General features: G+C 72.6%; 50 protein-coding genes and 1 riboswitch (2 of these 51 running past the window's edge). Of the genes, 30 read left to right on the forward strand and 20 right to left on the reverse strand.

Annotated features, from left to right (window positions below):
* Positions 1-158, reverse strand: the 5' end (the start) of a protein-coding gene (locus tag ACQPW6_RS24715) for an EVE domain-containing protein (RefSeq protein ID WP_433891862.1). Its footprint begins 265 nt before the window's first position; the window shows 158 of its 423 coding nt (coding positions 1-158); it begins with the start codon at positions 156-158; the stop codon falls past the left edge of the window.
* Positions 155-616, reverse strand: a complete 462-nt coding sequence (locus ACQPW6_RS24720) for an SRPBCC family protein (protein ID WP_433891863.1) — start codon at positions 614-616, stop codon at positions 155-157. The genes ACQPW6_RS24715 and ACQPW6_RS24720 overlap by 4 nt, the downstream gene beginning before the upstream one ends.
* 138 nt (positions 617-754) lie before the next feature.
* On the opposite strand from ACQPW6_RS24720, the gene ACQPW6_RS24725 reads away from it, so the two are divergent.
* The 5 genes from ACQPW6_RS24725 to ACQPW6_RS24745 all read left to right on the forward strand — a co-directional run bounded on the left by ACQPW6_RS24725 (position 755) and on the right by ACQPW6_RS24745 (position 5006).
* On the forward strand, positions 755-1372 hold the full coding sequence (locus tag ACQPW6_RS24725) for a L,D-transpeptidase (RefSeq protein ID WP_433891864.1): 618 nt from the start codon (positions 755-757) through the stop codon (positions 1370-1372).
* Positions 1373-1593: 221 nt separating this feature from the next.
* Positions 1594-2721 carry an alanine racemase gene (gene alr / locus ACQPW6_RS24730; RefSeq protein ID WP_433894643.1) on the forward strand — a complete coding sequence of 376 codons (1128 nt, stop codon included), beginning with the start codon at positions 1594-1596 and terminating at the stop codon, positions 2719-2721.
* Positions 2722-2901: 180 nt separating this feature from the next.
* Complete coding sequence (locus tag ACQPW6_RS24735) at positions 2902-4092, forward strand: alpha/beta fold hydrolase (RefSeq protein WP_433891865.1); 1191 nt, start codon at positions 2902-2904, stop codon at positions 4090-4092.
* 11 nt (positions 4093-4103) lie between these two features.
* A complete protein-coding gene (gene tsaE, locus ACQPW6_RS24740; RefSeq protein ID WP_433891866.1) occupies positions 4104-4649 on the forward strand; it encodes a tRNA (adenosine(37)-N6)-threonylcarbamoyltransferase complex ATPase subunit type 1 TsaE in 546 nt (181 codons plus the stop codon).
* 174 nt (positions 4650-4823) lie between these two features.
* Positions 4824-5006, forward strand: a complete 183-nt coding sequence (locus ACQPW6_RS24745; protein ID WP_433891867.1) for a hypothetical protein — start codon at positions 4824-4826, stop codon at positions 5004-5006.
* A gap of 27 nt (positions 5007-5033) precedes the next feature.
* Here the strand turns inward: ACQPW6_RS24745 and ACQPW6_RS24750 are convergent, their stop codons facing one another.
* Positions 5034-5588 carry a hypothetical protein gene (locus tag ACQPW6_RS24750; RefSeq protein WP_433891868.1) on the reverse strand — a complete coding sequence of 185 codons (555 nt, stop codon included), beginning with the start codon at positions 5586-5588 and terminating at the stop codon, positions 5034-5036.
* A gap of 100 nt (positions 5589-5688) precedes the next feature.
* Between ACQPW6_RS24750 and tsaB the strand changes: the two genes are divergently transcribed.
* From tsaB to ACQPW6_RS24775, 5 genes are all read left to right on the forward strand, one after another.
* Positions 5689-6354, forward strand: coding sequence for a tRNA (adenosine(37)-N6)-threonylcarbamoyltransferase complex dimerization subunit type 1 TsaB (gene tsaB, locus ACQPW6_RS24755; protein ID WP_433891869.1), 666 nt, complete (start codon positions 5689-5691; stop codon positions 6352-6354).
* Between the two features lie 17 nt (positions 6355-6371).
* Positions 6372-6902 carry a ribosomal protein S18-alanine N-acetyltransferase gene (gene rimI, locus ACQPW6_RS24760; protein WP_433894644.1) on the forward strand — a complete coding sequence of 177 codons (531 nt, stop codon included), beginning with the start codon at positions 6372-6374 and terminating at the stop codon, positions 6900-6902.
* Positions 6895-8034, forward strand: coding sequence for a tRNA (adenosine(37)-N6)-threonylcarbamoyltransferase complex transferase subunit TsaD (tsaD, locus tag ACQPW6_RS24765; protein WP_433891870.1), 1140 nt, complete (start codon positions 6895-6897; stop codon positions 8032-8034). Before rimI ends, tsaD begins: the two co-directional genes overlap by 8 nt.
* Positions 8031-8330, forward strand: a complete 300-nt coding sequence (locus ACQPW6_RS24770; RefSeq protein WP_433891871.1) for a hypothetical protein — start codon at positions 8031-8033, stop codon at positions 8328-8330. The genes tsaD and ACQPW6_RS24770 overlap by 4 nt, the downstream gene beginning before the upstream one ends.
* A gap of 76 nt (positions 8331-8406) precedes the next feature.
* Positions 8407-9246 carry a polysaccharide deacetylase family protein gene (locus ACQPW6_RS24775; RefSeq protein WP_433891872.1) on the forward strand — a complete coding sequence of 280 codons (840 nt, stop codon included), beginning with the start codon at positions 8407-8409 and terminating at the stop codon, positions 9244-9246.
* A 7-nt stretch (positions 9247-9253) separates the two neighbouring features.
* Here the strand turns inward: ACQPW6_RS24775 and ACQPW6_RS24780 are convergent, their stop codons facing one another.
* Positions 9254-10429, reverse strand: a complete 1176-nt coding sequence (locus tag ACQPW6_RS24780; RefSeq protein ID WP_433891873.1) for a THUMP-like domain-containing protein — start codon at positions 10427-10429, stop codon at positions 9254-9256.
* Between the two features lie 241 nt (positions 10430-10670).
* On the opposite strand from ACQPW6_RS24780, the gene groES reads away from it, so the two are divergent.
* A complete protein-coding gene (gene groES, locus ACQPW6_RS24785) occupies positions 10671-10979 on the forward strand; it encodes a co-chaperone GroES (RefSeq protein ID WP_033177833.1) in 309 nt (102 codons plus the stop codon).
* A 151-nt stretch (positions 10980-11130) separates the two neighbouring features.
* Positions 11131-12747, forward strand: a complete 1617-nt coding sequence (gene groL, locus ACQPW6_RS24790) for a chaperonin GroEL (protein WP_433891874.1) — start codon at positions 11131-11133, stop codon at positions 12745-12747.
* Between the two features lie 315 nt (positions 12748-13062).
* Here groL and ACQPW6_RS24795 read toward each other — a convergent pair whose 3' ends face one another.
* The 4 genes from ACQPW6_RS24795 to ACQPW6_RS24810 all read right to left on the reverse strand — a co-directional run bounded on the left by ACQPW6_RS24795 (position 13063) and on the right by ACQPW6_RS24810 (position 16970).
* The gene (locus ACQPW6_RS24795; RefSeq protein ID WP_433891875.1) at positions 13063-13839 is read right to left on the reverse strand and encodes an SDR family NAD(P)-dependent oxidoreductase; all 777 of its coding nucleotides are present in this window, start codon (positions 13837-13839) and stop codon (positions 13063-13065) included.
* Positions 13840-13860: 21 nt separating this feature from the next.
* Positions 13861-14514, reverse strand: a complete 654-nt coding sequence (locus tag ACQPW6_RS24800) for an MOSC domain-containing protein (RefSeq protein ID WP_433894645.1) — start codon at positions 14512-14514, stop codon at positions 13861-13863.
* Between the two features lie 56 nt (positions 14515-14570).
* Positions 14571-15383 carry a GNAT family N-acetyltransferase gene (locus tag ACQPW6_RS24805; RefSeq protein ID WP_433891876.1) on the reverse strand — a complete coding sequence of 271 codons (813 nt, stop codon included), beginning with the start codon at positions 15381-15383 and terminating at the stop codon, positions 14571-14573.
* A 417-nt stretch (positions 15384-15800) separates the two neighbouring features.
* Entirely contained in the window at positions 15801-16970 is a 1170-nt protein-coding gene (locus ACQPW6_RS24810) for an aminotransferase class V-fold PLP-dependent enzyme (RefSeq protein WP_433891877.1), read from the reverse strand.
* A gap of 84 nt (positions 16971-17054) precedes the next feature.
* Here ACQPW6_RS24810 and ACQPW6_RS24815 point away from each other — a divergent pair, with 84 nt between their 5' ends.
* The gene (locus ACQPW6_RS24815; protein WP_433891878.1) at positions 17055-18014 is read left to right on the forward strand and encodes a LysR family transcriptional regulator; all 960 of its coding nucleotides are present in this window, start codon (positions 17055-17057) and stop codon (positions 18012-18014) included.
* A gap of 114 nt (positions 18015-18128) precedes the next feature.
* On the opposite strand, the gene ACQPW6_RS24820 is transcribed toward ACQPW6_RS24815, so the two are convergent.
* Complete coding sequence (locus ACQPW6_RS24820; RefSeq protein WP_433891879.1) at positions 18129-18434, reverse strand: WhiB family transcriptional regulator; 306 nt, start codon at positions 18432-18434, stop codon at positions 18129-18131.
* Between the two features lie 452 nt (positions 18435-18886).
* Between ACQPW6_RS24820 and ACQPW6_RS24825 the strand changes: the two genes are divergently transcribed.
* From ACQPW6_RS24825 to guaB, 3 genes are all read left to right on the forward strand, one after another.
* Complete coding sequence (locus ACQPW6_RS24825; protein ID WP_003948568.1) at positions 18887-19498, forward strand: response regulator transcription factor; 612 nt, start codon at positions 18887-18889, stop codon at positions 19496-19498.
* Positions 19499-19735: 237 nt separating this feature from the next.
* On the forward strand, positions 19736-20356 hold the full coding sequence (shbA, locus tag ACQPW6_RS24830) for an RNA polymerase sigma factor ShbA (RefSeq protein WP_433891880.1): 621 nt from the start codon (positions 19736-19738) through the stop codon (positions 20354-20356).
* Between the two features lie 98 nt (positions 20357-20454).
* Positions 20455-21954 carry an IMP dehydrogenase gene (gene guaB / locus ACQPW6_RS24835; protein ID WP_433891881.1) on the forward strand — a complete coding sequence of 500 codons (1500 nt, stop codon included), beginning with the start codon at positions 20455-20457 and terminating at the stop codon, positions 21952-21954.
* A gap of 37 nt (positions 21955-21991) precedes the next feature.
* Here guaB and ACQPW6_RS24840 read toward each other — a convergent pair whose 3' ends face one another.
* From ACQPW6_RS24840 to ACQPW6_RS24850, 3 genes are read right to left on the reverse strand one after another with little or no spacing between them, the layout of a single operon-like run.
* Positions 21992-23188 (reverse strand): type II toxin-antitoxin system HipA family toxin, encoded by a 1197-nt coding sequence (locus ACQPW6_RS24840; RefSeq protein WP_433891882.1) that lies wholly within the window; start codon positions 23186-23188, stop codon positions 21992-21994.
* Positions 23178-24824 carry a DUF262 domain-containing protein gene (locus tag ACQPW6_RS24845; protein ID WP_433891883.1) on the reverse strand — a complete coding sequence of 549 codons (1647 nt, stop codon included), beginning with the start codon at positions 24822-24824 and terminating at the stop codon, positions 23178-23180. The genes ACQPW6_RS24840 and ACQPW6_RS24845 overlap by 11 nt, the downstream gene beginning before the upstream one ends.
* A gap of 55 nt (positions 24825-24879) precedes the next feature.
* Entirely contained in the window at positions 24880-25287 is a 408-nt protein-coding gene (locus ACQPW6_RS24850; RefSeq protein ID WP_433891884.1) for a hypothetical protein, read from the reverse strand.
* 168 nt (positions 25288-25455) lie between these two features.
* On the opposite strand from ACQPW6_RS24850, the gene ACQPW6_RS24855 reads away from it, so the two are divergent.
* A complete protein-coding gene (locus ACQPW6_RS24855; protein WP_093713254.1) occupies positions 25456-26577 on the forward strand; it encodes a GuaB3 family IMP dehydrogenase-related protein in 1122 nt (373 codons plus the stop codon).
* A gap of 83 nt (positions 26578-26660) precedes the next feature.
* Here ACQPW6_RS24855 and ACQPW6_RS24860 read toward each other — a convergent pair whose 3' ends face one another.
* Together ACQPW6_RS24860 and ACQPW6_RS24865 are read right to left on the reverse strand one after the other, a co-directional pair.
* A complete protein-coding gene (locus ACQPW6_RS24860; RefSeq protein WP_433891885.1) occupies positions 26661-27362 on the reverse strand; it encodes a hypothetical protein in 702 nt (233 codons plus the stop codon).
* Positions 27363-27513: 151 nt separating this feature from the next.
* Positions 27514-28797 (reverse strand): nucleotide sugar dehydrogenase, encoded by a 1284-nt coding sequence (locus ACQPW6_RS24865; RefSeq protein ID WP_433891886.1) that lies wholly within the window; start codon positions 28795-28797, stop codon positions 27514-27516.
* A gap of 281 nt (positions 28798-29078) precedes the next feature.
* Between ACQPW6_RS24865 and ACQPW6_RS24870 the strand changes: the two genes are divergently transcribed.
* The 9 genes from ACQPW6_RS24870 (at position 29079) to ACQPW6_RS24910 (ending at position 45183) form a co-directional block, all read left to right on the forward strand.
* Complete coding sequence (locus tag ACQPW6_RS24870; RefSeq protein ID WP_433891887.1) at positions 29079-30791, forward strand: glycerol-3-phosphate dehydrogenase/oxidase; 1713 nt, start codon at positions 29079-29081, stop codon at positions 30789-30791.
* A gap of 56 nt (positions 30792-30847) precedes the next feature.
* On the forward strand, positions 30848-32752 hold the full coding sequence (locus tag ACQPW6_RS24875; RefSeq protein WP_433891888.1) for a serine/threonine-protein kinase: 1905 nt from the start codon (positions 30848-30850) through the stop codon (positions 32750-32752).
* Positions 32753-32827: 75 nt separating this feature from the next.
* A complete protein-coding gene (locus ACQPW6_RS24880) occupies positions 32828-34651 on the forward strand; it encodes a serine/threonine-protein kinase (RefSeq protein ID WP_433891889.1) in 1824 nt (607 codons plus the stop codon).
* A gap of 138 nt (positions 34652-34789) precedes the next feature.
* Complete coding sequence (locus ACQPW6_RS24885; RefSeq protein ID WP_433891890.1) at positions 34790-36886, forward strand: protein kinase; 2097 nt, start codon at positions 34790-34792, stop codon at positions 36884-36886.
* A 78-nt stretch (positions 36887-36964) separates the two neighbouring features.
* The gene (locus ACQPW6_RS24890) at positions 36965-38662 is read left to right on the forward strand and encodes a protein kinase domain-containing protein (RefSeq protein ID WP_433891891.1); all 1698 of its coding nucleotides are present in this window, start codon (positions 36965-36967) and stop codon (positions 38660-38662) included.
* A gap of 184 nt (positions 38663-38846) precedes the next feature.
* Complete coding sequence (locus tag ACQPW6_RS24895; protein WP_433891892.1) at positions 38847-40478, forward strand: succinic semialdehyde dehydrogenase; 1632 nt, start codon at positions 38847-38849, stop codon at positions 40476-40478.
* A gap of 72 nt (positions 40479-40550) precedes the next feature.
* Complete coding sequence (locus ACQPW6_RS24900) at positions 40551-42344, forward strand: GMC oxidoreductase (RefSeq protein WP_433891893.1); 1794 nt, start codon at positions 40551-40553, stop codon at positions 42342-42344.
* Between the two features lie 563 nt (positions 42345-42907).
* Positions 42908-44488 carry a glutamine-hydrolyzing GMP synthase gene (gene guaA, locus ACQPW6_RS24905; protein ID WP_433891894.1) on the forward strand — a complete coding sequence of 527 codons (1581 nt, stop codon included), beginning with the start codon at positions 42908-42910 and terminating at the stop codon, positions 44486-44488.
* 131 nt (positions 44489-44619) lie between these two features.
* The gene (locus ACQPW6_RS24910) at positions 44620-45183 is read left to right on the forward strand and encodes a DoxX family protein (RefSeq protein WP_433891895.1); all 564 of its coding nucleotides are present in this window, start codon (positions 44620-44622) and stop codon (positions 45181-45183) included.
* On the opposite strand, the gene ACQPW6_RS24915 is transcribed toward ACQPW6_RS24910, so the two are convergent.
* Both ACQPW6_RS24915 and ACQPW6_RS24920 read right to left on the reverse strand, forming a co-directional pair.
* Positions 45116-45349, reverse strand: coding sequence for a hypothetical protein (locus ACQPW6_RS24915; protein WP_433891896.1), 234 nt, complete (start codon positions 45347-45349; stop codon positions 45116-45118). The genes ACQPW6_RS24910 and ACQPW6_RS24915 overlap by 68 nt on opposite strands.
* Positions 45346-46785, reverse strand: a complete 1440-nt coding sequence (locus ACQPW6_RS24920; RefSeq protein ID WP_433891897.1) for a PspC domain-containing protein — start codon at positions 46783-46785, stop codon at positions 45346-45348. Before ACQPW6_RS24920 ends, ACQPW6_RS24915 begins: the two co-directional genes overlap by 4 nt.
* A 99-nt stretch (positions 46786-46884) precedes the next feature.
* Between ACQPW6_RS24920 and ACQPW6_RS24925 the strand changes: the two genes are divergently transcribed.
* The 3 genes from ACQPW6_RS24925 to ACQPW6_RS24935 are packed head-to-tail and all read left to right on the forward strand — an operon-like array spanning position 46885 to position 49734.
* Positions 46885-48252, forward strand: a complete 1368-nt coding sequence (locus ACQPW6_RS24925) for a PspC domain-containing protein (protein WP_433891898.1) — start codon at positions 46885-46887, stop codon at positions 48250-48252.
* Positions 48253-48257: 5 nt separating this feature from the next.
* Complete coding sequence (locus ACQPW6_RS24930) at positions 48258-48998, forward strand: LuxR C-terminal-related transcriptional regulator (protein WP_433894646.1); 741 nt, start codon at positions 48258-48260, stop codon at positions 48996-48998.
* 55 nt (positions 48999-49053) lie between these two features.
* Positions 49054-49734: a hypothetical protein gene (locus tag ACQPW6_RS24935; RefSeq protein WP_433891899.1), complete on the forward strand. Its 681-nt coding sequence runs from the start codon at positions 49054-49056 to the stop codon at positions 49732-49734.
* 94 nt (positions 49735-49828) lie between these two features.
* On the opposite strand, the gene ACQPW6_RS24940 is transcribed toward ACQPW6_RS24935, so the two are convergent.
* The 4 genes from ACQPW6_RS24940 to ACQPW6_RS24955 all read right to left on the reverse strand — a co-directional run bounded on the left by ACQPW6_RS24940 (position 49829) and on the right by ACQPW6_RS24955 (position 54090).
* Positions 49829-50008: a hypothetical protein gene (locus tag ACQPW6_RS24940; RefSeq protein WP_433891900.1), complete on the reverse strand. Its 180-nt coding sequence runs from the start codon at positions 50006-50008 to the stop codon at positions 49829-49831.
* A 132-nt stretch (positions 50009-50140) separates the two neighbouring features.
* Positions 50141-51226: an NlpC/P60 family protein gene (locus tag ACQPW6_RS24945; protein ID WP_433891901.1), complete on the reverse strand. Its 1086-nt coding sequence runs from the start codon at positions 51224-51226 to the stop codon at positions 50141-50143.
* A gap of 311 nt (positions 51227-51537) precedes the next feature.
* Positions 51538-52617, reverse strand: coding sequence for an NlpC/P60 family protein (locus ACQPW6_RS24950; RefSeq protein ID WP_433891902.1), 1080 nt, complete (start codon positions 52615-52617; stop codon positions 51538-51540).
* 7 nt (positions 52618-52624) lie between these two features.
* Positions 52625-52779, reverse strand: a riboswitch (cyclic di-AMP (ydaO/yuaA leader).
* 144 nt (positions 52780-52923) lie between these two features.
* Complete coding sequence (locus tag ACQPW6_RS24955) at positions 52924-54090, reverse strand: NlpC/P60 family protein (RefSeq protein ID WP_433891903.1); 1167 nt, start codon at positions 54088-54090, stop codon at positions 52924-52926.
* 227 nt (positions 54091-54317) lie between these two features.
* Between ACQPW6_RS24955 and pcrA the strand changes: the two genes are divergently transcribed.
* A protein-coding gene (pcrA, locus tag ACQPW6_RS24960) for a DNA helicase PcrA (RefSeq protein ID WP_433891904.1) crosses the window boundary here: on the forward strand, positions 54318-56605 show its 5' portion. It continues 178 nt past the right edge of the window; only the first 2288 of its 2466 coding nucleotides appear in the window; it begins with the start codon at positions 54318-54320; its stop codon lies beyond the right edge, outside the window.

Here is a 56605-nt window from a genome sequence, read left to right on the forward strand (position 1 = left end):
CCGTCGTGCAGGCTGGTGCGCGGCGAGTAGTAGACCAGCCAGTCGCCCTGGCTGAGCCGGGCCAGGCCGGGCCGCTTGCCGTGGCCGAGCTGGGCGATGCCCAGGCTGACCGCACGCCGTACGTGGTCGCGGGAGACGACGCCGAGCCAGCCGGTCATGCCGCCGCCACCTCGCCGCCCGCGCGGGGCCCGGCGCCCTTCGCCTCGGCCGCCGCCGCCAGCCGGGCCAGGTCCTCCCCGACGCTCGCCTTGATGCCCTTGCCGAGCGCGAGGTTCCACAGCCGGGCCAGCGGACCGGACAGGGTGATGGTGACGGCCACCCGGGTGGCGCCGTCCGGCGTGCGGTCCACCAGGTGACGGAAGGTCAGCCGCGCGCAGAGCAGCTTGGAGACGTCGGTGAACTCCCGTTCCGGGACGAGCCCGGTGACCTCGAAGGCCACCTTGGGGCCGCCTCTGGGTTTGAGCTGTCCGGTCGCGCCGAGCGTGAACGGGCCGTCCAGGCGCACCCATTCGGTGTCGGTGTTCCACTCCGGCCAGGTCGCCATGTCCGCCCAGCGGGCGAAGAAGGCGGCGGGCTCGGCGGGGGAGGTGATCTGGGCTTCAGCGAGTGTCATCATGTATTTAGTATGCGCGCATAGTAAATGACCGTCAAGGGGGAGTGGGCACCCGGCGCGGCGCGCCCCCCTTCCGGCGAACCGGGTGAACTCCCGCTCCGGCGCGCGGCCGTGGCCCCGGCACGGGATAAGGCTCATCTCATGGTGATCACACAATCCCCGACGAGCGCGCGTACGGGCACGAGTACGCGTACGAGCACGGGCCTGAGCACGAGCACGAGCACGGGCCTGAGCACGGGCACCGACGCGCGTCCGCCCCGGACGCCGAGCCGGTTCCGCCGCCGACGCCTCGCCTCCGTCCTCTTCACGCTCGCCGCCCTCTGCGCGGCCCCGGCTGCCCCCGCCCTGGCGGCGCAGCCGGCGAAGGCAGCCGGCCGCCCCTGCCCCGTCCGCACCGGCCGGGTCGCCTGCGTGGACCTGACCCACCAGACGATGTGGGTCCAGCAGGGCAGGAACGCGCACCGCGTCTTCGGCAAGGTGCACATCCGCAGCGGCCGCAAGGGCTACCGCACCCGCACCGGCTGGTTCAAGGTCTACTGGCGGCACATCAACCACGTCTCGACGATCTACGGCTCGCCGATGCCCTACAGCCAGTTCTTCTCCGGCGGCCAGGCGTTCCACGCGATCTCCGGCAGCGTCTACTCGCGGCCCGGCTCGTACGGCTGCGTCAACCTCACCAGGGCGGACGCCAAGCGGCTGTGGAGCGTGCTGCACAAGGGCGACGCCGTCTACGTCTGGGGCCGCAAGCCCGGCACGTGACCGGGCAGGTCCCCCGGGACCCGGTCCCGCCTGCGACACTTGCCGCTATGAACGGGCAGGCCACAGCGCGCGAGAGGGCGAACGGCAGGACGGTGGACGGCACGGCGATGGGTGGCAGGGCGATGGGCGCGGCGACGGCTGATGGTGTGACGGCGAACGGTGTGACGGCGGCGGGCAGCGGGGCGGCGGGTCCCGACGCGGGCGCGGCCGTCCCCGCCCCCGTGCACGCCCGCGCGCTGATCGACCTCGACGCGCTCCGGTCCAACGTGGCGGCGCTCCGCGCGAAGGCCCCGGGCGCCGCGTTCATGGCCGTCGTCAAGGCGGACGCGTACGGGCACGGCATGATCCCCTGCGCGCGGGCCGCGCTCGAAGCGGGCGCCACCTGGCTGGGCGTGGCCACGCCCGAGGAGGCGCTGGCGCTGCGGGCGGCCGGGGTCGGCGGCCGGGTGCTGTGCTGGCTGCTCACGCCCGGCGCGCCCTGGGCCGCGTGCATCGCGGCGGACGTCGAGGTCACGCTCAGCTCGATGTGGGCGCTGCGCGAGGTCAGCGCGGCGGCGAAGGCGGCCGGGCGCACCGCGGCCGTGCAGCTCAAGATCGACGCCGGGCTCGGGCGGAACGGGGCGCAGCCCGCCGACTGGCCCGAGCTCACCGCGGCGGCGCGCGAGGCCGAGCGGGCCGGGCTGATCCGGGTCACCGGCGTATGGGCGCACTTCTCCTGCGCGGACGAGCCCGGCCACCCCTCGATCGCCCGCGAGCTCGACGTCTTCCGCACCGCGCTCGCCCAGGCCGCCGAGGCCGGCCTCGACCCCGAGGTGCGGCACATCGCGAACTCGCCCGGGACGCTGACGCTGCCGTCCGCGCACTTCGACCTGGTGCGGCCGGGGGTCGCGATGTACGGGATCTCGCCGGTGCCGCAGGTCGGCGGCCCGGCGGATTTCGGGCTCCGCCCGGTGATGACGCTCAGCGCCCGGCTGGCCTCGGTCAAACGCGTGCCGGCCGGCCACGGCGTCAGCTACGGGCACCAGTACGTCACGCCGGCGGAAACCACGCTTGCGCTGGTGCCGCTGGGGTACGCAGACGGTGTACCGAGGCACGCGTCCAGCGCGGGGCCGGTGCTGGTGGCCGGGAAGTGGCGGACGGTGGCGGGACGGGTGGCGATGGACCAGTTCGTGGTGGACCTCGACGGGGATCTGCCGTCTCCCGGCGACGAGGCGATCCTGTTCGGCCCCGGTGACCGGGGCGAGCCCTCCGCCGAGGACTGGGCCCGCGCGTGCGGGACGATCGCCTACGAGATCATCACCCGCATCGGCCCCCGCGTCCCCCGTCTTTACGTCGGCACGCGCTCATGACCCGGCTTCCCCGTCCCGCGCCCGTCCCCGCCGCGGAGCTGCCCCGGCTTCGCCAGGGGCGCGGGTCGTTTGCGGGGCTGCCCCGGCTTCGCCAGGGGCGCGGGGAACTGCGCGACCAGCCCTCACCGGGCGGTAGGTCCGGCAACGACGGGAACCGTCCCATCGGGGCGGTGACGTGACGTGGGGGAAAACGTGAAGTGGGAGCGGGCCGGTCTCGTCGGCGCGGCCATCGGGGTGGTCGCGGCCGGGGCCGCCGCCGGGGTGGCGATCGAGCGGGTGACCGTCGGGCGGGGGATGCGGCGGCGGGCGCAGCTCGCGCTGGACGCCGGCGGGCCGTACGGAACGCTCCGCGGGGAACCGGGCACCGTGGCCGCCGAGGACGGCACCGAGCTGTACTACGAGGTCGAGGACGTCCCCCCGGCGGTCCAGGACCCGCCGCGCCGCGGCTGGCTGCGCCGCCGGGCCGGCCAGGAGAGCGCGGCCCGGCCGCTGACCGTCGTGTTCTCGCACGGCTACTGCCTCAACCAGGACTCCTGGCACTTCCAGCGCGCCGCCCTGCGCGACACCGTCCGCGCGGTCTACTGGGACCAGCGCAGCCACGGCCGCAGCGAACGCGGCCGTGACCAGCGCGCCGGCGAACCCGGAAGCATCGACCAGCTCGGCCGGGACCTGAAGGCCGTCCTGGACGCGGCCGTCCCCGAGGGCCCCGTCGTGCTGGTCGGCCACTCCATGGGCGGCATGACGGTGATGGCCTTCGCCGACCAGTTCCCCGAGTACGTGGCCGAGCGGGTGGCCGGCGTCGCCTTCCTGTCCACCTCCGCGGGCAAGCTCGCCGCCGTCACGCTGGGCCTGCCGGCCGCCGGCGCCCGCGCCTTCCGGGCCGTGGCGCCCGGCCTGCTGCGGATACTGGGCAGCCAGGCCGAACTGGTGGAGCGCGGCCGGCGCGCCACCGCCGACCTGTTCGCCGGGATCATCAAGCGCTACTCGTTCGGCTCCGAGCCCGACCCCGCGGTCGGCCGGTTCGCCGAGCGGCTGATCGAGTCCACCCCGATCGACGTGGTCGCCGAGTTCTACCCGGCCTTCACCGAGCACGAGAAGGGCGAGGCGCTGGCCGTGCTGACCGGCCGCCCCGGCCTCGTGCTGGCCGGCGACAAGGACCTGCTCACGCCCAGCGGCCACAGCACGGACATCGCCGAGAAGCTGCCGGACGCCGAGCTGATCATCGTCGAGGGCGCCGGGCACCTGGTGATAATGGAGCGGCCCGAGCTGGTCAACGCCGCCCTCGCCGTGCTGATCGAGCAGGCCGCGGACGCGGTGAGCGCGCCCGTTCCCGAGGGACTCCGGGAACTGGCGACGGCCGGCGACGCGTAGCATTCGCGGTCATGGGCACATCGCACGACCCGCTCCCCGCGGGCACCGGGGAGCACGCTCCCGCCGTCCACCTCACCGTCCGCACCGCCGAACTGATGCGCGAACTGGGCCGCAGACTCGCCGCCCTGCTCGGCCCCGGCGACCTGGTGCTGCTGAGCGGCGAGCTGGGCGCGGGCAAGACCACGCTGACCCGCGGCCTCGGCGAGGGCCTGGGGGTGCGCGGCGCCGTCACCTCGCCGACCTTCGTCATCGCCCGCGTCCACCCGTCGCTGACCGGCGGCCCGGCCCTGGTGCACGTGGACGCGTACCGGCTGGGCGGCGGGCTGGACGAGATGGAGGACCTGGACCTGGACGTCTCGCTGCCGGAGTCGGTGGTGGTCGTGGAGTGGGGCGAGGGCAAGGTCGAGGAGCTGTCGGAGGCCCGGCTCCAGGTGGTGATCGCCCGCTCGCCGTACGAGAAGGACGGCGGTCCGGACGCCGACGACGTCCGCGAGGTGACCGTCACCGGGGTCGGCCCGCGCTGGGCGGCGGAGGATCTCAGCGGCCTGGCGGTCTAGCGGCGGCCCGTCGTGGCGCGCCCCGCGCAACGCGTGACGGGGCCGATCGCCGCGTCCCGCGCATGAACCGACAGGCTGTCGGGAAGATGTTGCGTAGGTACCTGCTGCCGTGTTCTTCTTGTGGCAGGCGCCTGGTAAGGCGGCCCTAACTTCTTCTCGTACGGGGAGGCGCGCATGTCGTCCCAGACCCAGGACCAGCAGACGCCGGCAGAGACCGCCGCCCCCGCCGTCGCGCTCGTGCGGCCCCCGACGACCCGTGCGCTGCTGGCCTCCTGCGTGGCCGCCCGTACGGTGTCCACGCCACCCGATCGAGTGAACCCGGCTGACGAGAACGCGCCGGCCGAACCCGAGGACTGAACCGGTCGAACCGGGGCCCGTCAGGGCTCAGCGCACGACGTCGATCACGCTGCCGGTTGTCGCCCACAGCCACAGCGCGGCGCCGTCGATCCGGGTCTGCCGGAGCGCCCCCGTCTTCTTCGACGGGTCCGGCTTCGTCAGCTTGCCGTGGATCTCGGAGCTGAACCCGATGTTCAGACCGTCCGTCGTGGCGAACAGCACCACGTGCTCGACCTGCGCCCCGTCACCACCGGTGCCCCGGGGGTTGCGCGAGTAGACGCGGTGGATGCCGAGCGTCGGCGCCACGTTCCCCGCGACCACCGGGTACGTGCGCGCGACATGGTCGCCGCGGGCGACCAGCCAGACCCGCTTGCCGCTGAGGCTGTAGACGACCCGCTTGCCGCTGCCGGAGCGGCCGGGCAGCGGGTACGTCTTGGGCTTCGGCTTGCTGCTCGGCGCCTTCCCCGACGTGGTGGCCGACGGCTTGGCGGCGACCGGGGTCTTGGGCGCGGAGCCCGACGCCTGCGCCGCGAGCACGGCGATGATGACCATCGCCACCGCGGTCAGCCCGGAGACGATCGTGCCGGACTTGATCCTTGCCACGGTTGTCCTCCGGTCGGATTGCGCGCTCCCTCCCGGTTGACGGTAGCAGCCGTACCGCCCGCCGCGGTTCCCGCTCCGGAGTGCGCCGTACCCTGGGGGCGTGCTGCTGCTTGCCTTCGACACCGCCACGCCCGCCGTCACCGCCGCCCTGTACGACGGGGAGCGGGTGCTCGCCGAGTCCACGGTGATCGACGCCCGCCGGCACGGCGAACTGCTCGTACCCGCCGTGGACCGGGTGCTGTCCGCCGCCGGCCGGCCGCTCGCCGAGGTCACCGGCATTGTGGTCGGCGTCGGCCCCGGCCCGTACACCGGGCTGCGGGTCGGCCTGGTCACCGCGGCCTCGTTCGGCGACGTGCTCGGCGTGCCCGTGCACGGCGTGTGCACGCTGGACGGCCTCGCCTGGGCGGCCGGTGAGGCCGGGCTCGACGGGCCGTTCACCGTGGCCACCGACGCCCGCCGCAAAGAGGTCTACTGGGCCAGGTACGACGGCCCGCGGCACCGGGTCACCGAACCGGCCGTGGACCGGCCGGCCGAGATCGACCCCGAGGTCACCGCGCTGCCCGCGGTCGGCGCCGGCGCCGCGCTCTACCCGGACGTCTTCACCCGCCACCGCCCGGACCCGGCCCACCAGTCGGCCGGCGCGCTGGCCGCGCTCGCCGCGCGGCGGCTGGCCGACGGCGAGGAGTTCGCCCCGGCGCTGCCGCTGTACCTGCGCCGGCCGGACGCCCAGGTGCCGGCCGGCTACAAGGCGGTCCTGCCGAAGTGACCCCCGTACTGCGCGCGATGCGCTGGTGGGACATGGACGCCGTCATCGCACTCGAACACGAGCTGTTCCCCGAGGACGCCTGGTCGCGCGGGATGTTCTGGTCGGAGCTGGCCGACACCCGGCACCCGTCGGCCGGCCGTACGTACGTAGTCGCCGAAACGGAAACCGGAGCCGGCACCGGCACGGATACCGGCACCGGCGCCCGCCGGATCGTCGGCTACGCCGGGCTCGCCGCCGTGGCCGGCACCGGCGACGTGCAGACCATCGCCACCGCCCGCGACCACTGGGGCACCGGGCTCGGCGCCCGGCTGCTGACCGTGCTGCTGCGCGCCGCGACCGCCGCCGAGTGCCGCGAGGTGCTGCTGGAGGTCCGGGTGGACAACCCGCGCGCCCAGCGGCTCTACCAGCGCTTCGGCTTCGAGCCGATCGGCATCCGCAAGGGCTACTACCAGCCGGGCAACGTGGACGCACTGGTGATGCGGCTCGCCGACCCCGCCACCTCCCTGCCCACCGCGGCCGGCCCCCGAGAGACGGACAACCATGGCTGACGAACCCCTGGTGCTCGGCATCGAGACCTCGTGCGACGAGACCGGAGTCGGCATCGTGCGCGGGCACACCCTGCTCGCCGACTCGATCGCCTCCAGCGTCGAGGAGCACGCCCGGTACGGCGGAGTGGTGCCCGAGGTCGCCAGCCGCGCCCACCTGGAGGCGATGGTCCCGACGATCCAGCGGGCGCTGAAGCAGGCCGGGGTGGCCGCGAGCGACCTGGACGGCATCGCGGTGACGGCGGGCCCGGGGCTGGCCGGCGCGCTGCTGGTCGGGGTGTCCGCGGCCAAGGCGTACGCCTATGCGCTGGGCAAGCCGCTCTACGGCGTCAACCACCTCGCCTCGCACATCTGCGTCGACCAGCTGGAGCACGGCGCTCTGCCCGAGCCGACGATGGCGCTGCTGGTCTCCGGCGGCCACTCCTCGCTGCTGCTCGCCCCCGACATCACCAGCGACGTACGGCCGCTCGGCGCGACCATCGACGACGCGGCCGGCGAGGCGTTCGACAAGGTGGCCCGGGTGCTCGGCCTCGGCTTCCCCGGCGGCCCGGTGATCGACCGGCGGGCCCGCGAGGGCGACCCGGCGGCCATCGCCTTCCCGCGCGGCCTGAGCGGCGGCCGGGACGCGCGCTACGACTTCTCCTTCTCCGGGCTGAAGACCTCGGTGGCCCGCTGGGTGGAGGCCAGGCGCCGGGACGGCCAGGAGGTGCCGATCGCCGACGTGGCCGCGTCCTTCCAGGAGGCCGTGGTGGACGTGCTGACCCGCAAGGCCGTGCGGGCCTGCAAGGACAACGGCGTGGACCACCTGATGATCGGCGGCGGGGTGGCCGCCAACTCCCGGCTGCGGGCGCTCGCCGAGCAGCGCTGCACCGACGCCGGCATCCGGCTGCGGGTGCCGCGGCCCGGGCTGTGCACGGACAACGGGGCGATGGTCGCCGCGCTCGGCGCCGAGATGGTGGCCCGCGGCCGGGCCGCCTCCACCCTGGACCTGCCGGCCGACTCCTCGCTGCCGGTGACCGAGGTGTCGGTGCCGGGACACACCTACCAGGACCGGCCGGAACACGACCACGGGCCCGGCCACGACCACGGCCACGACCATCTGCACGAGCTGAGCAAGGAAAACCTCTACGGATGACCGCGACCCTGATGTGGGAGGCCGCCGCCGCGGAAGGCCGCGGCCCCGAACTCCTGGACTGGGCCAGGGAGCAGGCGGCCCTGCTGCCCGGCGGCTTCCTGCGCCGGGAGTTCCTGGTCGCCCCCGGCGACCGGGTGCTGGTGCTCACCTGGTGGGACGCCCCGCGCGGCCATGAGGTGCAGCTTCCCGAACTGCCCGACCCCGCACCGGAGTTGGTCCGGCGCGAGGTGCACCGCTGGCGGTTCACCTCGGTTTCGGTGGAACCCGCGGGGACAAACCCGCATCGTCCAGAGTGAGCGCGCGGCCGGCGACCCCCTCCCCGGTCGCGCGCTCGTCGTGGTGGGTCCCGTCTCAGACATAGGATCTTGCTTCATGCGAGTCAAAGCGGTGCTTCCGCTCCTGGCTGTGTTCGGCCTGCTGGTCACGGTGGGCTGCACCCAGGCCACCTTCTTCTCCCGCACGCCGGAACAGAGCGCCCTGAGCGGGCGGATGACGGTGGGTCACCCGTTCCGCATGCCGCAGACGGGACGGGCCGCGGCCTTTCACAAGTGGAACATCCCGCTCATGCCGCTCGCGCCGCTGCCGCCGGCCGTCAAGCCGGTGAAGACCGGGCCCGGGCTGCTGCCGTACGTGGCCCGCGTGCCGACCTCGCGCAAGGTCGTCTTCCTGACGTTCGATGACGGGCTGGAGAAGGACCCCGAGTTCGTCACGATGATGCGGGAGCTGAACATCCCGTTCACGATGTTCCTGACCGACCGGTTCATCAAGGACGACTACGGCTACTTCAAGCCGCTCCAGGAGCTCGGCAACCCGATCGAGAACCACACGCTCACCCATCCCGACCTGATCCACATCACCGACCAGGAGCAGCAGGCCGAGATCTGCGGACAGCAGGTCAAGCTCACCCAGGAGTACGGCGCCACGCCCGGGCTGTTCCGGCCGCCGTACGGGAACATGAACGCGGCCACCGTGCAGATCGTGAAGTCCTGCGGCGGGCTGCGCGCGGTGATCCTCTGGCGGGAGGCGATGGACGTGACCGGTGTGCAGTTCCCGGTCGGCGAGCACGCGTTCCAGCCGGGCGACATCATCCTGGCGCACTTCAGGACGCCCAGTCAGATCCAGGGCGAGTCGATGACGGCGATGACCGCGAACCTGCTGCGGGAGATCGCCGCGCAGGGCTTCTCGGTGGCGGCGCTCGAAGACTACGTCTGACCGCCGGTCAGGGGCCTTCCAGCGGACGGCCGACGAGCATCGACGGGGCCCCGGCCACCCGGGTCAGGAACACCGTCGCCGCGTTCGGGCCCTGCGGGCGGACCCGGCGGCGCAACTCCTCGGGCTGCACGGCCGAGCCGCGCTTCTTGACCGTCAGCACGCCGACCCCGCGCTCGCGCAGCAGCGCCTTGAGCCGCTTGAGGTGGAACGGCAGCACATCGGTGATCTCGTAGCCGGTGGCGTACGGGGTCGGCCGCGGCGCGTCCGCGGTGACGTAGGCGATCGTCGGGTCGATCAGCCCGCCGTCGATCTCCTCGGCCGCCTCGGCGACCAGATGGGCGCGGATCACGGCGCCGTCGGGCTCGTACAGATACCGGCCGACCGGGCGGACGGCGGGGTCGGGCAGGCCGCGGCCGGTCAGCGTGGCGCCGCTCGGCAGCAGGGTGGCCCGGCGCGCTCCCGGCCGCCCGGTGCCGAACCACAGCACGGCCTCCTTGACGTCGCCGCCGTCGGAGACCCACTCCGCCTCGGCGTCGTCGGGCACGGCCTCGTGCGGGATGCCCGGGGCGACCTTCACCGCGCCCGGCGCTCCCGCGCGGGCGGCGGCCACCGCCCAGGACAGCGGCGGCGAGTACGCCTCCGGATCGAACACCCGGCCGCGGCCCGTCCGCCTGGCCGGGTCGACGAAGAGGGCCTCGCCGGGGCGGGGTGCGTAGGTCATGACGTCGGCGCAGCGCACCTCGATCCGGTCTGCCAGGCCCAGCGACTCGGCGTTGGCGCGGGCGACCGCGCAGGTCAGCGGGTCGCGGTCGATGGCCAGCACGTCGAGCCCCGCCCTGGCCAGCGCGATCGCGTCACCGCCGACCCCGCCGCACAGGTCCGCGGCCCGCTCGGCCCCGGCCGCCCGGAACCGGCCGGCCCGGTGCGCGGCGACACTCGTCCGGGTGGCCTGCTCGACCCCGTCCGCGGTGAAGTACATCCGCCCGGCGTCCGCGCCGAACTTCGCGGCGCCGCGCTGCCGCAGCCGCGCCTGCGTGAGGGCCGTGCCGACCAGCCCGGCGTCATGCTCCCGCCGCAGCCTGGTCGCGACCGCCAGCTCATCGCCGGCCTCGTACTCCCTGAGGGCCTGGAGCAGGCCCTGCCCCTCCGACCCGAGCAGCGCCCCGAACCCGTCGACATCCACGCCCCCATTCTCCCCCCCGGCCCCGGCGGGGCGCGCCCGCGTCCCGGGCCCCGGAGGGTGCTGCTCCTGGCACTCCGCTTGACCGAGTGCTAAGAGCCGTCCTACTCTCGGTCCTGGCACTCGGCAGCGCTGAGTGCCAGAACTCAGCGACGGGCAGGTCCGGCACCCGCGACGACGGGCCTACCAGGTCGCCGACCCAGACAGACACTCCCGTGAGCCCTTTGAAGGGGGAGGTCGGATCGTGACGACCGCCAGCACCAAGGTTGCCATCAAGCCGCTTGAGGACCGCATCGTGGTCCAGCCGCTGGATGCCGAGCAGACCACGGCCTCCGGCCTGGTCATCCCGGACACCGCCAAGGAGAAGCCCCAGGAGGGCGTCGTCCTGGCCGTGGGCCCGGGCCGCTTCGAGGACGGCAACCGCCTGCCGCTCGACGTCGCCGTGGGCGACGTCGTGCTCTACAGCAAGTACGGCGGTACCGAGGTGAAGTACAACGGCGAGGAGTACCTCGTCCTCTCGGCTCGCGACGTCCTCGCGATCATCGAGAAGTAAGACCGCTTCACCGCACAGCCGTGATCCCGCCCCGGGTTTCCGTGCCCCTCAGGCCGGGTGCCCGGGGCGGAGTCATTTGACGCTCCCGCCGTGAGCGCCGCTGCCGTCCATGACGACGTGATTTGACGAGTAGACGAGGTAGTTCGCCAGCATGGCCAAGACCCTGAAGTTCGACGAGGACGCTCGTCGCGCCCTTGAGCGCGGCGTCAACAAGCTTGCCGACACCGTGAAGGTGACGATCGGCCCCAAGGGCCGCAACGTCGTCATCGACAAGAAGTTCGGCGCCCCGACCATCACCAACGACGGCGTGACCATCGCCCGTGAGGTGGAGCTCGAGGACCCGTACGAGAACCTGGGCGCGCAGTTGGTCAAGGAAGTGGCCACCAAGACCAACGACATCGCCGGTGACGGCACCACCACCGCCACCGTGCTGGCCCAGGCGCTGGTCCGCGAGGGCCTGCGCAACGTCGCCGCCGGTGCCTCCCCGGCCGCCCTGAAGAAGGGCATCGACGCGGCCGTCAAGGCCGTCTCGGAGGAGCTGCTCTCGACCGCCCGCGCGATCGAGGGCAAGGAGGACATCGCCGCCGTCGCCGCGCTGTCCGCGCAGGACAAGCAGGTCGGCGACCTGATCGCCGAGGCGATGGACAAGGTCGGCAAGGACGGTGTGATCTCCGTCGAGGAGTCCAACACCTTCGGCCTGGACCTGGACTTCACCGAGGGCATGGCGTTCGACAAGGGCTACCTGTCGCCGTACTTCGTCACCGACCAGGAGCGGATGGAGGCGGTACTGGACGACCCGTACATCCTCATCCACCAGGGCAAGATCGGCTCGATCCAGGACCTGCTGCCGCTGCTGGAGAAGGTCATCCAGGCCGGCGGCTCCAAGCCGCTGCTGATCATCGCCGAGGACGTCGAGGGCGAGGCGCTGTCCACCCTGGTCGTCAACAAGATCCGCGGCACGTTCAACGCCGTCGCGGTCAAGGCGCCCGGGTTCGGCGACCGCCGCAAGGCCATGCTGGGCGACATCGCGACGCTGACCGGTGCGACGGTCATCGCCGAGGAGGTCGGCCTCAAGCTGGACCAGGCCGGTCTCGACCTGCTGGGCAGCGCCCGCCGGGTCACCATCACCAAGGACGACACCACGATCGTCGACGGCGCCGGCGACAAGTCCGAGATCGAGGGCCGGATCGGCCAGATCAAGGCCGAGATCGGCACCACCGACTCCGACTGGGACCGCGAGAAGCTCCAGGAGCGCCTGGCGAAGCTGGCCGGCGGTGTCTGCGTGATCAAGGTCGGCGCGGCCACCGAGGTCGAGCTCAAGGAGAAGAAGCACCGCCTGGAGGACGCGATCTCCGCGACCCGTGCGGCCGTCGAGGAGGGCATCGTCTCCGGCGGTGGCTCCGCCCTCGTGCACGCGGTCAAGGTGCTCGACGACAACCTGGGCAAGACCGGCGACGAGGCCACCGGTGTGGCCGTGGTCCGCCGCGCCGCCGTCGAGCCGCTGCGCTGGATCGCCGAGAACGCCGGCCTCGAAGGCTACGTGATCACCTCCAAGGTGTCCGAGCTGGAGAAGAACCACGGCTTCAACGCGGCCACCGGTGAGTACGGCGACCTGGTGAAGGCCGGCGTCATCGACCCGGTCAAGGTCACCCGCTCCGCGCTGGAGAACGCGGCGTCGATCGCGTCGCTGCTGCTGACGACCGAGACGCTGGTCGTGGAGAAGAAGGAAGAGGAGGCCGAGGAGGCGGGACACGGGCACTCTCACTGAGTCGCCTGCCGCTGGGCTTCGCACGACGGGTGTGGCCCGCGCCCCCTCCGGGGGACGCGGGCCACACCCGTCCGTGGTGGGTGGGTCTTCCGGGGGCTCCGCCCCCGGGCCCCCGTGGCGGGGGTCGTGCGCCCGAGTCCGGGGGCTTCGCCCCCGGACCCCCTCGCGGGGGTCGTACGCCCGAATCCGGGGGCTTCGCCCCGGACCCCGTGGCGGGGGTCGTATGCCCGAATCCGGGGGCTTCGCCCCGGGCCCCCGTGGCGGGGGTCGTGCGCCCGAATCCGGGGGCTTCGCCCCGGACTCGTCTGGCGGGAGTCACGTCTTCGGGTCGTAGCGGCGGGCCGTGCGGGTGGAGAGGGCGGCGAAGGCCTGCGGGGGGACGTGGCGGGCCAGGGCCACGGCTACCTTGTAGCGGGGGTCGGGGACGCTGACGAGTCTGCCGCGGGCCAGGTCGCGGAGCGCGGCGGTGACGACCTTGTCCGCGTCGAGCCACGCGAAGGACGGCAGGTTCTCGGCGTGCATGCCGGCCCGCTGGTGGAACTCGGTGCGGACGAAGCCGGGGCAGAGCGCGAGGAACCGGATGCCGCTGCCGGACAGTTCGCGGGCGGCGCCCTCGGTGAAGCGGACCACCCACGCCTTGCTCGCCCCGTACGTGCCGCGCGGCATGAACGCCGCCACCGAGGCCACGTTGATCACGGTGCCGCGGCCCCGCTCGCGCATCGCCGTGCTCGCCGCCGCGGTCAGCCGCAGCACCGCCTCGCAGTGCACCCGGAGCATCCGCAGCTCCTCGTCGAGCGGCGCGTCCAGGAAGGTGCCGCTGTTGCCGAACCCGGCGTTGTTGACCAGGACGTCCACCGGTCGGCCGGCCTCCCGCAGCCGCGCTTCGACGGCGGCGATCCCGTCCTCGGTGGCCAGGTCGGCGGGCAGCACCTCGGACTCGGTGCCGTACTCGGCCCGCAGTTCGGCGGCGCAGGCCGCGAGCCGCTGCTCGTCGCGGGCGACCAGGACGAGCCGGTGCCCGTCGGCCGCCAGCCGCCGGGCGAAGGCCGCGCCGAGGCCCGAGGTCGGGCCCGTGATGAGGGAAGTGGTCATGCGGGCAGCGTAGAGGGACTTTCAGCGGGCGAGGCGCCGGCGGATCATCTCCCGGTCGGTGGCGGGGAACGCCTCGACGTCGAGAAGCAGCGGCAGCAGGTCCGGCTCGGTGGTGACCGCGCGGAAGGACATCGCGACGGTGACCTGGTGGTCGGGGCGGGACACGACGGTGATCGCGTCGCCCGCGGCGACCTCGCCCGGGGTGACCACCCGCAGGTACGGGCCGGGCAGCGCGTCCTGGGTGAAGCGCTTCATCCAGCCGCGAATGCCCAGCCACCCGGCGAAGGTCGCGCACGGGATGCGCGGGCAGGACACCTCAAGGACCAGGCCCGTGCTGCCGATCGCCCAGTGCTCGCCGATCAGGGCGGCGTTGACGTCGATGCCGGCGGTGGTGAGGTTCTCGCCGAACGCGCCGTTCGCGAAGTGGCTGCCGAGCTCGCCCTCCCAGCGGTCCAGGTCCTCGCGGGCGTAGGCGTAGACGGCCTGGTCGTCGCCCCCGTGGTGCTTGACGTCGTACACCCGGTCCCCGTCGAGCCCGACGGCCCCGGTTCCCTTGGGCCCCGGCGCCCGCACCCCGACGGGCCCGTCGACAGGCCACTTGTCGATCCCGGTGGCCTCAAGCCCCTTCCAGGGGTTCGGCTGCGGCCGCCCCACGTTCACGCTCACCACCCGCATCATCCCCGCACGCTACGCCTGCTCCCGGCCCGCTGGGGCGCATTTATGGGGCGCATTCAACGGGGCTGGGCGCGGGACTCGCGGAGGTAGGGGGTGGTCACGCTCAAGCAGGTGAAGCCGAGGCGTTCGAGGATCGGGGCGCTCTGGTCGGAGGCGTCGACCTGGAGGTACCGGTAGCCGGCTGACCTCGCCAGGCGGGCGCGGTGGGCGATCAGGGCGCGGTAGATGCCCTTGCCGCGCCACTCCTTGACCGTGCCGCCGCCCCACAGGCCGGCGAACTCCGTGCCGGGGCAGAGTTCCAGTCGGGCTCCGCACACCGGTGCGTCGCCGGCCATGGCGAGCACCATGCTGACCGTGGCCGACTGCCGCGCGAGCTGGTCGAGCAGGCGCTCGCGGAGCCGTGCCGCGCTGGTGCCGAAGGCCCGCTCGTGCACCTCGGCCATCAGGTCGACCCCGGAGCGGTCGGTCACCGTGCGCAGCGTGACGCCGTCGGGCAGCTCGACGTCGCCGAGCGCGTCGATGATCTCGGTGGCGTCGGCGACCATCAGCGATTCCGGCGGCTCGGGGGTGAAGCCGGCCGCCAGCAGCCGGTCGCCGAGGTCGGCCGGGCGGTCGTGCGCGTAGAGCTTCCACTCGAACTCCCGGCCGGCGCCCTGCGGTGCGTCCAGCCAGCTCAGCTGCTCGGCGATCGCCGCGTCCGCCGTGGACTCGTCCAGGTCCGACCAGAGCACCCCGGTCCACTCGTGCGCGCCCGCCCCGTACTGCCGGACGACCCCGCCGACCCGTTCCACCCGCGTGGTGGCGACGTCGGGAGGAGCGTCCCGCCGCATCTGAGCATCGAAGAGGGCGAGCACCCGGGCGTTGTCCATCCGCGCATTCCAGCACCCGCGTATACCCCTCGCAACGCGATTACCCCCGCCCCGGGACCCACGATGCCCCCGGGACCGGGACGCGCCCGGCCCACGACGCGAGCCGTCTGCCCCGGTTACCCCAGGGGCGCGGGGCTGTGCCTGATATGCGGCTCCGCTCGCGTCTGCGCGGATGTGCCCCGGTTACCCCAGGGGCGCGGGGAACTGCGCCGCCAGCCGACCACCGGCCGGTGGTCGGGAAGCGACAGGACGAGCCCCTTCGGGCCGGTGGGTGAGGCGCGCCGCCGTTGTGTCCCCCAACCTTCGGCCGGGGGTGCCCCCATCGCGCAGTTCGCCGCGCCCCTTGGTGATGCCGGGACAAGTCGCGCCCACGCGGCGGCAGCCGCGAGCGGGTCCCGGTGCGCCGGGGTCGGGGGGTCAGGGGGTCAGGGCGTTCAGCGCCTGGTCGACGTCGGCCTCGGAGTTGTAGAAGTGGGGAGACAGTCGCAAGTTCCCCGCGCGGGCGCTGAACGTGACGCCCGCCGCCGTCAGGCGGTCCGCCGTCTCCGGGCGCATCCCGGCTGCGACGATCGCGGAATCCGCCCCGAGCCGCGCGACCGGCTCGTAGCCCAGGCCGGCCAGGCCCGACCTCAGGCGTTCGGCCAGCGCCAGCGCCCGCGCGTGGATCGCCGGCACCCCCACCTCCTCGATCAGCGCCAGCGACCGCGCCGCCCCGACGAACGACGGATACGCCGGACGGGCGTCGAACTGCCGTGCCCCCGGGGCGAGTTCGGCGATCGGGCCGTAGCAGGACGCCCACGGGTCCGCGGCCGCGTACCAGCCCGCGAACGACGCGGAGAGCGTCGGCTCCGCGCCCGGCCGGACGGTCAGGAAGCAGGCCCCGTGCGGCGAGGTCAGCCACTTGTAGCCGTGGCAGACGAGGTAGTCGTAGTCGCCCGCGTCCACCGGGAGCCAGCCCACCGACTGGGTGCCGTCGAGCAGCGTGCGGGCGCCGTGCTCGGCCGCCGCCGCGCGGACCGCGGCGAGGTCGGCGACCCGGCCGTCGGCCGACTGCGCCGCGCTGACGGCGACCAGCGCCGTACCGGGCCGTACCGCCTCCGCGATCCCGGCCAGCGGCACCAGCCGCACGTCCAGGTCGGTGCGCGCGGCGAACGGCTGCACGAGCGAGCTGAAGTCCTCCTCCGCGAGCACCACCTCCGCCCCGGCCGGCAGCCCCGCGGAGATCAGGCCGACGGCGCCGGCGACCGTCCCGGCCAGCGCCACCTGCTCCACCGGCACCCCGGTGATCCGGGCGAACGACGCCCGGCAGTCGACGACCGCCGACTCGAACCCGTCCACGTCCGGCCGCCCGGCGGCCCACGCGTCCACGCAGCCGCGCAGCGCCTCGCCGGTGCGGGCCGGCAGGACGCCCAGCGTGGCGGTGTTCAGATAGCCGGGCGCGAGACCGGCGTACTCGACGGCGACCGCGGCCGTCAGCGCGGCCAGACCGGCGGAGCCGGTCGAGTCGGCGGAGTCGGCGGACCCGGTCGAGCCGGTCGAGCCGGTCGCATCGAGGGAATCGGCGGAATCATGACGCGTGGTCTCCATGGCTCCTCAGCCTCACCCGCCCCGCTCTCAAAGTCCATCGCCGAGACCTCTTCGACAGCCCTAAGTAACGCTTATGGTTGACGGATGATCGAGGCTCGCCATCTCCGGGTGCTGCGCTCGGTGGCCCGTAACGGTTCGTTCTCCGCCGCCGCGCGCGAGCTGGGCTGCACCCAGCCCGCCGTCAGCCAGCAGATGAAGGCGCTGGAGCTGTCCGCCGGCACCCCGCTGCTGATCCGCGGCGCCCGCGAGATGCGGCTCACCGAGGCGGGCGACGCCCTGGTCAGGCATGCGGCCGGGATCCTGGCCGGGCTGACCGCCGCCGAGGAGGAGGTCGCCGCCATCGCCGGGCTGCGGGCCGGACGGGTGCGGCTGGCGTCGTTCCCCTCGGGCAGCTCCGCGCTCGTGCCGGGCGCGGTCGCGCAGATGCGCGCCCAGTACCCGGGGACGAAGGTCTCACTGGTGGAGGCCGAACCGCCGGAGTCCGTCGAGCTGCTGCGGGCCGGCGACTGCGACGTCACCCTAGCCTTCCGCTACACCGACGTGGACACCTCCGACGAGGAGTCCTGGGACGACCTGGTGGTGCGCCCACTGCTCAGCGACCGGCTGGTCGGCGTGCTGCCGTCCGGCCACCCGCTGGCCGCGGCAGAAGACCCCGGCGGCCAGCCGACCGTGGACATCGCCGACCTCGCCGGCGACGAGTGGATCGCGGGCTGCCCGCGCTGCCGCCGACACCTGGTCGAGGTGTGCGCGCAGGCGGGGTTCACGCCGCGGATCGAGTTCGCCACCGACGACTACCCGGCGGTGGTCGGCCTGGTGGCGGCCGGTCTGGGGGTGGCGGTGCTGCCGGACCTCGCGCTGGCCGCGCTGCGGCCGAAGGGGATCGCGGTGGTCGGGCTGCGGCAGTCCGTGCGGCGCGAGATCGTCGCGCTGACGCTGCCGGACCTGGCCCATGTGCCGGCCGTGGACATGATGCTCGGCCGGCTCGCCCGGGAGGGTCTGCGGCTGACCGAGCAGGCCCGCCGGCCCGAGAAGGCCGGGCAGTGAGCGCCGGCCCCGTCACCCGGGCTCAGAAGAATCGATTCTGCACGCAGCGGACGGCCCGGCCCGGCAAAGGACCCGCCACACGACCCGCCACACGACCCGCCGTGCGACCCGCGCTCACTGCGACTGCGGGCTGAGCACCCGGTTCCGCGAGCGCCCCATCATGGCCTCGCGCTCGTCCTCGGTGAGGCCGCCCCACACCCCGTAGGGCTCCCGCACGGTCAGTGCGTGGGTGGCGCACTCCGCCCTGACCGGGCAGCGCATGCACACCTCCTTGGCGGCGGTCTCCCGCGCGCTGCGGGCGGCTCCGCGTTCGCCCTCGGGGTGGAAGAAAAGGGAGCTGTCCACTCCCCGGCAGGCAGCCACAAGCTGCCAGTCCCACAGGTCGGCGTTGGGGCCGGGAAGGCGGGAGAAGTCTGCCATTGCTCATCCCCTCGAAGGGTGCGTGAAGCACTCAACCGTACATCTACTGTCGTAGTAGATGTAAATATGACTCTTCGCCAATCTAGCGGTGATTAGCCCACACAACAGAAAAGAGCGGCCAAACAGTGCAAACCTCGCCATAACACCCGTTCGGCAGTGTCCCGCGCGGGCGCCGCAGCGGAAGGTGAGGTATTCCGACCACCGAATAAATCCCACGTCACCCGTCTGACCTGCGATGTGGTCGTGCGGCGCACGGATGATCACGTAGCGTGCCGATGGCCGCGACCAAACTTCGTAACTCTTTCGAGTGAGGGTCGTTGAGTCTGGCGGAAGCGGTTGGCGGCACAAGCGATTCGGGCATATGCCCGAGGTCGTCAGCCCCAACGGTGAAGATTCGTATTTCGCACAGCCTGGAGGCACAACGTGACGCCGTTTAGCTGCGGAGGGCGGTCATGACTTCCGTCCTCGTCTGCGACGACTCCCCGCTCGCCCGAGAGGCCCTTCGCCGCGCGGTCGCGACCGTGCCCGGTGTCGAGCGCGTAACGACCGCGGCCAACGGTGAGGAAGTCCTCCGCCGCTGGGGTGCCGACCGCTCGGACCTCATCCTGATGGACGTACGGATGCCCGGCCTCGGCGGGGTGGAGACCGTACGGCGGCTGCTGTCGGCCGACCCCGGCGCCCGCATCATCATGCTCACCGTCGCCGAGGACCTGGACGGGGTGGCGCTGGCCGTCGCCGCCGGCGCCCGCGGCTACCTGCACAAGGACGCCTCGCGCGCCGAGTTGCGGGCCACCGTCACCCAGGCGCTGGCCGACCCCACCTGGCGGCTGGCCCCGCGCCGGCTGCGGTCCGCCGAGATGGGCGCCGCCCCGACCCTCACCGCACGCGAGATCCAGGTGCTCGAGGGCATGAGCCACGGCAGGTCCAACGCCGAGATCGGCCGCGAGCTGTTCCTGTCGGAGGACACCGTCAAGACGCACGCCCGGCGGCTGTTCAAGAAGCTCGGCGCATCCGACCGGGCCCACGCCGTGGCGCTCGGCTTCCGCTGGGGCCTGGTCCGTTAGACCGGGATGTGCGGGCCCGCACGGGGCGGCGCAGGCGGCGAAGTCGCCTACGAGTCCTCGGTTTCCCGGGGGAGGACGCATGCTTGAGGTATGGACTTCCTCGGGGATCGGCGGGGGCTTCACATGGCGGATCAGATGGCGGAGATGACAGCGCCGGCTTCGGCGGCTGATAACGCTTCGGTGCAGAAGTACGGCCGCGATGACACGGATCGTCCCGCGGCGAGGCACCATGGGTGGATGCGCGACGACGACACCCCTGCCATTGGTGCGCTCGTACGTCGTGCGGTCGAAGGTGACGAGCGCGCCATGCACGACCTGCTCGCGCTCGTCCATCCACTCGCCGAACGGTATTGCCGCACCCGGTTGTCCCGGCTGCCCGGCGACGCCCGGCACTTCGTGGACGACCTCGCCCAGGAGGTGTGCCTGGCGGTGCTCTGCGCGCTGCCGCGCTACCGCGACCTGGGCCGCCCGTTCGAGGCGTTCGTCGTCTCCATCGCCGCGCACAAGGTCGCCGATCTGCAGCGGGCGGCCATGCGCGGCCCCGGCAGTACCGCGGTGCCGTCCGACGAGATGCCGGAGAAGCCGGACGACTCGCTCGGCCCCGAGGAGCGCGCGCTGCTCAACAGCGACGCCGCCTGGGCCAAGAAGCTGCTCGACCGGCTGCCCAGCCATCTGCGTGAACTGGTGCTGCTGCGGGTCGCGGTGGGGCTGAGCGCGGAGGAGACCGGGCAGGTGCTCGGGATGTCGCCCGGGGCCGTCCGGGTGGCGCAGCACCGGGCGCTCAGCCGGCTGCGGGCGATCGCCGAGGAGATGGCGGCGCCGGCCGGTCTGGCCGACGCGCGGGGTCTCTCGGCGTAAGCCCCTGGCCTGCGGGCCCTCCCCGAAGCGGTCAGGGAATACCGGCACAGCCACTACCATTGAAAAACTCGCCGGGCAAGACCATTCGGGAAGGTGTCATGACGCTGAACGCCGACGGAGTAGCCGAGAAGTTCGCCACCCTCGGGCTGACCTACGACGATGTGCTGCTCCTGCCGGGGGCGTCCGAGGTGCTGCCGCACGAGGTGGACACCTCGTCGTACATCTCCCGGAACGTGAAGGTGAACATCCCGCTGCTGTCCGCGGCGATGGACAAGGTCACCGAGGCGCGGATGGCGATCGCCATGGCCCGGCAGGGCGGCGTCGGCGTGCTGCACCGCAATCTGTCGGTCGAGGACCAGGTCAACCAGGTCGACCTGGTCAAGCGCTCCGAGTCCGGCATGGTCACCGACCCGATCACCGTCCGCCCCGACGCCACGCTCGGCGACGCGGACGCGCTCTGTGCGAAGTTCCGGATCAGCGGCGTTCCGGTCACCGACGGCACCGGCCGGCTGCTGGGCATCGTCACCAACCGCGACATGGCCTTCGAGAGCGACCGCTCCCGGCAGGTCCGCGAGGTGATGACGCCGATGCCGCTGGTCACCGGCAAGGTCGGCATCTCCCGGGTGGACGCGGTCGGCCTGCTGCGCAAGCACAAGATCGAGAAGCTGCCGCTGGTGGACGACGAGGGCCGGCTCAGCGGCCTGATCACCGTCAAGGACTTCGTCAAGGCCGAGCAGTACCCGAACGCGGCGAAGGACGCGGAGGGCCGGCTGGTGGTCGGCGCGGCCGTCGGCGCCGGGCCCGAGGCGCTGGAGCGGGCGCAGGCGCTGGTCGCCGCCGGGGTGGACTTCCTGGTCGTCGACACCTCGCACGGCCACAACAGCAACGCGCTGAACTGGACGGCGAAGATCAAGTCGAGCGTCGGCATCGACGTCGTCGGCGGCAACGTGGCCACCCGCGACGGAGCGCGCGCCCTGCTGGACGCGGGCGTGGACGGCGTGAAGGTCGGCGTCGGCCCCGGCTCGATCTGCACGACCCGGGTGGTGGCCGGCATCGGCGTCCCCCAGGTCACCGCGATCTACGAGGCCGCGCTCGCCTGCCACGACGCGGGCGTGCCGGTGATCGGCGACGGCGGCCTGCAGTATTCCGGCGACATCGGCAAGGCGCTGGCCGCGGGGGCGAGCAGCGTGATGCTCGGCAGCCTGCTGGCGGGCTGCGAGGAGTCGCCCGGCGAGCTGATGTTCATCAACGGCAAGCAGTTCAAGTCCTACCGGGGCATGGGTTCGCTCGGCGCGATGCAGTCCCGCGGCCAGGGCCGCTCGTACTCCAAGGACCGCTACTTCCAGGCCGACGTCTCCTCCGACGACAAACTGGTGCCCGAGGGCATCGAGGGCCAGGTCCCCTACCGCGGCCCCCTCGCCGCAGTCCTCCACCAACTGGTCGGCGGCCTGCGCCAGACGATGGGCTACGTGGGCGCGGCGCAGATCTCCGAGATGGAATCCAAGGGCCGCTTCGTCCGCATCACAGCGGCCGGCCTGAAGGAGTCCCACCCCCACGACATCCAGATGACAGTAGAGGCCCCGAACTATCACGGCTGACGCTGTTCCCCGCGCCCCAGGCGGGGCGCGGGGCAGGTTACATGCGCAGCAGCGGCAGTGACCGGAGGCGTTCGCTGATCGTCCTGGCGACGAAGTCGGGGACGGGCAGCGTGCGTTCGATCACGCCCCAGGACGTCGCCAGGGCCTCGACGGTCTCCCGCAACGTGTCGGCGACTTGGGTCGGCGACAGCCTCAAGGCTGGAGCGAGCCCTCGGAAGCTCTCCGGGGTGATCAAATCGGTACTGGCGTTACCCCCGAGCGGAAATGCGAGCTGGTGGTCCGCGTTCGGGTAGGCCGTGACACATACGAGGTCGTAGGCAGGGGACAGCCGGGCCTCCCTGCCGCCTCCGGGATAGCGCAGCGTCCAGTTCTTCAGATGCGCGTCCGCGTTGCCCATGGTGACCACGGCCACCAGCCTGCGGACGTATTCGATTGCGTCCTCGGGTGGGCACACCGCTGAGATCACTCGGCCGATGCCCTCATAGGTGGCCTTGTCGTACTTGGCGTCGGTGGCGACCTCTCGTACCTGGGCGAAGTCCTCCTGATGCACCCGGCCCCCGGGCGTGCGGTCAAAGCGTCGGACAGCCAGGGCGTGCTGGCCGGGTTCGATGAGTCCGTCAGGCAGGTTCTTGATCTCCGTGGCCGGCACGAGTCGTGTCTCGGGCACGTCGATCCCGGCCTGCCGGGCCCAGCGGAGCATGGCGAACTCGTTCGCGGGCACGGAGTGGAACCGCTGGTCGGGAAGCTTCACGATCCAGTCACCGCCGCTCCCGCTGGCCGGGAGGACGAGTGCCTTGCCCTCGTAACGCATCGAGAACTTGGGCTGAACGCCGGCAAGTGAGAAGCGGAGTTCGTGCTCGTCGCGGTGCGTGACAGAGGACTCGTGTTCAGGGAGTCCGTCCAGTGGAGTGTCCGGGACGACCCGCACCGCGCCGGGCAGGTCGTCGCCGAGATGGCTGAGCAGGACGAAGTCGTGTACGCGCTTCTTGTCGAGCGCCGCCGCAACCAGTCCCCGCAGACCGCTGCCGGGTTCCGGCAGCAGGTTGGCGAACCATTCCGGCACGCTGCCACTCGCGGAACGGCGCTTGCGCGGATCTCGTTCGAACCCCTGCCCCAGGACCGGGTGATCGGGAGTCAGATCGGTGTACTCGAACCAGGTGTTTCCGTCGTGGTAGCCCAGAGTGCCCACCAGCCTGTCGCCGAGGAACACCGATGCGGTGACGTCACGCTGCATGGGTGTCTCCCCATCCCTCGCCGGGACCCTCGAACCAGGCGTCGGGCTCGGGACCGTCCGCGAAGCCCCACAGCGCCATGCGTTGGACGTGGTCGGCGATGGTTTGCCGGACATTGACCGCGCGGCGCAGCAGGAAGGCGTCGTGAGCCCCTTCTTTCAGCAGCGCCAGGCATGCCTCATCCACGCAGTGCGAGCGCAGGGCGACCGGGTCTGCGCTGTGGGCCAGCAGCGCTGCCCCCGACTCATTGCCGGAGGGATGGACGATCCGGTTGGCTAGGTTCCCGTTCGTCCCCGGCACGATGGCGGTCAGGGGCGAGTTGCCGTCGCCCAGCAGGTCCCCCAGCATCTCCGGCTGGTCCATCCGGGATCCTCGCCCGTGGTGGTTACCGTCGGAGTCAAGGACGTCGGCGAGCAGGACGGGGTGGGCGGACAGCAGACCGAGGATGTTGATCTTCGCCTGGGCGCGGTTCAGGGCGACCTGTGCCAGATCGGGTCTCCACTCCTCACCACCCGGCGGCAGGAGTTCCAGCAGCCGGTTCGCGCTGGCCACCGGATCGCCGGTCACAGCGGTGGCGTTGCGGCGCAGTGCCACGGTGTTCCCCTGCGGAGCGGCGCCGACAACGGCGCCCCGCCAGATCCACCGGCGCAGCAGTTCGGCGGCCCGGCCCTCGGGTCGTCCGAAGAGGGCGGAGAACCGGGTGAGGACGGGGACATAGAGGGCGTACGGCAGCAGACGCAGATGGGGGATGCCCGCATCGGTGTGGAGGAAGTCCACGGTCAGCCGGAGTGCCTTCTCGGTCTGCGCGAAAGCGGACTGCCGGTCGGCGTCGTCCGTGAACTCCTGCCGGAAGTCCCGGTCCACCTTTCCGCCCCGCACGGCCATAACGCTCTGCATGAGGGTCTGCGCGGTGAACTCGCCGAACCGCAGCGCGTTGACCCGCTGGCGGAGCGCGTCCAGGTCGGACGGCTGTACGTCGAGGGGGGCGGAGTGCAGCGCCTGGAAGATCTCGGCCCGCTTCAGCGCCTTCCCGAACGTGTTCATCCGGTCGAAGATCTCCCGCAGGGCCTGCTCGTCGTCGCCTTCGATCTCGTACATGGGGATTTCGTAGGTACGGATGGCGGTGGTCACGGCGTCGCAGAGGTCGAACTCCCGGTCCGACAGCCATGGGCGCTCGCGCTGCCATGCGAGCAGCCGCCGGTTGTCGGCCGCAACCCAGACAGGAAGCCAGAAGTCCCGGGGCCGCTGGGAGTGGGGGGAGGAAAGGAACTTCTCCTCGCGGAGGTCGTAGAAGATCCTGAACCGTCGGTCGATCGTCTCGTCCGACGCCGTCAGGGCGCCTACCAGAGTGGTGAGACGCTGCTGGCCGTCCACCACCCACAGGGCACCGGGCTGCTCCCTTGCGTGGAAGCGCAATTCGCCGATGACGACGTCGCCCTCGGCGGCGGGCTTGCGCCACATCAGCAGGTTGCCGATGGGATAACCGCGCAGGACGCTGTCGAACAACCGCTCCGCGTCGACGGGGTCCCAGCGATACGGGCGCTGGAAAGGTGGAATCCGGATGCGTCCGTCTTCGGCCCACTCGACCAGCTGCGGCGGATTGACGCGGCTGACCTTCGGCTGGGTCATTCCCGCCATGATCCACCTCCTGTGACTCTCGCATGGTAGGCACTCGGGCCGCCCTGGCCACGGCTCAACGCAGATCATCCAGGAGCGTGCCGTGCTCGGTCGTCCATGCCGTCCAGCCGTTCTGCTGGCTCTTCGCCAGAGCCGTGGCCGCACCGGACGGCGTGTTGTGGACGCTGTCGTCCTCCAGACGCAATTGGCCGGTCGGCAGGACAACGGCGTGGTGCTCCCGGCGGAGATTGCGACGCCGCCAGACGAGTTGCTGGCCCGCCTGTAGCCGGCCGTCGGCGAGCAGCGGTGCCAGCGTCTGGTCACTGGCTGAGATGCGGACGGCGGTGGGCGCGCCCGAACCGGCCGACGTCACCTCAAGACCGAGCAATTTGCGCAGGGTGCTGTTAGGCGTGTCCACAAACGGCTTGGCCAGGCCCTGGAGCTTGGCGAAGACCTCATCGTCAACCCGGATGGTCCGCGTCATTTACTCTCACTTTCACTGAGTGAAACTGTGTCAGTATTAACTACCACTTGGCGTGCGTCTCCGGCAAGGGGTTACGGACCGTATGCGGGGCCCTGCTACCGCCGAGCGGTATCCCACCGCGGATGTGCGGGATACTTGGCGGCGCAAGCTGATGAGAGAGGCGCGGATGTGACTGAGATCGAGATCGGGCGGGGCAAGCGAGGCCGCAGGGCGTACTCGTTTGACGACATCGCCGTCGTGCCGAGCCGGCGTACCCGGGACCCCAAGGAAGTGTCGATCGCCTGGCAGATCGACGCCTACCGGTTCGAGCTGCCGTTCCTGGCCGCGCCGATGGACTCCGTCGTCTCGCCGGAGACGGCGATCAGGATCGGCAACCTGGGCGGCCTGGGCGTGCTGAACCTGGAGGGTCTGTGGACCCGGTACGACGACCCGGAGCCGCTGCTCGCGGAGATCTCCGAGCTCGACGACTCCCGGGCCACCGCCCGCCTCCAGGAGATCTACGCCGCCCCGATCCGCGAGGAGCTGATCGGGCAGCGGATCAAGGAGGTGCGGGACGCCGGCGTGGTGACCGCCGCCGCGCTGTCGCCGCAGCGCACCGCGCAGTTCTCCAAGGCCGTGGTCGACGCGGGCGTGGACCTGTTCGTGATCCGCGGGACGACCGTCTCCGCCGAGCACGTCTCGGGTTCGCACGAGCCGCTGAACCTCAAGCAGTTCATCTACGAGCTCGACGTCCCGGTGATCGTCGGCGGCTGCGCCACGTACACCGCCGCGCTGCACCTGATGCGTACCGGCGCGGCCGGCGTCCTGGTCGGCTTCGGCGGCGGCGCCGCGCACACCACCCGCAACGTGCTGGGCATCCAGGTGCCGATGGCCACCGCCGTGGCCGACGTCGCCGCCGCCCGCCGGGACTACATGGACGAGTCCGGCGGCCGCTACGTGCACGTCATCGCCGACGGCGGCTTCGGCGCCAGCGGCGACCTGCCCAAGGCGGTGGCCTGCGGCGCCGACGCGGTGATGATGGGCTCCCCGCTGGCCCGCGCCACCGACGCGCCGGGCCGCGGCTTCCACTGGGGCATGGAGGCCGTCAACACCGAGCTGCCGCGCGGCAAGCGGATGAACCTGGGCACCGCGGGCACCACCGAGGAGATCCTGCTCGGCCCCTCGCACGCGCCCGACGGCTCGATGAACTTCTTCGGCGCGCTGCGCCGCTCGATGGCCACCACCGGCTACTCGGACCTGAAGGAGTTCCAGCGCGTCGAGGTCACGGTCTCCCCGACCCACCACCGCTGAGCCCGGCACCGTACGACGACGGGGCCCGTACCGCCTGAAGGAAGGCGGTACGGGCCCCGTCGTCGTACGTACTGCGGGAGCGGTCAGCCCTCGCCGAGCCGCTTGGTGAGCCCGAAGGCGATACCCCCGCCGAAGAGCAGGAACAGGGCGCGCGAGACGCCGAAGTCATGCTTCCAGGTCTTCCACAGGTCACCGAAGTGATCGAAGATGATGTTGCTGGTGGTCAGCTCGCTCGGGCCGCCGTGGGTCGAGGCGTAGTGGCTGATCGTCAGCGCCGTGCCGTAGAGCTCGCCGCCCACGATGGCCACCAGGGCCAGTACCAGGGCCACGACGGGCAGTACCGGGTTGCGCCCGCCGACCTTGCCGACCGCCACCGCGATCAGCGCGCCGACCAGGATGGCCAGCAGCCGGAAGTCGCGGATCGAGCCGTCGTCGCCGGACATCGCGCGCAGGATCCCGCCGTAGGCGAGGCCGGCCACGACCATCGCCACGACCCCGGCCAGGATGCCCATCGCCACGTTGTCCCGGCCGCCGACCCGCTGGGAGGCGTACGGGCTGGGCGGCGGGAAGGCGGCGCCGTTGAACGGCTGCTGGCCGTACGGTGCCTGGCCGCCCTGCGGCTGGGCCGGGTAGGGGGAGGCCCCCTGCTGGGCGAACGGGTTGCCCCCGCCGCCGGCCTGCGGCGCCCCCTGCGGCGCGTACGGGCTGCCGCCCGCCGCGGGCTGCTGTGCGTACGGGTTGCCGCCGCCGGCGGGCTGCTGCGGCGGTGGGTAGTTGGAGCTCATGAACATCCCCCGGAAACGGAATACCTTCGGCTGAGTGACGCCGAAATGTAGCAGTAGGGGATGACAATCGGACAGGCGGATCAGGTGCATTCATGCGGTCGTTACACGACCACTACAGCGGATCCGCACCGCCGGCCCTGACGCGGACCGGTCAGAGCCGGGCCGCCGCGCCCGCCGGGGTGGCGCCGCGGGTGTCCAGCAGGAGCTGGGCCTTCACCGCCAGGCCCTGGAGATCGTAGGTGCGGTGGTGCTGCAGAAGCACCGTCAGATCCGCCTCGGCCGCCGCCTCCCACAGCGAGTCCGCGCGCGGCACCGGACGGTCGAGAACGCGCCACTGCGGCACGTACGGGTCGTGGTAGCCGAGCTGCGCGCCGAGGTCGATCAGCCGGGTGCCGATCTCGCGGGCCGGGGCGCCCTCCTGGTCGGCGAGGTCGGCCTTGTAGGTGACGCCGAGCAGCAGCACCCGGGCGCCGCGCAGCGACTTGCCGTGCTCGTTGAGCAGCGCGGCGGCCCGCTGGACGACGTACCGGGGCATCCGGCCGTTGACCTCCTGGGCGAGCTCGACCATCCGCAGCGGGTGGCCCAGCGTGCGCGGCCGGCCGTGCTCGGCCGGCGCGGCGGCGAACAGCGGGGTGGCGTTGGGGTCGAGCGCCGGCGCGGGGCCGCCGACGCCGGGCCCGGGGCGGAACGCCTGGAAGCCGAACGGCTTGGTCTCGGCGCAGCGGATCACGTCCCACAGGTCGACGCCCAGGTCGTGGCAGTAGACCGCCATCTCGTTGGCGAACGCGATGTTCACATGCCGATAGTTGGTTTCCAGCAGCTTGACCGCCTCGGCCTCCCGCGGCCCCCTGGCCCGCACGATCCGCTCGGTGAACCGGCCGTAGAAGGCGGCGGCGGCCTCCGTGCAGGCCGGCGTGCAGCCGCCGACCACCTTGGGGGTGTTGGCGAGCTGGAAGTCGCGGTTGCCGGCGTCGAACCGGCTGGGGGAGTAGGCCAGGTGGAAGTCCCGGCCGGCCCGCAGCCCGTGCGCCTCCAGCAGCGGGCGGAGGAATCCCTCGGTGGTGCCGGGGTAGACGGCCGACTCCAGGACGACCGTGGTGTGCGGGCGCAGCTGCGCCGCCAGCGCCCGGGCGGCGGCCGCCACCTGGGTCAGGTCCAGCGCGCGGTCCTCGCCGGGCGGGGTGGGCGCGCAGATCACCGCGGTACGCACCCGGCCGAGCACCGAGGGTTCGGCGCTGGCCCGGAAGCCGCCGGCCAGCATCCTGCGCAGGTCGGCTGCTGCCAGCGAGCCGGGCGGCACCCGTCCGGCGTTGATGTCGGCGGCGACGGCGGGATCGGGGTCGTAGCCGATCACGCCGACGCCCGCGGCGGTGGCCGCCTGCGCGAGCGGAAGTCCGGTGCGGCCTAGTCCGAGTACGGCGAGGTCTGCGGGCATGGGTGCGTCCTCCCTTGCGACCACCTCGGATGGCTCACGGCGGGGCTCACGGGTGGGCTCCCGGATGGCTTCAAAAACAGGCTAACCAGACAAATGACTGATATGACCGCACGCCGCGCCGGGCGGCCCCGGTGATCGTGACTGGCAGCCCGCGCCCGGGCCGGTCACTATCGAAGGAGCATGTGAACGTGGAACGTGCGCAGGAGCGCAATAGCAGGAGCGCAGTAGCGAACGGATCGACCGACCGGAAGAACACCGCAGCGGCAGGCACGGAGGAACGGATGCGTACGACAACTCTCGGCCCCGCCCAGCGAGCCGAGGCCCTGGCCAAGATGGCGGAGCAGGAGCTCGACATCCTGGTCATCGGCGGCGGCGTGGTCGGCGCGGGCACCGCGCTCGACGCCGCCACCCGGGGCCTGACCACCGGGCTCGTCGAGGCCCGCGACTGGGCGTCGGGCACGTCCAGCCGATCGAGCAAGCTCATCCACGGCGGTCTGCGCTATCTGGAGATGCTGGACTTCGCCCTGGTGCGGGAGGCGCTCAAGGAGCGCGGCCTGCTGCTGGAGCGGCTGGCCCCGCACCTGGTGCACCCGGTGCCCTTCCTGTACCCGTTGCAGCACAAGGGCTGGGAGCGGCTCTACGCGGGCTCCGGGGTGGCGCTCTACGACGCCATGTCGGTCTCCTCCGGGCACGGCCGCGGCCTGCCGATGCACCGCCACCTCACCCGCAAGCACGCGCTGCGGGTGGCCCCGGCGCTGCGCAAGGACGCGCTGGTCGGCGCGCTCCAGTACTACGACGCCCAGGTGGACGACGCCCGGCTGGTCACCACGCTGGTGCGGACCGCCGCCTCCTACGGGGCGCAGGTCGCCAACGAGACCCGGGTGGTCGGCTTCCTGCGCGAGGGCGAGCGGGTGGTCGGCGCCCGGGTGCGGGACGTGGAGGCGGGCGGCGAGTACGAGGTGCGCGCCCGGCAGGTCGTCAACGCCACCGGCGTCTTCACCGACGACACGCAGGCGCTGATCGCCGAGCGCGGCCAGTTCCACGTCCGCGCGTCCAAGGGCATCCACCTGGTGGTGCCCAAGGACCGGATCAACTCCAGCACCGGACTGATCCTGCGCACCGAGAAGAGCGTGCTCTTCGTCATCCCGTGGGGCCGGCACTGGATCATCGGCACCACCGACACCGACTGGGACCTGGACAAGGCGCACCCGGCCGCCTCCAGCGCGGACATCGACTACCTGCTCGAACACGTCAACTCGGTGCTGCACACCCCGCTGACCAGGGACGACGTGCAGGGCGTCTACGCCGGGCTGCGCCCGCTGCTGGCCGGCGAGTCGGACGCCACCAGCAAGCTGTCCCGCGAGCACACCGTGGCGCACCCGCTGCCCGGCCTGGTCGTGGTGGCCGGCGGCAAGTACACGACGTACCGGGTGATGGCCAAGGACGCGGTGGACGAGGCCGTGCACGGCCTGGACCACAAGGTCGCCGAGTGCGTGACCGAGGACATCCCGCTGGCCGGCGCCGAGGGCTACCACGCGCTGTGGAACGCTCGCGCCCGCACCGCCGAGCGCACCGGCCTGCACGTCGCCCGGGTGGAGCACCTGCTCAAGCGGTACGGCGCGCTCTCCGACGAGCTGCTCGCGCTGATCGCCGAGGACTCCTCGCTGGGCGCCCCGCTGGCCGCCGCCGACGACTACCTGCGGGCCGAGGTCGTCTACGCGGCGGCGTACGAGGGCGCCCGCCATCTTGACGACGTACTGGCCCGCAGGACGCGGATCTCCATCGAGACCTTCGACCGCGGAGTGCTCAGCGCCCGGGAGGCCGCGGAGCTGATGGCCCCCGTGCTGGGCTGGGACGCGCAGCAGATCGACAAGGAGGTCTCGTACTACGAGAAGCGGGTAGAAGCCGAACGCGAGTCGCAATTGCAGCCCGACGATCAGACCGCGGATGCCGCTCGCCTGGGGGCGCCCGATATCGTGCCTCTCCAGGCGTGAATCGCCTGGGCGCGACACGCGACGCGTGATCGGGGGAGCGGGCGGAAGGTTGCGAGATGGCCGGAAACGGCGACGAGGGGCGGCTGGTCGCCGACCGGTACCGGCTGGTTGAGCGGATCGGCCGGGGCGGAATGGGCACGGTCTGGCTGGCCGAGGACGAACTGCTCGGCCGTCAGGTCGCGGTCAAGAAGCTGCATCCGCCGCAACCGCACATGGACGACGAGGAGTTGGCCACCCTCTTCGAGCGCACCCGCCGCGAGGCGCGCGCCGCCGCCCGGATCAGCCACCCCAACGTGGTCGTGGTGCACGACGTGGTCGACGACGAGGGGCTGCCGTCCATCGTCATGGAGTACGTCCCGTCCGTCACGCTCGGCGAGCGGCTGAAGTCCGACGGCGCGCAGCCGCCCGCCGAGGCCGCCAGGATCGGCCGCGGCATGCTCGCCGCGCTGCGGGCCGCGCACCGGGCCGGCGTGCTGCACCGGGACGTCAAGCCCGGCAACGTCCTGCTCGGCGTCGAGGGCGCGGCGCAGAGCGGCGGCCGGGTGGTGCTCACCGACTTCGGCATCGCGCAGGCGTCCGGCACCTCCACGCTGACCCGCACCGGCGAGCTGATCGGCTCCATCGACTTCCTGTCACCCGAACGCATCCGCGGCGGCGCGCCCGGGCCCGAGGCCGATCTGTGGGCGCTGGGCGCCACGCTCTACCAGGCGGTGGAGGGCATCTCGCCGTTCCGCCGGCCGACCGCGATCGAGACGGCGTACGCGATCGCCGAGGAGCCGGTCGAGCCGCCCGCGCACGCCGGGGCGCTCGCCGAGGTGATCGACGGGCTGCTGGCCAAGGAGCCGCAGCGGCGGCTCTCGATGGACGAGGCCGAGCGGTTGCTGCGCATACCCGCGAGCGAGCAGGACACCGCGGTGGTCGAGCAGCCCGGCCACTCCGGGCAGTTCGGCCCCGGCGGCAGCCCGTACGCGGGCGGACCGTCCTACGCCGGCGGCCAGTCGTACACGGGCAGCCAGTCGTACAGCGGCGGATCGCCGTACACCGGCAGCCAGTCGTACTCGGGGAGCCAGTCGTACCCGGGCGGCCAGACCGGCGGGCAGACCAACGGGCAGAACGGTGGCCGGACCGGCGGCCAGAACGGTGCCCCGACCTACTCCGGCAGCCATTCCTACCCGGGCGGGCAGTCGTACCCGGGCGGCCCGCCCCCGGCGCAGATCCCGCCGCAGCAGGACACCGCGCCCACCCACGCCGCCACGGCCCCCGCCACGACGCACGCCGCCCCGCCCACGCCGGGCCGCAGCCGCCGGAGGGCCTGGCTCGCCGCCGTGGCCGCCGTCGTCGTCCTGGCCGGCGGCGGCGCCTTCGCCGCCCAGCACTTCGGCGGCGGCACCGGCACGGAGGGCGACCACCACACGACCGGGCCGACCACCCCGGTCACCACGCCGCCGACCACCGCGCCCAGCACGCCGCCGACGACACCGCCCACCACACCGGCCTGGACCCCGCCCGCGGTGCCGCAGGGCTACCACCTGGCGCGGCAGCCCGACCACGGCTACTCGGTCCCGGTGCCGGACGGCTGGACCAAGGAGGTCCACCAGAACGGCGACGAGGTCGACTACCTCGACCCGTCCAAGCTGGTCGGACTGAAGATCAGCGCGCTCAAGTACGCCAGCGGCGACCCGTACCAGAACTGGCTGGACCTCGAACCGCAGACCCGCCGGCAGGTTGACGGCTACCACCGCGAACGGATGGTGCCCACCACGCTGTTCGGCGGCCAGAAGGCCGCCCTGTGGATGTTCACCTTCAAGGGCACCGCCCGCGACTGGGAGGCCGCGGACATGGGATTCGGCAAGGAGGGTGGCACCGACTTCGCCATCTACCTGAGCGCTCCCAAGGCCCAATGGGAGCAGTGGAAGCCGGTGTTCGACAACGCCGTGGCCGGTTTCCGGCAATCCGGCTGATACGTCGGGTTCGCTTCCACGTCCCCCGTTCGGGGATGATGGGGTCCTACACCGCAGGCACTGCAAAGGGAACCCATGAGCGAGGACGAAGGTACCGACGGACGCTTGCTGGCCGACCGGTACCGGCTCACCGGCGTTCTCGGCAAGGGCGGCATGGGCACGGTGTGGCGTGCCGTGGACGAGACGCTCGGCCGCAGCGTGGCGGTGAAGGAGCTGCGCTTCCCCGGCAACGTGGACGAGGAGGAGAAGCAGCGGCTTGTCACCAGGACGCTGCGGGAGGCCAAGGCCACCGCCCGGATCCGCAACACCGGCGCGATCACCGTCTACGACGTGGTCAAGGAGGACGACCGGCCGTGGATCGTCATGGAGCTGGTCGAGGGCAGGTCGCTGTCCGACGCGATCCGCGAGGACGGCCCGCTCACCCCCAAGCGCGCCGCCGAGGTCGGCCTGGTGATACTCGACGTGCTCAAGGCCGCGCACCGCGAAGGCATCCTGCACCGTGACGTGAAGCCGTCAAACGTATTGCTCGGCGACGACGGCCGGGTGGTGCTCAGCGACTTCGGCATCGCGCAGATCGACGGCGACCCGTCGGTGACGTCCACCGGCATGCTGGTCGGCGCGCCCTCGTACATCTCACCCGAGCGCGCCCGCGGCCAGAAGCCGGGCCCGCCCGCCGACCTGTGGTCGCTCGGCGCACTGCTGTTCGCCTCCGTCGAGGGCCGGCCGCCGTACGACAAGGGCGCCGCGATCGCCACCCTGACCGCGGTGATGACCGAGCCGGTCGGCGAGATGCACAACGCCGGGCCGCTCGCCGAGGCGATCAGGGGGCTGCTGGCCAAGGACCCCGACCGGCGGCTCGACAACGCGGGCGCCCGCGCCCAGTTGACCGCCGTGGCGTACGCCCCCGAGCGCCCGGCCGCCGCCCCCGCGACGGCCGCCGACGCCACCCGCACCACCGTCCTGCCGGTCGACCCGCAGCCGGTGCCGACCGACGCGCCCGCCGAGACCAGGGCCGCGGCGATGGACCAGGCCAGGGCGCGGGACGCGCTGCGCTCGCTGCGCAACGCCGCCGCGTCGGCGAAGCCGAAGCAGAAGCCCGCGCCGGAGCCGGGAGTTCCGGCCGGCAGGCCGTCGCCCGGCCGCGCCTCGCTGACCGACGTGGTGCCGCGCCGCACCCTGCTGATCGTGGTCGCCGCGGTGGTGGTCGCGCTGCTCGGCACGGTGATAGGAGTCGCGCTCGCCGACTCCGGCGGCGGCGACGGGGACAGCAAGGGCGGCGGCAAGAAGCCCACCGCGGCCTCGACCGGCACGCACTCCACGGGCAAGGACGACCGCACACCGTCCTCGACGCCCAGCAGTTCGTCCCCCACCACCCCGGCGACGACCACGGCCACGACCACCCCGCCGCCGAGCAGCAAGCCGCCGGCCGGGAACGGGCTGCCGGCCGGCTTCTACATGTGGCACGACGACGAGGGCTTCTCGATAGCGCTGCCGAAGGGCTGGAAGCGGGTCGGCGACAACGGTTACGGCTCCGGCTCGCGGTTCCGCGGCTCCGACGGCAGGGAACTACTGGTGGACTGGGTGCACAAGCCGGGCAAGAGCGCGCTGGGCGACTGGCAGTCGGCGTCGGCGAGGGCCGCTAAGCCCGGCGACACCCACATCTCGGGCTACCACCAGATCGCGGTGAAGCAGGCCGGCTACCGCCATTACGACGCCGCCGACTGGGAGTACACCCGCAGCCAAGGGGGTAAGCAGGTACACGTCCTCAACCGGGGATTCGTGACGGACGCCCACCACGGCTACGCCATCATGTTCACCACTCCCAGCGGCGACTGGGGCAACGAGAAGAACGCCACGACGCTCGACGACTTCTTCGCAACCTTCGAACCGGCCAAGTGACAACGCCAGAGCACGTATCGTGAGTAGCCGTGGACTGTCCGCATCCGTATCGTGTCGGCAGTGGACCGGTTCATGAGGTAGGCCGATCGACGCCGATCGATGCTGATCGATCGGGGACTGGTGCGGAGAGGGGGCGCCATGGACGACTACGCGGGACGGGTGCTCGCCGACCGCTACCGCCTTCCCCGGCCGCCCGCCGACGAGTTCGAACTCGCCGAGACCAGGGCGTTCGACACCTACAGCGGCCAGGAGGTCCTGGTCAGGCAGGTGCTGCTGCCCGACGTCGTGACGGCCGAAGTGCCGGGCGACGAGGGCGGGTTCGAGGATCCCGACACCGTGAGCGACAGCGCCAGGCGGGCGCTGGAGGCCGCGCGGGCCGCCGCCGCGATACCCGACCACCCGCGTCTGGTGCAGGTCTTCGACATCTTCATCGAAGGCGGCAGCCTGTGGATCGCGAGCGAACTGGTGTCCGCCCGCCCGCTGGCGGCGTTACTCGCCGAGCGCCCGCTGGACGCCTACCGCGCCGCCGAGATCGCCTCCGACGTGCTCACCGCGCTGCGCGCCCTGCACGCCCACGGCTGGACCCATCGCAATGTGACCGCCGGCACCGTGCTGGTCTGCGACGACGGCCGGGCGATGCTGGCGGGCCTCGCGGCCGGCGCCGCCCAGGAGGCGCTGTGCGGCTACGACCCGGTGCCCGAGGAGGTGTTCGCGGGCGGCCCCGACAGCCCGGAGAACTCCTGGCGCGGCCCGGAGTCCGCCCTCGAACAGGAACGCGCCCGGCAGAACCGGATCACCGTCGTCGGCCCCGTCACCGAGCGCTGGGCGCCCGAGCAGGCCCACGAGGTGCACGAGAACTGGCGGTTGTCGCCGCCGGTCGGCTCGGCCGCCGATCTGTGGGCGCTGGGCTCGCTGCTGTTCCGCACCGTGCAGGGCCACCCGCCCTACCCCGAGGACAACGCGGCCGAACTCGTCCAGCTGGTCTGCGCGGAGCCGCCCGCCTTCGCCGAGGAGTGCGGACCGCTGCGGCCGATCGTGGAGTCGCTGCTGCGGCCCGATCCGGAGGAGCGCCCCGAGGCCGAGGAACTGGGCGGCTGGCTGCGGTCGTTGATCAGGTCGGCGCCCGAACCCGACCTCGGCGTCAGCACGGTTCAGGTGCCGGCCGACCCGGCCCGGCTGCCGGTCAAGCGGCGCAGGGGCGAGCTGGTGCGGCGCCGCCGCAGGGCCGAGGCCGCCGCCGATCCCGGCTCGCCCGCGCACCGCAAGCACGCCCGCGGCAAGCAGGCGAAGCAGGCGAAGCCGCCCAGGCAGGTCAAGCCGGTCAAGCAGACCAGGCCCGCCCGGCAGGCCAGGGCGGCCGTCGCCGCCGAGCCCGGTCCCGAGCGGGTGCGCGGCCAGGTCAGGCAGGAGCAGCTGTTCCGCGAGGACCGCGAGCAGGTCGTCTACCGCAAGCCGCAGCGCGGCGGCACGAAGAAGAGCGGGAGCACCCCGCGCAAGCTCGGCGCCCGGCTGGTCTTCCTCGTCCTCGCCGTACTGGCCGCGCTGGTGATCTTCGCCGTCCTCGTCCTGCCGCACCGCGACGGGGCCTCGGGCGACAGCCCGAACGGCGACCGTACGGTGCCGGCCGAGATGCCCGGCTCCGGCGGCGACAGCAAGGGCGGCGCCAAGGACCACCCGACCACCGCCCCGCCCACCAGCGCGCAGCACACCACGAGCAAGCCGACCTCCGCCGCACCGCCGGCCACCTCGAAGGCGCCGCCCGCCACTGTGCCGCCGCCGCCCGACCTGGGCTCGGACTTCGCGGTGCGCAGCGACTCCGCGGGCTTCTCGGTGGCCGTCCACACCGGCTGGCAGCGGGCCGGCAAGAACGGCCAGGGCCAGGTCCACTACACCGGCAGCGGCCTGCAGCTCACCGTCGTGCCGGGCCGGGACACCGTCTCCGAGCACGGCGACGACCCGCTCGCCTACCAGCTGGAAGAGCCCGAACTCGCCGCGTTCCGGGCCTCGGCCTGGTCCGCCGCCTCCAACCTGCACACCCTGGACGTGCGCGGCCACCACGCGGCCGAGGGCGAGTACAGCTACCGCGACGCCTCCGACAACCAGCTCTACGCGCTCAACCTCGCGATGATCATCGACGGCCGCTACCACCTGGTGGTGGTCAGCGGTCCGGACGCGCAGCGGGCCGACGTGCAGCGCGCGTTCGACAAGGCCGTCGAGACGTACGCCGTGCACTGATCCCGCACGCCGGGCCCGCCGGTGTGCGGATCGTGTGACGGCAGCGGGAGGACCCCTGCCCTGGGGCATGATTGCGGCATGGCAAGTGACGGGGGATGGATCACGGCCTCGCAGATACCGCGGGACGTGGTCGCCGGCCGGTACCGGATCACCGGGCGGCTCGGCCGCGGCGGCATGGGCACGGTCTGGCGGGCCACCGACGAGCTGCTCGACCGGCAGGTCGCGGTCAAGGAGATGCACCTTCCCGAGTACGGGCTGTCCGAGCACGAGTCGAGCACCCAGCGGGACCGGGCGCTGCGCGAGGCGCGCAGCGTGGCGCGGATCCAGCACCCGCACGTGGTGGTGGTCTACGACGTGGTGCAGCAGGACGGCCGCCCGTGGATCGTGATGGAGCTGGTGGACGGCCGCTCGTTGGCGGCGGTGCTGTCCGAGGACGGTCCGCTGCCGCCGCGCGAGGCCGCCAGGATCGGCGCGGCGGTGGCCGGCGCGCTGCGCGCCGCGCACGACCGGGAGATCCAGCACCGTGACGTGAAGCCGGCGAACGTGCTGATCGAGCAGCGCACCGGCCGGGTGGTGCTGACCGACTTCGGCATCGCCCGGATACCGGGCAGTGCCACGATCAGCGAGACCGGCGCCTTCGTGGGCTCGCCCGAGTACACCGCGCCGGAGCGGATGATGCCGGGCGGCGGCAGCGCGGGCCCCGAGTCCGACCTGTGGTCGCTGGGCGCGCTGCTGTGCGCGGCCGTGGACGGCCACTCGCCGTTCCACCGCGAGTCGATCGGCGAGATCGTGCACGCGGTGGCGATCGACGACATCCGGCCGCCCTCGGCGGTCGGCGCGCTGCTGCCGGTGGTGCACGGGCTGCTCGACCGCGATCCGGCCCGCCGGATGGCGGCGGCCGAGGCGATGACGGTGCTCACGGCTTACGCCGAGTACGGCATCGAGCCGCCGACCCCGCAGCTGGTGCGCCGGCCGGAGCCCGACCTGGGCGCGGATCCGGGCGCCGACCCGGGCGCGGCGGCCGATGTCGGCGGCCCGGCCGGCCGTACCCCGGCGGACCGCGCGGGGACTCCGCAGCTGCCGACGGGTGGCGGACCGGGGCCGCTGGCGACCCGGCGCGGCCGCGGCCGGCGGCGGGCCGGGATCGCCGTGCTCACCGTCCTCGCCGTGGCGGCCGGCGCCACCGCCGCGGTCCTCGTGACCCGGGGGAGCGGCGGCGACCCGGCGGCCGCCACCACCGGGGCACCGGTGGTCCGCAGCACCGCGCCCGCCACGACCGCCGGGCCGGCCAAGCCGCCCGCGAGCAGCGCGCCGCACACCGCCCCGGTGCCGGCCGGCTCCACCCGGGTCGAGGACCCCAAGGGCTTCTCGGTCGTGCTGCCGGCCGGCTACGTCCGCGATCCGGAGCCGCCGCGTACGTACTACTGGTCGGCCGACCGCGGCTTCCGGTTCGGCGAGCGCGAGCAGAAGCCCGATCCGCGCGGGCCGTACGGCGTGATGCACGACCAGGACGTGGCGGGCCCGAGCGCGAACGGCTACAAGGGCTACCGGGACGGCGTGATCACCAGGACCACCCACCGCGGCCAGGAGGCCGCCCTGTGGGAGTTCACCTACGACGGCTTCCCGAACAAGCCGGGCGCCCGCCGCACCTTCGACCTGTGCTGGACGCAGGACGGCCGGATGTACGACCTGTGGCTGTCGGCCCCGATCGCCCGGGTCGAGCAGGCCCGCGCGATCTTCGACGAGGCCGTGGCGAGCTTCCGCCCGCACCGCTGAACGTACCGGCGCGCCCACCGGCGCCGGCGCCGTCACCGGCCCCTGGACGTACCCGCGGTAGCACCGCACTGAACTGCGATGATCACCACACCGCCAGCAGATGCTGGCTTAATTGCGCGGATCATCGAGAAATGGGCTACTGACGGGTATCCAACCGGCGCCCCCGAGTCGTAACCTCACCGGCATGACGGATTCGCCGCAGCGCAGCGCCCCCACTGACGGTGCCCCCACCGACGGCAACCCGGTCGCGCCGCCCGCCGCCGCGGGCCGCGGGGCCGAGGACGTCGTCACGCCCGACCTGATCGCCCGGCTCACCCGCGGCGTCACCGGGACGGGCCGCACCGCCAACCACACCCCGCTGACCGGCGAGCGGCTGGCCGAGCTGCCCGAGGCCACCCCCGACGAGGTCGCCGCGGCCTTCGAAAAGGCCCGCGAGGCGCAACGAGGCTGGGCCGCCACCCCCGCCAGGCAGCGCGCCGCGGTGCTGCTGCGCTTCCACGACCTGGTGCTCGCCCGGCAGTCCGAGGTGCTCGACCTGATCCAGCTGGAGACCGGCAAGGCCAGGCTGCACGCCCACGAGGAGGTGCAGGTGGTCGCGATGGCCGCCCGGCACTACGGGCGCACGGCCCCGCACTACCTCAAGCCCAAGCGGCACACCGGCGCCATCCCGACGCTGACCAAGGCCGTCGAGCTGCGCCAGCCGCGCGGTGTGGTCGGCCAGATCGCGCCCTGGAACTACCCGCTGGAACTGTCCGTCGGCGACGCGCTGCCCGCCTTCGTGGCGGGCAACGCCGTGGTGATGAAGCCCGACACCGAGACCGCGCTCACCGCGCTGTGGGCCCGCGAGCAGCTGATCGAGGCCGGGCTGCCGGCCGGCGTCTGGCAGATCGTGATCGGCGAGGGGCCGGTGGTCGGCCCCGCGCTGGTCGAGCACGCCGACTACGTGTCCTTCACCGGCTCCACCCGCACCGGCCGCGAGGTCGCGCAGCGGGCCGCCGCCCGGCTGATCGGCGCCTCCCTCGAACTCGGCGGCAAGAACGCCCTGCTGGTGCTCAAGGACGCCGACCTCGACAAGGCCGCCGACGGCGCCGTGCGGGCCTGCTTCGCCTCGGCCGGCCAGCTGTGCATCTCCATCGAGCGGCTGTTCGTGGACGAGTCGGTCGCCGACGCCTTCACCGAGAAGTTCGTCGCCCGCACCCGCGCGATCCGGCTCGGCACCGCGCTCGCGTACGGGGCCGGCATGGGATCGCTGGCGGGCGAGCGGCAGTTGGCCGTGGTCAGCCGGCATGTGGACGAGGCCAGGGACAAGGGCGCCACGGTGCTCACCGGCGGCCGGCCGCGCCCCGACATCGGCCCGTACGTCTACGAGCCCACCGTGCTGTCCGGCGTCGAGGCCCCGATGGCGGTCTGCACCGAGGAGACCTTCGGCCCGGTGGTGTCGGTCTACCGGTTCCACGACGAGGACGAGGCCGTGGAGCGCGCCAACGCCACCGAGTACGGCCTCAACTCCAGCGTCTGGACCCGCGACACCCGGCGCGGCCGGCGGATCGCGGCCCGGCTGCGGTCCGGCACCGTCAACGTCAATGAGGCGTACGCCTCCGCGTACGGCAGCGTCCGGGCGCCGATGGGCGGCATGAAGAACTCCGGGCTGGGCCGCAGGCACGGCTCCGAGGGCATCCTGAAGTACACCGAGGCGCAGACCGTCGCCACCCAGCGGCTGCTGCCGATGGGCCCGGCGCTCGGCATGGACGACGAGAGCTACGCCGCCTTCCTGAACCGCTCGCTGCGGGTGATGAAGGCCCTGCGGCTGCGCTGACCCGCGCCGGCCCCGTCCCGCCACCGTCACCCGCCACCCCGTCCCGTCACCCGTACCGAGCCGGAGGAACACGTGTCACAGCAGGACGGCTACGACTACGACGTCCTCGTCATCGGCTCCGGGTTCGGCGGCGCGGTCTCGGCGCTGCGGCTGACCGAGAAGGGCTACCGGGTCGGCGTCCTGGAGGCCGGCCGCCGCTTCGCGCGCGCCGAACTGCCCCGCACCTCCTGGGACGTGCGCAACTACCTGTGGGCGCCGGCCCTCGGCCTGTACGGCATCCAGCGCATCCACGTCCTGGGCAACGTCCTGGTGCTGGCCGGCGCGGGCGTCGGCGGCGGCTCGCTGAACTACGCCAACACCCTCTACGTGCCGCCGAAGGCGTTCTTCGAGGACCGGCAGTGGGGCGGGATCACCGACTGGCAGCAGGAACTGGCGCCGTACTACGACCAGGCGCGCAGGATGCTCGGCGTCCGGCTCAACCCGACCACGACCCCCTCCGACGAGCATCTGCGGGCCGCCGCCGAGCACATGGGGGCCGGCGACACCTTCCACCTGGCGCCGGTCGGAGTGTTCTTCGGCGACGGGCAGGACGCGGACGGGCAGGCCACCGCCGAGCCCGGCGGCGAGGTGCCGGACCCGTACTTCGGCGGTGCCGGGCCGTCCCGGCGGGCCTGCACCGAGTGCGGCGAGTGCATGACCGGCTGCCGGCACGGCGCCAAGAACACCCTCAACGAGAACTACCTGCACCTGGCCGAGAGCGCCGGCGCCGTCATCCACCCGATGACCACCGTCACCGGCCTCAGCGAGGACCCCGCCGGGGGCTACCGGGTCACCACCGTGCCCACCGACCAGCGCAAGAAGGGCCGGCGGCAGGTGCTGCGGGCCGGGCAGGTGGTGGTCGCGGCCGGCACCTACGGCACCCAGACCCTGCTGCACGCGATGCGCGACGAGGGCAGGCTGCCCGGCATCTCCGCCCGGCTCGGCGAGCTGACCAGGACCAACTCCGAGGCGCTGGTGGGCGCGCAGACCACCCCGTCCCGGTACCGCAAGAAGCACCCGGACCGGACGCTGGACTTCACCCGGGGCGTGGCCATCACCTCCTCGGTGCACCCCAACGACCACACGCACATCGAGCCGGTCCGCTACGGCAAGGGGTCCAACGCGATGGGCAACCTGTCGATCATGGCGGCGCCGTACGGCGGGAGGCAGCCGCGCTGGCTGGAGTTCGCGGCCAACTACCTGCGGCACCCGGTGGTGGCGGTGCGGTCGCTGTCCAACCGCCGCTGGTCGGAGCGGACCATCATCGGCCTGGTCATGCAGACCAGCGACAACTCGCTGAGCACGTACCGCAAGGCCAAGGGGCTGGGGAAGGGCCTGCTCACCGCGCGGCAGGGGCACGGCACGCCCAACCCGGTGCACATCCCGGAGGGCGCGGAGGCGGCTCGGCTGATCGCCGAGCAGATCAACGGGTTCGCCGGCAGCAACATCGGCGAGGCCACCCAGCGGCCGATGACCGCGCACTTCCTGGGCGGCTGTCCGATCGGCGCGGACGCCGAGCACGGCGTCATCGACCCGTACCACCGGCTCTACGGGCACCCGGGCATCCATGTGGTGGACGGTTCGGCCGTCTCGGCGAACCTCGGCGTCAATCCGTCGCTGACGATCACCGCGCAGGCGGAGCGCGCGATGGCACTGTGGCCGAACAAGGGCGAGGCCGACCCCCGGCCCGGCCAGGGCGAGGGCTACCGCGGGATCGCCGCGGTACGGCCCGCCGCCCCGGTGGTGCCGGAGGGGGCCTTCGGGGGGCTCCGGCTCCCGTTGCTTCCGGTGCCCGCGGTGCCGCCGAAGGACGGCGGGCCCGCCTGACTCTTCTGACTCCTCCTGCTGTGCCGCCGCGCCCGCCTGATCGAGGGGGGAAGTACGTACAGACGGGCGGTGCTTCACCCGATCGTGGAGCGGAAGTCCATGCCGGGTGCCTGACGTGAGTAATGTGGTTCTCGCAGAGCGGCCGATCCCGAGCGTCCCCGTGACCGACCGCCTCTTTGAGTCGCGACCGGACGGCTGTCCCCTGCCTTCCGATCACATTCACCGATACGAGGTCCCACGGCGGGCGCACGACTGCACCCGCCTCATCGCATCGGTCACACCCCGCCTAGCTGCGTCTAAGCGGTGTCCATTTCCACGCGTGGTGTTGGTTACCGCCCCTGGATGGCACGGACATCACCTCCAACGAAGAGGCGGCGGGGCGGTCACGTGCCGTTCGGGTGATCCCCCTGAAAGAGGTCACGCCCGCCGCCGGGCTTCGGGTCGCGGCCACGCGGCGGAGCCGCATATCAGGCAAAGCCCCGCGCCCCTGACGGGGCGCGACCGGGCCGGCCGGGGCCGGTAGGATCGGGGTATCCCCGTAGCGATCCGCCGGAAGGCAACCCGTGGCAGCAGCGACCCCCTCCGCCCCCGACGCCGTACTCGTCGTCGACTTCGGCGCCCAGTACGCCCAGCTCATCGCCCGCCGGGTGCGCGAAGCGCGGGTCTACAGCGAGATCGTGCCGTCCACCATGCCGGTCGCCGAGATGCTCGCGAAGAAGCCGCGGGCGATCATCCTGTCCGGCGGGCCCTCCTCGGTCTACGCCGAGGGCGCGCCCTCCCTCGACCGGGCGATCTTCGAAGCCGGCGTCCCCGTCTTCGGCATGTGCTACGGCTTCCAGCTGATGGCCACCGCGCTCGGCGGCACCGTCGACAACACCGGCGCCCGCGAGTACGGCCGCACCGAGCTCGACGTCTCCAGGCCCGGCTCCACCCTCTTCGAGGGCACCCCGGCCGAGCAGTCCGTGTGGATGTCGCACGGCGACGCCTGCTCGGCGGCGCCGGAGGGCTTCACCGTCACCGCGTCCACCTCCGTCGTCCCGGTCGCCGCCTTCGAGAACGACGAGAAGCGGCTCTACGGCGTCCAGTACCACCCGGAGGTCCTGCACTCCACGCACGGCCAGCAGATCCTGGAGCACTTCCTCTACCGCGGCGCCGGCATCGAGCCGGAGTGGACCACGGTCAACGTCGTCGAGGAGCAGCTCGCGCTGATCCGCGCCCAGGTCGGCAGCAGCCGGGCCATCTGCGGGCTGTCCGGCGGCGTGGACTCCGCGGTCGCCGCCGCGCTCGTGCAGAAGGCCATCGGCTCCCAGCTGACCTGCGTCTACGTCGATCACGGCCTGATGCGCAAGGGCGAGACCGAGCAGGTCGAGAAGGACTTCGTGGCCGCCACCGGCGTCCAGCTCAAGGTGGTGGACGCCAGCGAGCGCTTCCTCACCGCGCTGGCCGGGGTCAGCGACCCGGAGCAGAAGCGCAAGATCATCGGCCGGGAGTTCATCCGGGTCTTCGAGCAGGCGCAGGCCGAGATCGTGGCCGAGGCGCCCGGCGACCAGCCGGTGGAGTTCCTGGTGCAGGGCACCCTCTACCCGGACGTGGTGGAGTCCGGCGGCGGCACCGGCACCGCGAACATCAAGTCGCACCACAACGTCGGCGGGCTGCCGGAGGACCTGCAGTTCCAGCTGGTCGAGCCGCTGCGCCAGCTGTTCAAGGACGAGGTCCGGATGGTCGGCCAGGAGCTGGGCCTGCCCGAGGAGATCGTGCAGCGCCAGCCGTTCCCCGGCCCGGGCCTGGGCATCCGGATCGTCGGCGAGGTCACCCGCGAGCGTCTCGACCTGCTGCGCGAGGCCGACGCCATCGCCCGCGAGGAGCTGACCGCGGCCGGCCTCGACCGGGAGATCTGGCAGTGCCCGGTGGTGCTGCTCGCCGACGTCCGCTCGGTCGGCGTCCAGGGCGACGGCCGCACCTACGGCCACCCGGTGGTGCTGCGCCCGGTCTCCTCCGAGGACGCGATGACCGCCGACTGGTCCCGGCTGCCCTACGACGTGCTGGCGAGGATCTCCACCCGGATCACCAACGAGGTCAAGGACGTCAACCGGGTCGTCCTGGACGTGACCAGCAAGCCGCCGGGCACCATCGAGTGGGAGTAGGGGCGCGGCGGAACTTCCGGGGCGCCGCGTTGAGTCACAGCCGCCGGGTGTACGTATAGCCCACTGACACCGCCGTACCCGGCAGAACCGTTTCCACCAGGAAGCACGGGCGGCGGGAGAGGCGGGAGACGATGCTCGACACCTGGCGGGAGACCGCCGGCCGGTACGCGCTGCTACCGCTGCGGATCTTCCTCGGCGTGACCTTCACGTACGCCGGCCTCGACAAGCTGACCAGCGACACGTTCTTCACCGACTCGGCGAACGGCTCCCTGGTGCAGACCCTGCACTTCTCGCACAGCACCGCGGCGATACCCGCGATGGTCAGCCTGGCCGAGAAGGCCCCGCACGGCTTCGGCTACGCGATCGCGCTCGGCGAGCTGGCGGCCGGCCTCGGGATGTTCTTCGGGCTGCTCGGCCGGATCGCCGCGCTCGGCGGCGCGGCGATCTCGCTGAGCCTGTGGCTGACCGTGAGCTGGAACGCCACCCCGTACTACTACGGCAACGACCTCGCCTACCTGATGGCCTGGCTGCCGATGGTGCTGGCCGGCACCCCGTACCTGTCGCTCGACCAGTGGCTCAGGCGCCGCCGCGGCGCGTCCGGCCCCGCGACGGCGCTCGGCCGGCCCGCTACGTCCGCCGGCTCTGCTGCCGCCGGCGAGCACGGAGATCGCGTACGCTCCGCGCCACCTGCGTGACGATCGCGGTCAGCACCGCGAGCGCCAGCCCGCCGATCACGATCGGCACCGAGCGGTGCACGTCCAGGTGCCAGACCTGGCCGGCGTCGAGGAAGAAGAAGACCGCCAGGGTCAGCAGCACCAGGCCCATCACCAGGGCGGCCGGCTCGAACCGGTGCCGCCTCATCGGGTCACCCGCAGGTCTCCGACGCCGACGTCCACCCTGAGGTTGACGGTGCCGGTGGACCTGGCGCCATTGAGCGGTGTCAGCATGAGCGGCTTCTCTTCCTTGTCGTTCTTGAGGTCCACGCCGCTGTGCGAGTGGTCGGACAGCAGCACGTCGCCCACCGCGACGTGGTAGGTCACGTTCAGCGTGAGGTCCGGCGGCAGCTTCACCACGGCCTCGCCGACCCGCACCTTCAGATGGGTGCTGACCGTGCCGCCGTCCAGATCCAGCGCGGTCAGGTCCAGGTTGCCGCTCCCGGCGCCGCGCAGGTACGTGGGCTGGACCGCCGCCGCGTCCGACGGCCGCCAGGTGGTGGTCCAGCCGGCCTGGTCCTTCGGCAGCGAGGCCGCGCCGACCAGTCCGGCCAGGAGCAGCAGCGACATGAACACCGTCCCGCCGCGGGCCCGGCCGGCGAACGAGGCGGTCACGAAGGCCAGCCCGTACACGCTCAGCGCCCCGGCGAGGCCGATCTCGGTGGCCGCGGTCGGCGACTGGTACTGCGCCGACACCCCGGCGCCGACGGCCGCGGCCGTGCCGGCCAGCAGGAAGGCCGTCACGCTCAGCGGCCAGGACCGCTCGCGCCTGACCGCCTTCTTGCGCTCCTTCCACCGCTGCCGGTCGATGTCGCCGTACGGCCCGTCGTCCGGCCCCCACAGGTAGCCGGGGCCGTCCTTGGCCAGCGGGTCGCGCCACCAGGACGGCGTGCCGCCGGGGGAGGGGGGCGCCTGCGCCGCGGGCGGCACGTCGACCATCACCGCCGCCGCTGCGGCCGTCGCCTCGCTGTCGAGGCCGCCGCTGCGGCGCAGCATCGACCAGTAGACGGCGCCGGCCGTGGCGGCCAGCAGGATCAGCGAGAACGCCTGGTTGGCGCCGTTGCCGAGCATCGACGCGTACAGGCCGCAGCCGACCAGCGTCATCAGCACGGCGATCAGCGGCGGGCCCTCGATCCGGCCGGACAGCAGCCGGTGCGCCTCGCTCTGCCGCTCGCCCTCCTGCGGGACGATCAGCCAGCCCATGCCGTAGATGATCAGACCTATGCCGCCGGTCAGCGACAGCACGGCGAGCACCACCCGGAAGATCACCGGGTCGATGTCGAAGTAGCGCCCGGCGCCGTCGCAGACGCCGGCCAGCATCTTGTGGTCGCGGCCGCGCAGGAGGCGGGGTTTCGGCGCGAGGTCGTCCTCGGCGTCGGAGCCGGCGGCGACCGTCCCGTCCTCCAGGCCGGCGTCGGCCCGGGTGGCGCCGGCCGGTTCCGCGAACGGTTCCGTGGGTTCCGCGGTCGGATCGCCGGCCCGCTCCGCGGTGGGATCGGCGGTCGGATCGGCGTCACTCGGGGCCGCGGCACGTGGCGCGTCGTCGCCCGGTGCGGCGGTGTCGGGAGGCGGCTCGTCCTTCATGACGACCATGGTGGCCGGTCGGCGGCCCGCCGGGCACCCGTCACGACCCTGGTCCGTCCCTGATCCGTCCCCTGGGGGCAACCCCCGGGGTCAACCCTGATGCCCGCGACCGGCCCGCCGTGTGACGATCGGGGTATGTCAGCGAGCAGGCCGCCCGGCGGAGCGCACCCCGGAGCGACGTCGAGTGCGCCCACCGGCGCCTCCTTCCTCTCCGGCGCCGGCGGCGCCGCCCCCGGCGCCCAGAGCGGCGACTCCGGCGTGCGCAAGTTCTACCGCAGCTCCGAGGGCCGGATGATCGGCGGCGTGGCACGCGGCCTGGCCGGCCACTTCGCGCTGCCGGTGCTGTGGGTGCGGGTGCTGTTCATGGTGCTGACGGCCTGCGACGGCATCGGCGTGCTGCTCTACGCCGTCTTCTGGTTCTTCGTACCGCTGGGTGTCGGCGGTGTCGCCGAGGCGAAGGAGCCGCGCGACGCCCGGTCCTGGCTGGCCGGCAAGCGCCCCGACAAGGGCCAGATCATCGCGCTGATCGCGGTGGCCGTCGGCACCGGCATCCTGATCGACAACATGAACCTCGGCGCCGCCAACCGCGCGGTGTGGCCGGTGCTCGTGGTCGGCCTCGGCGTGGCGCTGATCTGGCGGCAGGCCGACAACGCCCGCAAGGCGCGCTGGGTCGAGATGAGCCACGGCAAGCGGTTCTGGCCGCTGGCCAGGGCCGCGGCCGGCGTCGGCCTGGTGGTCACCGGCGTCACCGGCTTCATCCTGGTCCGCGGCAGCAACAGCCACTTCGGCGGCATCCTGCAAGCCGCGCTCGCGGTACTGGTGGGCGTGGCGCTGATCGCCGGGCCGTACCTGGTGCGGATGGCGCAGGACCTGTCGGCGGAGCGGCTGATGCGGATCCGCGCGCAGGAGCGCGCCGAGGTCGCCGCGCACGTCCACGACTCCGTGCTGCACACCCTCACCCTCATCCAGCGGCACGCCGAGGAGCCGCGCGAGGTCACCAGGCTCGCCCGCGCGCAGGAGCGCGAGCTGCGCGCCTGGCTGTACCGTCCTGAGGGCACCGGCAAGGACGACGAGCCGAAGACGCTCGCCGACGCCGTACGGGCCGCCGCCGCCGAGGTGGAGGACGCGCACGGGGTGCCGGTCGAGGTGGTCTGCGTCGGCGACTGCCCGCTCGACGAGGGCCTGGCGGCACAGATGCAGGCCGCGCGTGAGGCGATGGTGAACGCGGCCAAGTACGGTGGCGACGAGGCCGTCCAGGTGTTCGCGGAGGTGGAGGGGACCAAGGTCTTCGTCTCGGTCAGGGACCACGGCCCGGGATTCGACCTCGATCAGGTGCCGGACGACCGGATGGGCGTCCGCGAGTCGATCATCGGCCGGATGCAGCGCAACGGCGGTGAGGCGAGGCTGCGGGCCGCGCCCGGCGGCGGTACGGAAGTCGAGCTGGAGATGGAGAGGGCGGCGGCATGAGCGGCATGGGCGGAACGGTCGGTACGGGCGGTGTCGGCGGCGTGGACGAGGGCGGCACGGGCGAGGGCGGTGCGGGCGACGGCGGCCGGCGGGTGCGGGTGGTGCTCGTCGACGACCACCGGATGTTCCGCACCGGCGTGCAGGCGGAGATCGGCGCCACCGCCGAGACCGGCGTCGAGGTGGTCGGCGAGGCCGCCGACGTGGACCAGGCGGTCAGCGTCGTCACCGCGACCCGGCCCGAGGTCGTCCTGCTCGACGTCCACCTGCCCGGCGGCGGCGGGGTGGAGGTGCTGCGCCGCTGCGCGCCGCTGATGGCCGACCCCGACGAGCCGGTGCGCTTCCTGGCGCTGTCGGTCTCGGACGCGGCCGAGGACGTGATCGGCGTGATCCGCGGCGGCGCCCGCGGCTACGTCACCAAGACGATCACCGGACCCGACCTGATCAACTCCGTGTTCCGGGTGCGGGACGGCGACGCCGTGTTCTCGCCCCGGCTGGCCGGCTTCGTCCTGGACGCGTTCGCGTCCACCGACGCGCCGCCGGTCGACGAGGACCTGGACCGGCTCACCCAGCGCGAGCGTGAGGTGCTGCGGCTGATCGCCCGCGGGTACGCGTACAAGGAGATCGCCAAGCAGCTGTTCATCTCCGTCAAGACGGTCGAGTCGCACGTCTCGGCGGTGCTGCGCAAGCTGCAGTTGTCCAACCGGCACGAGCTGACCCGGTGGGCGACCGCGCGCCGGCTGGTCTGACATCCTGTTCCCCCGGCCCGCGAGGGCGAGCCGGTGAGAAGGGGACGGGACCGCGATGAGGAGGACGCCGCTCGCCGCGGTGGCGCTGCTGCTCGGCCTGCTGGGGCTGCTGGTGTCCGCGGCGGCCTGCACCGGGGGCTCCGGCGGTTCGCGCGCTGACGACTCCGCGCCGACGGCCGGCCTGGGCCGGCCCGACGCCCGTCCCACCGCGACGGTCTCCACGCCCGGCGACGACCGGACCACGGTGAGCGCGTCCACCCGCTTCATGCTCTCCCACCAGCGCGAGCTGGGCGACGACGCGCCGGGCCCGCAAGGGCCGTTGCTGGTCAGCGAGGGTTCCGGCCGGTCGATGTTCGTCTGGGAGACCGCGGACGGCCGGGAGTGCCACGGCATCGCCACCACCGCCGCGATGTCCCCGCTGACCTGCGGGACCGACCCCGAGGTCGGCCGCAGTCCGCGGCTGCGGACCATCGCCGCCACCGAGGTCGACACGTGGAATGTCGTCTTCGGCGCGGAGCACGAGACCGTCAAGTCCGTGACCTGCAACGGGGAGCCGGTCGCCGTGCACAACATCGGCACCATGACCGGCGGCCGGCGGATCGTCTACGCGATCACGTTCCCCGCCGTCACCCTCGGCTCGCTGACCGTCCAGGTGAGCCGGGACGGCGAGCCGGCCACCGAACGCCTCCCGATGAAGCAGCAGCCCGGTTCGGGCGGCCATCCGGTGTGCCGCTGAGATCCGACCGGCGGCTGCGGGATGGCGCGCGGCGGGCCGGGAGACGGGGAAGGACGTCGCCGGACCCGCCGCGAGTTCAGGGAGGAACGGGCTGCTAGAAGCCGCTCGGCCCGTATGTGTTCGAGGGCGGGGCCGGGCGGTAGCTGCCGGCGAGGCTGCTGTCGCGGTTGACCGCCGTGCGGTGCGCGTCCGGGTGGGTGTAGCGGCGCAGCCGGCGCCGGCCGGTGATCGCGTCACGCACTTCTGTGACGGCCGTCCTGAGGAAAGTCTTCATGGCCGAGCCCCCTTGCCGTGGGAATACCCCGACCACAAGTCTGCGCCCGCGCGGGGCCCGTCGCACGCTTCCTGAGCGGAACTTGAGGTTGGGCGGTCGACGGGCGGCCGTGCGGGGGCTTGGCCGGCCGGGCTATGCGGGGCGGGTCGCGCCCGCGAAGGGCATCTCGGAGATCGGCGCGACCCGGACCGGGGCGCCGGGGTGCGGGGCGTGGATCATCTGGCCGTTGCCGATGTACAGGCCGACGTGGCTGATGCCGGAGTAGAAGAACACCAGGTCGCCGGGCTGGAGTTGGGACTCCGAGACCCGGGTGCCCGCGTTGATCTGGGTGTACGTGGTGCGCGGCAGCGAGACGCCGGCCGCGCGCCAGGCGGCCTGGGTGAGGCCGGAGCAGTCGTAGGCGTTGGGTCCGGTGGCGCCCCACACGTAGGGCAGGCCGAGCGCGCGGTAGGCGAACGCGACGGCCTTGGCGGCCCGTCCGGAGGCCGCGGGCGCCGAGCCGGCGGGGGCGGCGTCGGAGGTGCCGGTGCCGGTGCCGGTCCCGGTGCCGCTTCCGCTTCCGGTGGACGTGCCGAGCGGGGTGCGCTGCGCCGCGCGGCTGGCCGCGTCGGCCGGCGCCGAGCCGTAGTCGGCGGCGGCGACTGCCGCGCGCTGCGCGGCGGTCAGCTGGTCGAGCAGCGCCTGCGCCTGGTGCAGCTTGCGCTCCACCGTCCGCTTGCGGTCCGCGACCTTCGTCTGCGCGCCGCGCAGCGTGGCCAGCTTCTCGCCGGCCGCGTCATGCGTGGCGGTCACCTCCCGCTGCTGCACGGTGAGTTGGTCGAGCGTCGCGGTCTGCCTGCTGCCGATCTGGCTGAGCAGGCTGGTCTGCTCCAGGTACGCGTCCGGCGCGCCGCTGAGCGCGAACTGCACGGTGGGGTCGAGCGAACCGCCCCGGTACTGCGCGGCGGCCAGCGAACCGACCTCGTCCCGCAGCGTGTTGAGCCGCGCGGTCTTGCGGGCCAGCTCGTCCTGGAGCTGGTCGACGGCGCTGCCGGCGGCGTCCGCCTGCTCCTTGGCGCCGTTGTACTGCTCGGTGGCCTGCTCCGCCTGCCGGTAGAGGGAGTCCACCTGGGACTTGACCTCCGCCGGGGTGAGCCGCGGCTCCGCGTGGCTGGTCTCGCCGAACAGCGTGACGGACGCGGCCGAGGCCAGCGCCAGGGTGGCGGCCGTACGGGTCATCGTCACCGTACGGGGTGACGTCCTGCGGTGTGATGCTGGCCTGGACTGGGGACTGTGTGAGGCCATGCCGGCCGTCACTCCTTCCGGGGTCGGCCCGGCGGCGCCCGTACGGGGGAACGGACGCCGCCGGACCTTCGGCGGGGATGGCCGTGCCGCCGGTTGCGACGGCTGTGGGGATCGGCCACCTGAGGAGTGACGCTAAACCTGAAGGGGGGAGTGCCCGGGGCAAGTGACCGGGGTTGTTCCCTTATCGCTCTCCGCTGTCCGTAACCGACCGCCGTTGGACGGCGGTCGGGACCGGGTGCGACCGGTTACGCCAGCCGGACCGCGCCCGCGAACGGCATCCAGCTCATCGGCGCGATCTCCACGACCCCGCCGGTGTGCGGCGCGTGCACGACGTTGCCGTTGCCGAGGTAGATGCCCACGTGGCTGATGCCGGAGTAGAAGAACACCAGGTCGCCGGGGCGCAGCTGGGACTCCGAGACGTGGGTGCCGTCGTCGTACTGGTCGTAGGTGGTGCGGCCGATGTGGATGCCGGCCGAGGCGTACGCGGCCTGGGTGAGACCCGAGCAGTCGTAGGAGTTCGGGCCGGTCATCCCGGAGGAGTACGGCTTGCCGCGCTGCGCCAGCGCGAAGTTGATCGCCTGCTGGGCGCGGCCGGAGGCGGGGCCCGAGTACGTCGGGTAGCTCGCGTTGGACGCCGTGGACGAGCCGGAGGAACCCGAGGAGCCCGAGGAGTTCGACGCCTTCGGGTGCATCTTGGCGATCTGCGCCTTCTGCTCCGCGGTCAGCGAGTTGAGCAGCTTGTGCGCGGCGGCCAGCTTCGCGTTCACGTTCTTCTTCTGGGTGGCCAGCGACGCCTGCGCGGTGGTCAGGTCCTTGAGCGCGCTGCTCGCCTGGCCGCGCTGGATCGACGCCTGCTCCTGCTGCACCTGGAAGGTGGCCAGCGCCTGCTGCTGCGTCGTGGTCATCCGGTCCATGGTGTGCGTCTGGTTCAGGAACGCCGCCGGGTCGTCGGAGAGCAGCAGCTGCGTCGTCTGGTCGAGGCCGCCGTCGCGGTACTGCGCCGAGGCGAACTGCCCGAGCACCCGCCGGGTCTCGTTCATCTTCTCGGTCTTCTGCGCGACCTGCGTGAGCAGCTGGTTGGTCTTCGCCCGCTGCGTGTCGGTCTTCTCCTTGGCCTGGTCCAGGTGCTGCGTCGCGACCTCGGCCTGCTGGTTCAGGGTGTCGATCTGCGCCTTGACCTCGGCGATGGAGGGCTTGGCGGGCGCGGCGTGCGCGCTCTCGCTCAGCAGGGTGACCGAGGCGAGGGCCGCGGTGGTGATACCGACGGCGGCGCGCGGGGCGGTCGTGGAGAGTATCCGGGTACGCGGCTTGCGGTGCGACGCCAAGGGAGGCGACTCCTTCCGTGACCGCCGACCGGGTTAGCTGACGGGTTCGGGCTGGAAGGCAGCCCTACGGGTTCGACGCTTTTCGGCGTCTCACCCGATTCACCCCGGAATGCTGTTGGGTCCCCGGTTCCGGCCGCCGGCCGGATTAGGCGAAGGTGTCTCGCTGCCGACACCAGCATCGACGAGGAACGAGTCACCTAGCGGGATACCGTAGTCAACTTCGGCGACTCTTGGGAAGTTTGGATCCCATTGTGACCGAAATCGCTGTGCGGTCTTACGTCTTGTGAGCGTGGATTCGCGGTCCAATTACGGACGAACGGCACCGTAGAAGGGCATCTCGGTAATGGGGGCGATCTTGACCGACGTGCCGGTGTGCGGCGCGTGGATCATCTCGCCGTCGCCGATGTAGAGGCCGACGTGGCTCACATCGCTGTAGAAGAAGATCAGGTCGCCCGGCTGGAGGTCGGACTCCGAGACCCGGGTGCCGAAGTCCACCTGGTCGTAGGTCGTACGCGGCAGATCGATCCCGGCAGCCTTCCACGCCGCCTGGGTGAGCCCCGAGCAGTCGTAGGAGTCGGGGCCGGTCGCGCCCCACACGTAGGGCTTGCCGATCTGGTCGCGGGCGAAGTCGATGGCCTGCTGGGCCTTGGACGAACTGCCTGAGGACGGCGGGACGACCGGCTTGACGGCCTTGCCCGGCGTGGTCTTCGCGGCCTTCGCCGCGGCGTCCTTGGCCGCCTGCAGCCTGGCCTGCTCCTTGGCCTTCTCCTGCGCCGCGATCTTGGCCGCCGCCGCCTTCGCCGCGGCCTCCTGCTTGGCCTGGAGCGCCGCCAGCCGCTTCTTCTCCTGCGCGGTGAGGCTGTTGAGCAGGGTCTGCGTCTGGCTCAGCTTGCTCTGCACGTCGTGCTTGGCGGTCTTGAGCTGGGCCTGCTGGGTGGTCAGCGTGGCCAGGCTCTTGGCCGCCTCGATCCGCTGCTGGGTGGCCGCGGCCTGCTGCACCCGGTAGGACTCCACGGCCGACTGCTGCCGCTTGGCCATCACGCTCGTCAGGTGCGTCTGGTCGAGCAGGTCCTGCGGGTTGTCGGAGAGCAGGTAGCGGCCGGTGGAGTCGTCGCCGCCGCTGCGGTACTGCGCGGCGGCGTACTGGCCGAGGATCCGCCGGGAGTCGTTGAGCTGCTGGGTCTTCTGCGCGGCCTGCTTCAGCAGCGTGTTGACCTTCGCGCTCTGCGCGTCGGTCTGCTCCTTGGTGCCGTTGTAGTGGTCGGTGGCCGCGTCCACCTGGTGCATCAGGGAGTCCACCTTCGCCTTGACGTCGGCGATGGACGGCTGGGCGGGCTTGGACGGGGCGGGGGCCGCGTCCGCGGTCTCCGCGAGGAGAGTCATGGTGGCCAGCGCCGCCGTCGTCACGCCGACCGCCACGCGGGGGCCGGGCGTGCTGAGTATCGCGGTACGGGCCTTACGGTGTGTCGCCATTCCGGGCGGACTCCTTCCGGACGCTGCCTGGGGCCGCACGGTAGCCAACGCCCCCCGCCGCTGGGAAGGGCGGTGTCCGATAGGCCCGATACCTTTTCGTAATCTTTTTCTCAGGTGACGGAGCGTACTGGTGGAGCTACCGGGTAAGAGACGGCGCCGGCCCGGCGGAGCCCGGTGCGGCGGAACCGGACTGGGCTGTCGGTGCGGGCGCCTAGACTCGGTAGGCGATGAGCAGCCTCTTTGACGACAACTTCCTGGCCGGTCTGCACGTGGCACCGGAACCGGCCGATCCGGCCGCACCGCCGCCCCCCGAGGAGGGCGGATCCGGCGCCGAGCACGTGCCGGACTCCCTCTTCGGCGACCGGTTCGACGGACCGCCGCCGCCGGGCGCCGGGCGCGACGCGTACTACCGCGACGGCGCCCCGCGCCCCGCGATCGACCCCGCGCAACTGCTCGAAGGGCTGAACGAGCAGCAGCGCGCCGCCGTCCTGCACGCGGGCGGCCCGCTGCTCATCGTGGCCGGCGCCGGCTCCGGCAAGACCCGGGTGCTCACCCACCGCATCGCCCACCTGCTGGGCGCCCGCAAGGTGCACCCCGGCTCGATCCTGGCGATCACCTTCACCAACAAGGCCGCAGGCGAGATGAAGGAGCGGGTCGAGCAGCTGGTCGGCCCGCGCGCCAACGTGATGTGGGTCTCCACCTTCCACAGCGCGTGCGTGCGCATCCTGCGCCGCGAGTCCAAGTCGCTCGGCTTCACCTCGTCGTTCTCGATCTACGACGCGGCCGACTCCAAGCGGCTGATGGCACTGGTCTGCCGCGACCTCGACCTGGACCCCAAGCAGTACCCGCCGAAGTCCTTCAGCGCGAAGATCTCCAACCTGAAGAACGAGCTGATCGACGAGGAGACCTTCGCCGGCCAGGCGGAGAACCCGTTCGAGAAGAAGCTCGCCGAGGCGTACGCGCTCTACCAGGCCCGGCTGCGCGAGGCCAACGCGCTGGACTTCGACGACATCATCATGACCACCGTCCACCTGCTCCAGGCGTTCCCCGACATCGCCGAGCACTACCGGCGGCGCTTCCGGCACGTGCTGGTGGACGAGTACCAGGACACCAACCACGCCCAGTACACGCTGGTGCGCGAACTGGTCGGCACCGCGGACTCGCCCGACGGCACCCCGGTCGCCGAGCTGTGCGTGGTCGGTGACGCGGACCAGTCGATCTACGCCTTCCGCGGCGCGACGATCCGCAACATCCTCCAGTTCGAGGAGGACTACCCGCAGGCCACCACCATCCTGCTGGAGCAGAACTACCGCTCCACCCAGACCATCCTGACCGCCGCCAACGCCGTCATCGAGCGGAACGCCGGGCGGCGCGCCAAGAACCTGTGGACGGAGTCCGGCGACGGCCCGACCATCGTCGGCTGGGTCGCCGACCAGGAGCACGACGAGGCGCAGTTCATCGCCGAGGAGATCGACCGGCTCACCGACGCGGGCGACGCCCGGCCGGGCGATGTCGCCGTCTTCTACCGCACCAACGCGCAGTCCCGGGTCTTCGAGGAAGTGTTCATCCGGGTCGGCCTGCCCTACAAGGTCGTCGGCGGGGTCCGCTTCTACGAGCGGCGTGAAGTCCGTGACGTGCTCGCCTACTTGAGGGTGCTGGCCAACCCCGAGGACGCGGTGCCGCTGCGCCGGATCCTCAACGTGCCCAAGCGCGGCATCGGCGACCGCGCCGAGGCGATGATCGACGCGCTCGCGCAGCGCGAGAAGATCTCCTTCCCGCAGGCGCTGCGCCGGGTGGACGAGGCGTACGGCATGGCCGCGCGCTCGTCCAACGCGGTCAAGCGGTTCAACACGCTGCTCGAAGAGCTGCGCACCATCGTGGAATCCGGCGCGGGCCCCGCGGTCGTCCTGGAGGCGGTGCTCGAACGCACGGGCTACCTCGCCGAGTTGCAGGCGTCCACCGATCCGCAGGACGAGACCCGGGTGGAGAACCTCCAGGAACTCGCCGCGGTGGCCCTGGAGTTCGAGCAGGAACGCGAGGCCGACGAGCCCGGCACGCTCGCCGACTTCCTGGAGCGGGTGGCGCTGGTCGCCGACTCCGACCAGATTCCGGATGACGACGCGGAGGACAACGGCGTCATCACGTTGATGACGCTGCACACCGCCAAGGGCCTTGAGTTCCCTGTGGTGTTCCTCACCGGCCTCGAAGACGGCGTCTTCCCGCACGCGCGGGCATTGGGCCAGGTCAAGGAGTTGGAAGAGGAACGGCGGCTGGCCTACGTCGGCATCACCCGGGCCCGCGAACGCCTCTACCTGACCCGCGCGATGATGCGCAGCGCCTGGGGCCAGCCCTCGTACAACCCGCCGTCGCGCTTCCTGGAGGAGATTCCGGATACGCTGATCGACTGGCGCAGGACGGGTTCCTCGTCCTCCGGTTCCGCCGCCGCGGCCGGCTGGACGTCCTCCCCGCTGTCCTCCCCGTCCCGCCCCGCCGGCTTCGCCACCCGCCGTGCGGC

This window comes from Streptomyces sp. CA-111067 (assembly GCF_050956065.1).
GTDB lineage: Bacteria > Actinomycetota > Actinomycetes > Streptomycetales > Streptomycetaceae > Actinacidiphila.

Coding starts and splice junctions, on each gene's coding strand:
- ACQPW6_RS24725 (WP_433891864.1), top strand. CDS start 755: ATGGTGATCACACAATCCCCGACGAGCGCGCGTACGGGCACGAGTACG.
- ACQPW6_RS24880 (WP_433891889.1), top strand. CDS start 32,828: ATGAGCGAGGACGAAGGTACCGACGGACGCTTGCTGGCCGACCGGTAC.
- ACQPW6_RS24745 (WP_433891867.1), top strand. CDS start 4,824: ATGTCGTCCCAGACCCAGGACCAGCAGACGCCGGCAGAGACCGCCGCC.
- ACQPW6_RS24805 (WP_433891876.1), bottom strand. CDS start 15,383: ATGGACAACGCCCGGGTGCTCGCCCTCTTCGATGCTCAGATGCGGCGG.
- ACQPW6_RS24875 (WP_433891888.1), top strand. CDS start 30,848: ATGGCCGGAAACGGCGACGAGGGGCGGCTGGTCGCCGACCGGTACCGG.
- guaB (WP_433891881.1), top strand. CDS start 20,455: ATGACGCTGAACGCCGACGGAGTAGCCGAGAAGTTCGCCACCCTCGGG.
- ACQPW6_RS24940 (WP_433891900.1), bottom strand. CDS start 50,008: ATGAAGACTTTCCTCAGGACGGCCGTCACAGAAGTGCGTGACGCGATC.
- ACQPW6_RS24860 (WP_433891885.1), bottom strand. CDS start 27,362: ATGAGCTCCAACTACCCACCGCCGCAGCAGCCCGCCGGCGGCGGCAAC.
- shbA (WP_433891880.1), top strand. CDS start 19,736: ATGCGCGACGACGACACCCCTGCCATTGGTGCGCTCGTACGTCGTGCG.
- ACQPW6_RS24825 (WP_003948568.1), top strand. CDS start 18,887: ATGACTTCCGTCCTCGTCTGCGACGACTCCCCGCTCGCCCGAGAGGCC.
- ACQPW6_RS24910 (WP_433891895.1), top strand. CDS start 44,620: ATGCTCGACACCTGGCGGGAGACCGCCGGCCGGTACGCGCTGCTACCG.
- groL (WP_433891874.1), top strand. CDS start 11,131: ATGGCCAAGACCCTGAAGTTCGACGAGGACGCTCGTCGCGCCCTTGAG.
- ACQPW6_RS24935 (WP_433891899.1), top strand. CDS start 49,054: ATGAGGAGGACGCCGCTCGCCGCGGTGGCGCTGCTGCTCGGCCTGCTG.
- ACQPW6_RS24915 (WP_433891896.1), bottom strand. CDS start 45,349: ATGAGGCGGCACCGGTTCGAGCCGGCCGCCCTGGTGATGGGCCTGGTG.
- ACQPW6_RS24920 (WP_433891897.1), bottom strand. CDS start 46,785: ATGAAGGACGAGCCGCCTCCCGACACCGCCGCACCGGGCGACGACGCG.
- ACQPW6_RS24955 (WP_433891903.1), bottom strand. CDS start 54,090: ATGGCGACACACCGTAAGGCCCGTACCGCGATACTCAGCACGCCCGGC.
- ACQPW6_RS24870 (WP_433891887.1), top strand. CDS start 29,079: ATGCGTACGACAACTCTCGGCCCCGCCCAGCGAGCCGAGGCCCTGGCC.
- ACQPW6_RS24840 (WP_433891882.1), bottom strand. CDS start 23,188: ATGCAGCGTGACGTCACCGCATCGGTGTTCCTCGGCGACAGGCTGGTG.
- ACQPW6_RS24930 (WP_433894646.1), top strand. CDS start 48,258: ATGGGCGGAACGGTCGGTACGGGCGGTGTCGGCGGCGTGGACGAGGGC.
- ACQPW6_RS24820 (WP_433891879.1), bottom strand. CDS start 18,434: ATGGCAGACTTCTCCCGCCTTCCCGGCCCCAACGCCGACCTGTGGGAC.
- ACQPW6_RS24865 (WP_433891886.1), bottom strand. CDS start 28,797: ATGCCCGCAGACCTCGCCGTACTCGGACTAGGCCGCACCGGACTTCCG.
- ACQPW6_RS24800 (WP_433894645.1), bottom strand. CDS start 14,514: ATGCGGGTGGTGAGCGTGAACGTGGGGCGGCCGCAGCCGAACCCCTGG.
- tsaD (WP_433891870.1), top strand. CDS start 6,895: ATGGCTGACGAACCCCTGGTGCTCGGCATCGAGACCTCGTGCGACGAG.
- tsaE (WP_433891866.1), top strand. CDS start 4,104: ATGGGCACATCGCACGACCCGCTCCCCGCGGGCACCGGGGAGCACGCT.
- ACQPW6_RS24895 (WP_433891892.1), top strand. CDS start 38,847: ATGACGGATTCGCCGCAGCGCAGCGCCCCCACTGACGGTGCCCCCACC.
- ACQPW6_RS24775 (WP_433891872.1), top strand. CDS start 8,407: ATGCGAGTCAAAGCGGTGCTTCCGCTCCTGGCTGTGTTCGGCCTGCTG.
- ACQPW6_RS24810 (WP_433891877.1), bottom strand. CDS start 16,970: ATGGAGACCACGCGTCATGATTCCGCCGATTCCCTCGATGCGACCGGC.
- ACQPW6_RS24925 (WP_433891898.1), top strand. CDS start 46,885: ATGCCCGCGACCGGCCCGCCGTGTGACGATCGGGGTATGTCAGCGAGC.
- ACQPW6_RS24815 (WP_433891878.1), top strand. CDS start 17,055: ATGATCGAGGCTCGCCATCTCCGGGTGCTGCGCTCGGTGGCCCGTAAC.
- rimI (WP_433894644.1), top strand. CDS start 6,372: ATGCGCTGGTGGGACATGGACGCCGTCATCGCACTCGAACACGAGCTG.
- ACQPW6_RS24885 (WP_433891890.1), top strand. CDS start 34,790: ATGGACGACTACGCGGGACGGGTGCTCGCCGACCGCTACCGCCTTCCC.
- ACQPW6_RS24720 (WP_433891863.1), bottom strand. CDS start 616: ATGATGACACTCGCTGAAGCCCAGATCACCTCCCCCGCCGAGCCCGCC.
- ACQPW6_RS24795 (WP_433891875.1), bottom strand. CDS start 13,839: ATGACCACTTCCCTCATCACGGGCCCGACCTCGGGCCTCGGCGCGGCC.
- ACQPW6_RS24845 (WP_433891883.1), bottom strand. CDS start 24,824: ATGGCGGGAATGACCCAGCCGAAGGTCAGCCGCGTCAATCCGCCGCAG.
- ACQPW6_RS24770 (WP_433891871.1), top strand. CDS start 8,031: ATGACCGCGACCCTGATGTGGGAGGCCGCCGCCGCGGAAGGCCGCGGC.
- ACQPW6_RS24890 (WP_433891891.1), top strand. CDS start 36,965: ATGGCAAGTGACGGGGGATGGATCACGGCCTCGCAGATACCGCGGGAC.
- ACQPW6_RS24850 (WP_433891884.1), bottom strand. CDS start 25,287: ATGACGCGGACCATCCGGGTTGACGATGAGGTCTTCGCCAAGCTCCAG.
- ACQPW6_RS24945 (WP_433891901.1), bottom strand. CDS start 51,226: ATGACCCGTACGGCCGCCACCCTGGCGCTGGCCTCGGCCGCGTCCGTC.